Below are 57450 nucleotides of genomic sequence, written 5' to 3' on the forward strand. Positions count from 1 at the left end.
ACCCCGGCACCGGCGCCCGCTGGGCCCTGACAGCCCGCTGGCCCTTGTACAGCCCCCAGCGCAGCGCCCAGGAGCGCCAGCTGGACACGGCGGCCACGCTGGCCGACCTGCAGGCCGCCAGCACCCGCCAGGGGCTGGATCTGCTGGTGGCCCAGCGCTACCTAGACACGGTGCAGGCCGGGCAGGCGCTGGCCGTGCTCCAGCGCCAGCAACAGGCCACCGAGCGCGCGCTGCAAGAAGCGCAAGACCGCTTCCGCCTGGGCGACACCCCCGTGACCGATGTGCGCGAAGCCCAGGCCCGGGCCCGCGCGCTGGCTGCCCAGGTGCTGGACGCCGAACTCCAGCATCGGCAGGCGCGCCAAGCACTGGCCGCCTCGACGGGCACCGATGGGTCTGAGCCGCTGGATGGCCCCGTGCCCGTGGAACACCTGCCCGCCCTGCCCCCGCTGGCGCAGTGGCTCGAACAGGTCGAAACCCGCCACCCGGGCCTGCGCCAGCAACAGCAGGCCGTGGCCCTGGCGCGCGCCCAGGCGGCCGAGGTGGGCCGCGGCAGCGGTGTGGCACTCGACCTGGTGGCCCAGGCCAGCCGCGAGCACCTGAGCGGCAGCGGCCGCTATGGCGCGGCCAGCGCATCGGCCAGCCAGCAAATGCTGGGCCTGCAGCTCACGGTGCCGCTTGGCACCGGCGGCCTGCGCCCGGCGCAGGAGCGCGAGCGGCTGGCCCTGGTCGCGCAGGCCGAGGCCGAATACCAGCGCCAGCGCCAGCAGGTGCTGCTGCAGGCCCGCCAGGGCTGGCAACAACTGGACGCCGCAGCCGTACGCAGCGCCGCACTGCAGGCCGCTGCCGACGCCAGCCGTTTGCGCCGCGAGGCCACTGAACTGGGCCGCCAGGTGGGTGACCGCACCACGCTGGATGTGCTGCTGGCCCAAAACGACGAGGCCGCCGCCCAACTGGCGCTGCAGCAGTGGCAGGCCCGCGCCGCCCTGCTGCGCCTGAAGGTGCTGGCCCTGGGCGATGCGCTGGACGACGCCGCCCTGCGCGCGGCCACAGCCCCCGCCGCCGCCCTGCGCAGTGCAGGGCCCGCACGTTGACTTCGATCAAGGAGCTTCCATGTCCCCCACCGCATCATTGCCAGACCATGCCCACCTCACCGTTGTGGACGTTCGCTCGCCCGGCGAGTTCGCCGCCGGCCACATCGACGGCGCCATCAACCTGCCGCTCGACCGCCTGGCCCAGGACGCGGCGCAGTGGCTGCCCCACAAGCAGGCGCCGCTGGTGCTGTGCTGCCTGTCGGGCGCGCGCTCGGGCCTGGGGGTGCAACTGCTGCGCCAGCAGGGCTACGAAAACGTGGTCAACGGCGGCGGCGTGGGCAGCGTGGCGATGCAGCTGGGGCGCCCCATCGCGCGCGGCTGAAGCACGGCCTGTCTATCCATCAACGGAGTCTTCATGAGCGAATCCCTGGTCACCATCGAGCTGCGCCAGCAGCAGGACTACGCCTTCGACGTGCGGTTTGGCGGCACCGTGCCGCCGCTGCGCACCGACGAACCTGCGCCGCTGGGCGCGGGCACCGGGCCTTCGCCCGTGCAACTGCTGTGCGCCGCCGTGGGCAACTGCCTGAGCGACTCGCTGCTGTTTGCGCTGCGCAAGTTCAAGCAAAACCCCGACCCGCTGCGCTGCACCGTGCAGGCCCAGATCGGCCGCAACCCCGAAGGACGGCTGCGCGTGCTGGCCATCGAGGCCACCTTGCACCTGGGCGTGCCGGCCGCGTCGCTGGCGCACCTGGACCGCGTGCTTGACCAGTTCGAGGCGTTCTGCACCGTCACACAGAGCGTGGGCCAGGGCATTGCCATCACCACCCGCGTGCTCGACGCCGAAGGTGCCGTGCTCAAGTAAGGCGCTGCCACCCGTTTGCCCCTCCCCCTTGCCTGCCGGAGACCCTGCCCATGAAAACCGCCCACGACCTCGTTGCCGCCGCCAAGGGCCGCGTACACGAATGCCCGATCGACCAGGCCGAGCAGGCCATCCGCGACGCCGATGTGCTGGTGGATGTGCGCGAAGCCGACGAGTACCAGGCCGGCCATCTGCCGGGCGCGCTGCACATTTCGCGCGGCATGCTCGAATTCCGCTTCAGCAGCACGCCCGAACTCACGCCGCGCGACCGCCGCGTGGTCCTGTACTGCAAAACCAGCGGGCGCGCCGCGCTGGCCGCCTGCGCTTTGCAGGACATGGGCTACCTGCACGTCACATCGATTGCCGGCGGCTACGACGCCTGGGTGGCCGCGGGCAAGCCCGTAGTCACGCCCGCCGCCCCCTCGTTTGAATAAGGCCGCGCAGGCCCACCCCGCATGTGCGGCTCCAGCCCGGGGCCGCTGCAACCCTGGAGGACCTCCCCATGAATCCCAACGTTGGCACCGCAGACCGCGTGGCTCGCATCCTGGCCGGACTGGTGCTGATCGCCCTGGCCGCCACCGGCACCGTGGGCTGGTGGGGCTGGCTGGGCGTGGTGCCACTGGCCACCGGCCTGTTCCGCTTTTGCCCCGCGTACACGCTGCTGGGCATCCGCACCTGCCCCCTGAACCCGCCTGCCGACAAGGCCTGAGGGCCAAGGGCTGAGGCTTTGCCAGAGCGCGCTGAGCCCGGCGGCCGCAGCTCCAGGCGCTCCAGGCATTTCAAGCCATTTCGGCCTCTACGCCAACAAAGTAGAGCACAAGCAGCTACTGAATTGATAGCAAATAAAGTGGCAGTGCATGTGCCTACGGCGTGTGAGCGGGCTCCAGGAAAGCCCGGCATAACGCCCTGCGGTCTGCGCGGGTGATGCAGAGCTTCCCTAGCCCGCCGCGCGGTGCACGGCCCCCGCTGGTGCCTGCGTGGCCCGTAGGCCTAGGCGGGCCAGCAGCGCTTCGTCGGCCTGCACGTCGGGGTTGCCGGTCACCAGCAGCTTGTCGCCATAAAAGATGGAGTTGGCCCCGGCCATGAAGCACAGGGCCTGCACGGCCTCGCCCAATTGCTGCCGCCCGGCCGACAGGCGCACACGGGCCTTGGGCATGGTGATGCGGGCCACGGCGATCATGCGCACGAAGTCAAACGGGTCGATGGGTTCGCTGTCCGCCAGCGGCGTGCCAGGCACGCGCACCAGGCTGTTGATGGGCACCGATTCGGGGTATGGGTCGAGGTTGGCCAGCTGCGCGATCAGCCCCGCACGGTGCACCGGCGCCTCGCCCATGCCCACGATGCCGCCACAGCACACCCGCAGGCCTGCGGCACGCACATGGGCCAGGGTGTCGAGCCGGTCCTGGTACTGGCGCGTGCTCACCACGTCGGCGTAGTACTCGGGCGCGGTGTCAAGGTTGTGGTTGTAGTAGTCCAGGCCCGCGGCCTTCAGCGCCTGGGCCTGGTGCGCCTCCAGCATGCCCAGCGTGGCGCAGGTTTCCATGCCCAGGCCCTTTACCGCGCCAATCAACTCGGCCATCTTCTCGATGTCGCGGTCTTTGGGCGCGCGCCAGGCAGCGCCCATGCAAAAGCGCGTGGCCCCGGCGTCGCGCGCGGCGCGGGCGGCGGCGGTCACCTCGTCCACGCCCATCAGCTTTTGCGCCTGCACGCCGGTGTCGAACTCGGCCGCCTGCGGGCAGTAGCCGCAGTTTTCAGGACAGCCGCCGGTCTTGACCGACAGCAGCGTGGCCAGCTCCACGTCGCCGGCGGGCCAGTGCGCGCGGTGCACGGTTTGCGCCTCGTACACCAGGTCGAGCAGCGGGCGGTCCAGCAGCGCCTGCACGGCCGGCACGCTCCAGCGCTCGGGCGTTGTGGCGGCGCTGGCCCCGGCGCTCGGGCGTGGGGCATGCCAGCGCAGCGGCTGGGGTGCAGCCGTGGGGGCGGTGGCGGGGGCATCAACGTTGTGCGGGGACATCGGCTCTCCTGTTGCGGTGGGCACACAGCCCGGCAGATCGCGGGCTGATCTGGCCGCGCATTGTGGGCCGTGCAGGCGCGCCCAAGGTCGCTTTTGCGCACGATCACGTCACAAAAAGTGCCAGTGTTTTCGCTGCCCTCAACCGCTGGCAAATGGCGCCAAGACGCAGCCTGAAGCGAGCGCGTTGCGCGCCGTTGCCGGCACTTGCGCCGCTCTGCAGCAAAATGCGCCGAACCCGCCAGCAACCACGGCCAAACGCAGCCAAATGCGCCCAGGCTGCGCGGCCCGATGGCGCTTTACAGCGCCCGCCAGAGCAGCAAGCCCACTCCGGCCACCCCCACCAGGGCTGCCACGGCCAGCAGCAGCGCCGCACGCAAGGCCACCGCGCCCAGCACCCGGGCCTGGCGCAGCACCGCGCTGGCCGCCACCAGCGCAAATGCGGCGGTCCAGGCCACAAAGCCTGCACCGGCAGGCGACAGGAGCGCATGAGAGCGCCAGCCCCAATGGGCGTTGAGCGCAGCCACAGCGCACCACAGCAGGGCCGATGCCATGCGGTGCCCGGCGGGCCCGCCGCGACCGCGCCATCGGCGCAGCGCATGCGCCCACAGCAGCGCGTTGCTGGCCACCGCAGCCAGTTCCAGCGGCCACAGCCAGGCGGCCGGCCAGATATACAGCAGCGCCCCCAGGCCGAATGCGAACACCTGCGCGCCGTTCAGGCTCTGCCCGTCCGGGCCCGTGGCCGCGGGCAGCACCAGGCTGCTCAGCCACAGGGCCAGGGCCAAGGCCAGCGTGCTGCGCTCAAGGGTGTCAGGGGCCGCCGCAGGGGGCTGCATCCAGGCCGGTTGGGGGAGGCCCAGGCGGCGCATCAGCGGACGTCCAAGCGCGCCAGCGAGCGTGCCAGGTTGGCCCGCGCCCGCTCTTCCCAGCCCAGCGGCGCCACGGCCTCTGAATACAGCCGCGGCTGGGCCAGCAGCGTGCGCAGCAGGCGGCTGCGGCCGGCGGCAAAGGCGTCGTCGGGCACCCAAGCGTATTCGGCGCGCACCTGGGCTTCGTAGCGATCAAACCGCGCAGGCTCGGCCGCCAGAATGGCCAGGTCGATGTCGGTGAGCAGCGCTGCGTCGTGTGCGCCGCAGGCCGAGGTGTTGGGCACGCCGTGCCCGTGGCAGGTGGCCAGCACCAGTTGCGCCACGGCGGCCACGCGCGCGGGCGCCATCTGGGCAGCCGCCAGCGCTTCGGCCGCCCAGGCGGCGCTCCGGGCCTCGTTGTCGTGGGCGCGCGGGTCGTACACCGCATCGTGGAACCACAGCGCCATCGCCAGCACCGGCAGGTCGTGCGCATGGGCTTGTAGCAAGCGCAGGTGCTGCAGACATTCGCCCAGATGTTCAAGCGTGTGGTAGTGGCGCTGCGGCTCACACCAGGCGGTGTGCAGTGCCTGCCAGGTCGGGGTGGGGTCGCCCTGAGCGCCACTGGTGTGCCACAGGGCGGCAAACGCGGGGGCGTCCACGCCAAAGCGGAACGGCGCCTCTGGGGCGCCGTGGATGGGGACTTGCGCGGGGGCGGCGGCATCGGGTGCGGGCATGCCCCGATGCTGCCACAGCCCCGGGCGCGTCAGGCAGTCTGGCGCGTAGGCATCTGCGCGGTTTGCTGGTCGAGCAGCACTTCGGGCTCGTCGGCCTCCACGCCCGTGGGGTGGTCCAGCCCGTCGTGCAGGCGCTGCATGTCGAGATCGCCCGTCCACTTGGCCACCACCAGTGTGGCCACGCCGTTGCCCACCAGGTTGGTCAAGGCGCGGGCTTCCGACATGAAGCGGTCGATGCCAAGGATCAGCGCCAGCCCGGCCACGGGCACGCCGCCCACGGCCGACAGCGTGGCCGCCAGCACGATGAAGCCGCTGCCGGTGATGCCCGCCGCGCCCTTGGAGGTAAGCAGCAGCACGGCCAGCAGCGTGAGCTGCTGCGTGAGCGTCATGGGCGTGTCGGTGGCCTGTGCGATGAACACCGCGGCCATGGTCAGGTAGATCGAGGTACCGTCGAGGTTGAAGGAATATCCCGTGGGGATCACCAGGCCCACCACCGACTTGCGCGCGCCCAGGTTTTCGAGCTTTTCCATCATGCGGGGCAGCACCGATTCCGACGACGAGGTGCCCAGCACGATGAGCAGTTCTTCCTTGATGTAGCGGACGAACTTCACAATGCTGAAGCCGTGCAGCCGAGCGATCAGGCCCAGCACCACAAACACGAAGAACAGACACGTGAGATAAAACGCACCCATCAGCTTGCCGAGCTGGAACAGCGAGCCCACGCCGTACTTGCCGATGGTGAAGGCCATGGCCCCAAACGCACCGATGGGGGCGACCTTCATGATGATGCCCACGATGTCAAACAGCACGTGCGAGCTGCGCTCGATAAAGTCGAACACCAGCGTGCCGCGGCCGCCGAACTTGTGCAGCGCAAAGCCGAACAGCACCGAGAACAGCAGCACCTGCAGGATCTCGCCCTTGGCAAACGCATCGACCACCGAGGTCGGGATCACGTTCAACAGGAAGTCCACCGTGCCCTGCATCTTGCCCGGTGCGGTGTAGGCGCTGATGCTCTTGGTGTCGAGCGTGCTCGGGTCCACATGCATCCCGGCGCCCGGCTGCAGCACATTGACGACCACGAGACCGATGATGAGCGCCAGCGTAGAGACGATCTCGAAGTACAGCAGCGCCAGGCCCCCGGTCTTGCCGACCTTCTTCATGTCTTCCATGCCGGCAATGCCCACCACCACGGTGCAGAAGATGATGGGCGCGATGATCATCTTGATGAGCTTGATGAACGCATCGCCCAGGGGCTTCATCTCGGCGCCCAGCTGCGGGTAGAAGTGGCCCAGCAGCACGCCGGCCACAACGGCAGCCAGCACCTGGACGTACAGCGATCGGTACAAGGGCTTGCGCCCGGCGGAAGGGGTCATGTCTCGGGACCTCGGTGGTGGGTTCATCGGCGGGCCGATGCACCACCAGGGGGCATGTGCGGCCTTGAGTGCCCCAGGGTGGGGCTGGCGGCGAACGATACGCGGCACCCCCCGGTGCGCCAACTGTGGCGTCCAACAGTAGGGAAAACCCGTATCACCCAGCACAGCCGGGGCCAGGCGGCCTGCAGCGCCGCCGCTGCCGTCAACCGCGCAGGGTGCGCTGCACCTCGGCCAGCGCCGCGCCCCCGGCGCGGCGGCCAAAGGCCGCGTACGCGGGTTCGGCCGCTGCGCGCAGGGCGGCGCGGTCGGTGGCGGTCGCGTTGTGAATGTGCAAGCCCGGCACCTGCCGCAGGTGGGCCAACGCGACCTGTTCCAGCGCGGCGGCGCGCGCATTGCCTTCGGCCAGTGCGGCGGCAGCGGCCTCGCGCAGCCAGGTCTGCTCGTGCGGGGCCAGGCGCGCCCACATGCGCTGGCCCGCCACCAGCGCGTAGCCCAGGTAACCGTGCGATGTCTGCGTCAGGTGCCCCTGCACGGCCGCCAGCCCTTGCGTGTCAAAGTTGCTCAGCGTGTTCTCTGCGCCGTCCACCACCGCCCGCTCCAACGCGCGCCGTGTCTCAGCAAACGGCAGGGCCACCGGTTCGGCGCCCCAGGCCCGCATCTGCGCCGACAGCACGGCCGAGGGCTGGATGCGCAGGCGCAACCCGGCCAGGTCGGCTGGCTGGCGCAGCACGCGCGGCCCGCTCAGGTGCTTGAAGCCGTTGTCCAGGTAGCCCAGGCCCACCATGTCGCGCTGGGCCAGCGCGCCCAGCAGCCGTGCGCCGATAGGGCCTTGGGTGATGCGCCGCACCTGCGGCAGGTTGTCAAACAGCAGCGGCAGGTCGAACAGTTCAAAGGCCGGAAACCCGCCCGCCGCAAACTTCGAGAGCGAAGGCGCGAGCAGGTCCACCGCGCCCAGGCGCAGCGCTTCCAGCTCGTCTTCGTCGCCGTACAGCTGTGAATCGGGATAGACCTCCAGCGCCATGCGCCCGCCCGACTGCGCCTGCAGATGGCGCTGCAGCGCGCGCGCCATGGTGCCCTTGGGCGTATCCTCGGTGACCACGTGCGACAGCCGCAGGCGGCGCACAGCCCCGCTGGCCACCGGCCCCGCAACCGCCCACCCGGCCAGGCCTGTGGCCGCCGCTGTGAGCCAGCGGCGGCGCCGGATCGCCGGTGTGGACGTTTGAACTTTCTGCATGGAGCCGATGCTACCCCCGACACCGCCTGCCGAACCCGCCCTGGCGTGGGACGGCCCGCCCCCCGACAGTGTGGCCGCCGTGCCGCGCCGCACGCTGTGGGCGCTGCTGGCCATGCTCGCGCTGGTGGTGCTGTCGGTGGCGCTGCTCGTGGCCTACCTGCAGCGCGAAGAAGCCCAAGACCGCCAGCGCCGCCAGAATGCCGACGCCGAGTGGCTCGACCAGACGCTGCGCTTTCAGTTGCGGCGGCTCGAATCCGACCTGCTGCTGGCCGCTGCGGCCCCCGCGGGTGCTAACACCGCCTTGCCCCGCGCGGGCACGCTGTGGCGCACCACGGGCGTGGTGCGCGCGCGGCTGCCGCTGCGCTGCTTGGGCGCGCCACCGGCGGCCGACGGGGCCGAAGCCCTGCCGCACCCGGCCGAACTGCGCACCTTGCTCGACACCGTGTACGGCCTGCAGCGCAGCGCCTACGCAGGCCCTTTGCCCGCCGCCGAGGGCCGCCCGGCCACGCTGTGGCTGGCCTTGCCGCTGCCCGGCCGGGGCGATGGCTGCTTACTGGCCGAATTGGGCCTCGATGCGCTGCTCGACGCGGCTGTGCCCGCCTGGTTTGCGCAGGAGCACCACCTGCGTGTGCTGTGGGACCCTCTGGCCTGGCCGCCCGCAGGCGGCAGCGCCTACGAGGCGCCGGTGCAATTGCCCGGCGCAGCCTTGCGCCTGGCCGTGGAGCCACTGGCCGAGCGCACGCCGCTTGCACCCCGGGTGTTCTTCGGCGTGGCGATGTTGGCCTTGCTGGGCATGCTGGCCCTGCTGGCCCTGCTGCTGCGCGACGCGGCCCGCCGCCGCCGGGTGGAGGCGCAGTTGCAGGCCCAGCGCACGCTGCGCGCTGCGCTGGAGCGCGCCGCCCCCGTGGGCCTGGTGGCCTGGGACGCGCAGGGCACGCTGCGTTCGGTCAACGCGGCCTTCCGCCACACGCTGGGCATGGCGGATGGACGCGATGCCGAGCGCCCGCCGTTCTGGCCCCTGCCCCTGCGCGACGCTGCGCAGCCGTTTCCGACCTGCTGCGGCCTGGCCGCGGCACCGGGCGAATCGCTGGAGACCGCCCTGCCCCGCCCAGGTGCGGAACCCGTGGAAATGCTGGTGCAGGTGGCACCGCTGACCCAGCCCGACGGCCGCACGCTGGGCTGGGTGGGCGCGTTTCTCGACATCACCGAGCGCCGCGCGGCCGAACGGCTGGCGGCCGAGCAGCAGCGCAAGCTCGACGCCTCGGGCCGGCTGATCGCCGTGGGCGAGGTGGCGTCCACGCTCGCGCACGAACTCAACCAGCCGCTGGGCGCGCTGAGCAGCTTTGCGCACGGCCTGCTCAACCGGGTACAAGCCCAGCGCATCAACCCCGACGAGCTGGCCAGCGTGGTCGAGCGCATGGCCCGCATGGCCGACAAGGCAGGCCGCGTGATCCAGCGCGCCAACCAGCTTGCGCGCCGCCAGCACGCCACCCGCGAGCCACTGGACCTGTGCGCACTGGCGCAGCAGATGGCGCTGCCACCGGGGGTGCGGCTGGCGCTCGATGTGCCGCCTGGCCCCTGCACCGTGCCCGCCGACGGGCTGCTGCTGGAGCACGCGCTGCGCAACCTGCTGGCCAACGCGGCCGAATGGGCGCTGCACGCGCAGCCCGCGGATGCCCAGGTGCTGCTGCGCGTGCTGCCAGCCACCGAGGGCGCCGCCGAAGTCGGCCTGTGCGTGGAAGACAACGGCCCGGGCGTGCCCGACGACCAACGCACAGCCATCTTCGACGCCTTCACCAGCCACAAACCTGGCGGCATGGGCATGGGCCTGTCCATCTGCCGCTCGGTGGCCGAAGCGCACGGCGGGCGCATCACCGTCGAGCGCAGCGCGCAGTTGCACGGGGCACAATTCACGCTGTGGTTGCCCAACACGCCCTGAACCCGCTGGTGCACGTCGTGGACGACGATGCCGACTTCCGCGACGGCCTGGCCTGGCTGCTGGATTCGCGCGGGCTGCCGGTGCGCACCTGGGCCGACGGTGCCAGCTTCTGGCAGCACGTGGGCAACACGCCCGGCCCCTGGGAGCCCTGCGTGGTGCTGCTCGACATCCGCATGGAGCCGCTGTCGGGCCTGGCGGTGTTCGAGCGGCTGCGCGAGCGCGGCTGGCCCTGGCCGGTGCTGTTTCTCACCGGGCATGGCGACGTAGGCATGGCCGTGGCCGCCGTCAAGAACGGGGCCTGGGATTTTCTGGAAAAGCCCTTCCAGGACAACCAGCTGGTGGACCGCGTGGACGCTGCGCGTGCCGAGGCCCTGGCGCGGCATGCGGCCGAAGGCGAGCGCCTGGCGTTCCAGCGCGCCCTGGCCCAGTTGAGCGCACGCGAGCGCGAGGTGCTGGACGAGCTGCTGCAGGGCCACTACAACAAGAACATTGCCGACCACCTGGGCATCACGCAGCGCACGGTGGAATTCCACCGCGCGAACATCTTCGACAAGCTGGGCGTGCAGTCGGCCGTAGAACTGGCCCACCGCATGGGGCGCTACGCGGCGCCCGCACCGACCGCCACCGCGCCCGCAATGCCGACGCCCGCCAGCGCAGCACCCGGCACCATGCTGCCGCCAGACCAAGCCTGACGCGCGGGCGTTCAGCCCAGCGCGGCGATCACCTCGGGCGGGGCCTGCACCAGCTCGATCAGCACACCCTCGCCCGCAATCGGAAACTCGTCGTTGCTTTTGGGGTGCAAAAAGGTGATGTCGTAGCCCGCCGCGCCCTTGCGGATGCCCCCCGGCGCAAAGCGCACGCCTTGGGCGGTCAGCCATTCGACGGCCTTGGGCAGATCGTCGATCCACAGGCCGATGTGGTTGAGCGGCGTGGTGTGCACAGCCGGTTTTTTCTCGATGTCGAGCGGCTGCATGATGTCCACCTCGACCTTGTACGGGCCCTGCCCCATCGCAAGAATGTCTTCGTCCACGTTCTCGCGCTCGCTCTGGAAGGTGCCGGTCTGCTCAAGGCCCAGCATGTCCACCCACAGGGTTTTCATGCGCTGCTTGTCGGTGCCGCCGATGGCGACCTGCTGGATGCCGAGCACGCGAAACGGCCGGGCCGACGGGGTGGGAAGGGTCATGGCTGCAATCGATGTGAAAAGGCTGAGGGAGAGGAAGGCCAGCGGCCGCAGACTTCGATGCTATGCTTTTGATAGCTGCTCGTGCTTGAATCATAAGCACGAGCAGCCGATTGGGCATGCAATGCATCTGTGACGCGACAGCCGTTGCCAGCGATCGGCTTACTGGAATTCGAGGATCACCTGGTCCACGGCCAGCGATTCGCCCTTGGTGGCGACGATCTTGCCCACCACGCCGTCTTGCGCGGCGAACAGGATGTTCTCCATCTTCATGGCCTCGATCACGGCCAGTTTTTCGCCCGCCTGGACCTTCTGGCCCGGCTGCACGGCCACATCGACCAGCAGGCCCGGCATGGGCGAGAGCAGGAACTTCGACAGATCCGGCGGCGCCTTGAAGGGCATGAGCTGGTGCAGGCGCGCGCCCAGCGGCGACAGCACCATGGCGTCGAGCTGCGTGCCGTTGTGCGCAATGCGCAGCGCCAGCGGGTTCTTGCCCGCGCCGCGCTCCACCTGGGCCGTGAACGGGCGGCCGTTGCAGGTGCCCTGCACGCGGATCTGGCCCAGGCTGGCGCTGCTGGCGATCTGGTAGGTGGCGTCTCCCACGGTGATGGCCGAAGAGCCCGACTGGCCTTCAAAGTCCGTCACCGACACGGCGTGGTGCGCGTTCTGGCCCTCGGCGCCCAGCGACACCACCACAAACTGCTCGCCCACCTTGACCTCGTGCCCGGCCAGCTGGCCGCTGATGCCAGAGGCCCGCGCACGGTAGCGGCGGTGCATGTAGGCCGCCAGCGCCACCAGGAACAGCGGGTCGTCGTGCGGCACGTCTTCCGCATGGAAGCCCTTGCCGTAGTGCTCGGCAATGAAGCCGGTGTTGAACTGGCCCGACACGAACTTCGGGTGCGCGAGCAGCGCGGCCTGGAACGGGATGTTGCTGCTGATGCCGCGGATCACGAAGCCGTTGAGGGCCTCGCGCATCTTGGCAATCGCGTCGTTGCGGTCGGTGCCGTGCACGATAAGCTTGGCGATCATCGAGTCGTAGTACATCGGGATCTCGCCACCCTCGTACACGCCCGTGTCCACACGCACGCCCAGCTTCTTGCTGGTATCGGACTGGAACATGGTCTGCTCGGGCGCCTGAAAACGCACCAGGCGGCCCGTGGACGGCAGGAAGTTGCGGAACGGGTCTTCCGCGTTGATGCGGCACTCGATCGCCCAGCCGTCGCGCTTCACGTCGGCTTGCGTGAGGGGCAGCTTCTCGCCCGCGGCCACGCGGATCATCAGCTCCACCAGGTCCAGGCCGGTGATGCACTCCGTCACCGGGTGCTCCACCTGCAGGCGGGTGTTCATCTCCAGAAAGTAGAAGTCCTGGTCCTTGCCGACCACGAACTCCACCGTACCGGCCGATTGGTACTTCACCGCCTTGGCCAGCGCCACAGCCTGCTCGCCCATGGCCTTGCGGGTGGCGTCGCTGATGAAGGGCGATGGTGCCTCTTCAATCACCTTCTGGTGACGGCGCTGGATGGAGCATTCGCGCTCGTTCAGGTAGATCACATTGCCGTGGCTGTCACCCAGGATCTGGATCTCGATGTGGCGCGGCTCCTGCACAAACTTCTCGATGAAGATGCGGTCGTCGCCGAAGCTGTTGCGTGCTTCGTTCTGGCAGCTCGCAAAGCCCTCGAACGCTTCCTTGTCGTTGTAGGCCACGCGCAGGCCCTTGCCGCCGCCGCCCGCGCTGGCCTTGATCATCACGGGGTAGCCGATGCCCTTGGCGATTTCCACCGCCTGCTCGGGGCCCGCAATCGCGTCGTTGTAGCCCGGAATGGTGTTGACCTTGGCCTCGTTGGCCAGCTTCTTCGATGCGATCTTGTCGCCCATGGCCGCAATCGAATGCGCCTTGGGGCCGATGAAGGCAATGCCCTCGTCTTCGCAGCGCTGGGCAAAGGCTTCGTTTTCAGAAAGGAAGCCGTAGCCCGGGTGGATGGCCTGTGCGCCCGTCTGCTTGGCGGCGGCAATGATCTTGTCGGCCTGCAGGTACGACTCGCGCGAAGGTGCCGCGCCAATATGCACGGCCTCGTCGGCCAGCTTGACGTGACGCGCTTCCTTGTCGGCGTCGGAATAAACCGCCACGGTCTTGATGCCCATCTTGCGGGCAGTAGCGATGACGCGGCAGGCGATCTCACCGCGGTTGGCAATCAGAATTTTCGTAAACATGCTGTTGTTCTCCGCGTCCGCTCAAAGGGGAATGTTCCCGTGCTTGCGCCAAGGGTTCTCGATCTTCTTGTTCTGCAGCATCACCAGCGAACGGCAGATGCGCTTGCGTGTCTCGTGCGGCAGGATCACGTCGTCGATGAAGCCGCGTGCACCCGCCACAAACGGGTTGGCAAAGCGCTGCTTGTATTCCGCCTCGCGGGCCGCGAGCTTGGCGGGGTCGTTCTTGTCTTCGCGGAAGATGATTTCCACCGCGCCCTTGGCGCCCATCACCGCAATCTCGGCGTTGGGCCAGGCCAGGTTCACGTCGCCGCGCAGGTGCTTGCTGGCCATCACGTCGTACGCACCGCCGTAGGCCTTGCGGGTGATGACGGTGATCTTAGGCACGGTGCACTCGGCATACGCGTACAGCAGCTTCGCCCCGTGCTTGATGATGCCGCCGTACTCTTGGCTGGTGCCGGGCATGAATCCGGGCACGTCCACAAACGTGACCACGGGAATGTTGAACGCATCGCAAAAGCGCACAAAGCGCGCGGCCTTGATGCTGGACTTGATGTCTAGGCACCCAGCCAGCACCAGCGGCTGGTTGGCCACGATGCCGACGACGTTGCCTTCCATGCGGGCAAAGCCAATGAGGATGTTCTTGGCGTATTCGGGCTGCAGCTCGAAGAAGTCGCCGTCGTCCACCGTCTTGAGGATCAGCTCCTTCATGTCGTACGGCTTGTTCGGGTTCTCGGGCACCAGCGTGTCCAGGCTCAGGTCCATGCGGTCGGCCGGGTCGTTGCTCTTGCGCACCGGGGCTTTCTCGCGGTTGTTGAGCGGCAGGTAGTTGTACAGGCGCCGCAGCATCATGATGGCTTCGACATCGTTCTCGAACGCCATGTCGGCCACGCCGCTCTTGGTGGTGTGGGTGATGGCCCCGCCCAGCTCTTCGGCCGTGACTTCTTCGTGCGTCACGGTCTTCACCACTTCAGGGCCGGTCACGAACATGTAGCTGCTGTCCTTGACCATGAAAATGAAGTCTGTCATGGCCGGGCTGTACACCGCGCCACCGGCGCAGGGGCCCATGATCATGCTGATCTGCGGCACCACGCCCGAGGCCAGCACGTTCTTCTGGAACACGTCGGCATAGCCGCCCAGGGACGCCACGCCTTCTTGAATACGCGCGCCGCCCGAGTCGTTGAGGCCGATGACTGGTGCGCCCACCTTCATGGCCTGGTCCATGATCTTGCAGATCTTTTCGGCGTGGGTCTCCGACAGCGCCCCGCCGAACACGGTGAAGTCCTGGCTGAAGACGAACACCAGGCGGCCGTTGATCATGCCGTAGCCCGTGACCACGCCATCGCCCGGGATTTTGTTGTCCTGCATGCCGAAGTCGGTGCAGCGGTGCTCGACGAACATGTCCCACTCTTCGAAGGTGCCGTCGTCCAGCAGCAGCTCAATGCGCTCGCGCGCCGTGAGCTTGCCCTTCTTGTGCTGGGCGTCGATGCGCTTGAGGCCCCCGCCCAGGCGGGCGAGTTCGCGCTTTTTCTCCAGTTGGTCGAGGATGTCTTGCATGGTCGGTCCTTCGGTTGAATGCGGTCTGCGATGCGGTCAGGCGGCCGGGGATGGCGCTGGCGCGGGTTGGTTTGCTATGGATTCAATAGCTGCTTGTGCTTGATCTTGCTGGGCCGCAAGCAGATTGCGTGCTGCAGTCGAGGCGGCCACGCGCCCGGCGGCCACGTCCTGCTGCAACTGCGGCAACAGGGCCCGCACAGCCGGGTGCTGGCGAAACGCCTGCTTAAGCCCCGCGTCGATGCGCTCCCACATCCAGGCCAGCGCCTGCTGCTGGCGGCGGCTGGCCAGGCGGCCGTTGGCTGTCTGCAGGCGGCGAAACTCCGACACCGCGGCCCAGAAGCCGTCCACGCCCTGCGCGTGCAGCGCGCTGATCTGCACCACCTTCGGGTGCCACAGGCGGTCGTCGTGGTGCGCGTGTTCGGGGTTGCCGTGCTGGCTGAGCAGGCGCAGGCTGGAGGTGATCTGCGCCTCGGCCCGCGTGGCTGCGTGCTTGTCGAGATCGGCCTTGTTGATGACCACCAAATCGGCAATCTCCATCACGCCTTTCTTGATGGCCTGCAGGTCGTCGCCCGCGTTGGGCAGCTGCATCAGCACGAACATGTCGGTCATGCCCGCCACGGCAATCTCGGACTGGCCCACGCCCACGGTCTCGACGATCACCACGTCGTAGCCCGCGGCTTCGCAGACCAGCATGGCCTCGCGCGTTTTCTCGGCCACACCGCCCAGCGTGCCGCTGCTCGGGCTGGGGCGGATGTAGGCTTTTTCGTGCACCGACAGGTGCTCCATGCGCGTCTTGTCGCCCAGGATGGAGCCGCCCGAGACGGTGGACGAAGGGTCGATGGTGAGCACCGCCACACGGTGGCCCAGGCCGATCAGGTACAGGCCCAGCGCTTCAATGAAGGTGCTTTTGCCCACGCCGGGCACGCCGCTGATGCCCAGGCGGAAGGCTTGGCCCGTGTGCGGCAGCAGCGCCGTGAGCAGCCCGTCGGCCTGCGCGCGGTGGTCTGCGCGGGTGGATTCGAGCAGCGTGATGGCTTTGGCCATGGCGCGGCGTTGCACGCCGCCCGTGCCCTGGACCACCCCCTCGCGGATGGCGTCTGGCGTCACGCCACCGCCTTGCGAATCTGTTCCAGCACGTCCTTGGCGCTGGCGGGAATCGGTGTGCCCGGGCCGTAGATGCCCTTGACGCCCGCTTCGTACAGAAACTCGTAGTCCTGCTGCGGAATCACGCCGCCTACGAACACGATGATGTCGTCGGCGCCCTGCTTCTTAAGCTCGTCGATGATCGCGGGCACCAGCGTCTTGTGGCCTGCAGCCAGGGTGGAGATGCCCACGGCGTGCACGTCGTTCTCGATGGCCTGGCGCGCACACTCTTCGGGGGTCTGGAACAGCGGGCCCATGTCCACATCAAAGCCCAGGTCGGCGTAGGCCGTGGCCACCACCTTGGCGCCGCGGTCATGGCCGTCCTGGCCCAGCTTGGCGATCATCACGCGCGGGCGGCGGCCTTCGGTTTCGGCAAAGTCGTTGATTTCGGTCTTGAGTTTTTCCCAGCCCTCGGCCGAGTCGTAAGCGGCAGCGTACACACCGGTCACCTTTTGCGTGTCGGCGCGGTGGCGCCCAAAAACCTTTTCCAGTGCATCGCTGACCTCGCCCACCGTGGCGCGCAGGCGGATGGCCTGGATGGAGAGGTCGAGCAGATTGCCTTGGCCCGACTCGGCCGCGGCCGTGAGCGCCTCCAGCGCCTTCTGCACAGCCGCGCTGTCGCGCGTGGCGCGGATCTGTTGCAGGCGCGCAATCTGGCCGTCGCGCACCTTCATGTTGTCGATCTGCAGGATGTCGACCGGGTCTTCCTTGGCGAGGCGGTACTTGTTCACGCCTACGATGACGTCTTTGCCGCTGTCGATGCGCGCCTGCTTTTCAGCAGCAGCGGCTTCGATCTTGAGCTTGGCCCAGCCGCTGTCCACCGCCGCGGTCATGCCACCCATGGCTTCGACCTCTTCGATGATCTTCCAGGCGGCGTCGGCCATGTCCTGGGTCAGCTTTTCCATCATGTAGCTGCCAGCCCAGGGGTCGATCACGTTGGTGATGTGCGTTTCTTCCTGGATGATGAGCTGCGTGTTGCGCGCGATGCGGGCAGAAAACTCGGTGGGCAGCGCAATGGCTTCGTCAAAGCTGTTGGTGTGCAGGCTCTGCGTGCCGCCAAACACGGCGGCCATGGCCTCGATGGTGGTGCGCACCACGTTGTTGTACGGGTCTTGTTCGGTGAGCGACCAGCCCGAGGTCTGGCAGTGCGTGCGCAGCATCAGGCTCTTGGGGTTCTTCGCGCCAAAGCCCTTCATGATGCGGCACCACAAGAGGCGGGCTGCGCGCATCTTGGCGACTTCCAGATAGAAGTTCATGCCGATGGCCCAGAAGAACGACAGGCGCCCGGCAAAGTCGTCCACGTCCATGCCCTTGGCGATGGCGGTCTTCACATACTCCTTGCCGTCGGCCAGGGTGAAGGCCAGCTCCAGTGCCTGGTTGGCTCCGGCTTCCTGCATGTGGTAGCCGCTGATCGAGATCGAGTTGAACTTGGGCATGTTCTTGCTCGTGTACTCGATGATGTCGCCGATGATCCGCATGCTCGGCTTGGGCGGGTAGATGTAGGTGTTGCGGACCATGAACTCCTTGAGGATGTCGTTCTGAATGGTGCCGCTGAGCTTGTCTTGCGACACGCCCTGCTCTTCCGCCGCCACCACGTAGCCCGCCAGCACCGGCAGCACGGCGCCGTTCATGGTCATGGACACACTCACCTTGTCGAGCGGGATCTCGCTGAAGAGGATTTTCATGTCCTCCACGCTGTCGATCGCCACCCCGGCCTTGCCCACGTCGCCGGTCACGCGGGGGTGGTCGCTGTCGTAGCCGCGGTGGGTGGCCAGGTCAAACGCCACGCTCACGCCCTGGCCGCCCGCAGCCAGCGCCTTGCGGTAGAAGGCGTTGGATTCTTCGGCAGTGGAGAAACCCGCGTACTGGCGGATCGTCCACGGGCGCACCGCATACATGGTGGCCTGCGGGCCGCGCACATAGGGCTCAAACCCCGGCAGCGTGTTGGTGTAGGGCAGGCCCTGCGTGTCTTCAGCGGTGTAGAGCGGCTTGACGGTGATGCCGTCGGGCGTGACCCAGTTGAGCGCGTTCACATCGCCACCGGGCGCCGACTTGGCAGCGGCCTTGGCCCAGGCGTCGAGGCTGGCGGGGGCGAACGAGGGATGGGACGTGGAATCTGCGCTCATGGCTGTCGGTACTCCGGGCTGGGCTGACACGGTCGGATGGCGACCCCGAAACACCTGCGGCAGAAGGCCCGCGGTGATTCAAGGATGTGGCAGCAAGTTTACATCATTCATAATTATTGATTCAAAATATTGCCGCCGGCTTACAATCCCTGTCATGTCTGCCTTGCGTCTCACGCCCCGCGCCCTGTACGAGGAAGTTGCCGAGCAACTGCGTCAGCGCATCTTCCGCCGCGAGCTGGAGCCCGGCAGCTGGATCGACGAACTCAAGATTGCCGAGGAATTCGGCATCAGCCGCACGCCGCTGCGCGAGGCGCTGAAGGTGCTGGCCGCCGAAGGCCTGGTCACGATGAAGGTGCGCCGCGGCGCCTACGTGACCGAGATGAGCGAAAAAGACCTGCGCGACGTATACCACCTGCTCTCGCTGCTCGAGAGCGACGCCGCCGGCGTGGTGGCCGAGCGCGCCACGCCCGCGCAGCGCCAGCAACTGGCTGCGCTGCACGAAGAACTGCGCACGGCCGTGGGGGAGCGCGACCGCTTCTTCGCGGTCAACGAGCGCTTTCACATGATGCTGCTGGAGATGGCCGACAACCGCTGGCGCAGTCAGATGGTGGCCGACCTGCGCAAGGTGATGAAGCTCAACCGCCACAACTCCCTGCTCAAGCAGGGCCGCATTGAGGACTCACTGCGCGAGCACGAGGCCATCATGCAGGCGCTGCTGGCAGCGGATGCACCGGCCACCATTGCCGCCATGCGCGCGCACTTCGCGCACGGCCTCGAGGCCGCGCACTGACGCCCCACGGCTGGGCCGCACACAACAGGCGTCGCACCGGCCACACACCGAAACCGCCGCGCAGGCCCACGCAGGGCCTGGCATCGCCGCAAGGCCTACATGCCCAGCGATTTGAGGAGTGCGTCCGTGTCCGAATCGCCCGCGGGGGCGGCAGCGGGTGCCGCGGGGGCCGCACCTGGTTCCGCAGCCTCGGCAATCAGCTTGTCGGGGTCGGGCACTTCCTGGGGTTCAAAGTCGTAGAGCTTGATGAACTGGGTGCGGTCAATGGCCAGTTCCAGGTAGAAGATGTTGTTCGAGCCGGTGTAGAACGACACGCGCCGCGCCTCGGGCTGGTCGAGGTTGGCATCCACGCTTAGCATGACCTGCTTGTTCAGCACCAGCATCTTGGGCTGGTTCTGCGTGATATGGGTCTGCAGTTCGCGGCGCACCTTGCCGGTGAAGTCACCCACCACCTGGTTCATGAGCTCGCCCATCACGTTGCTGACCTCGTCGGCCGTGAAGGACGTGGCGAGGTCTTCGCGCGACATGCCCATGTTGAGCAGGTAGTTCTCGTACAGCTCCATGGCCGCCTGGGCGGTGAAATTGATGATCACGAGCCCGGAAAAGCCGCCGTCAAACAGCACGAAGCAGCCAATGTCGGGCTTCAGGCAGGTCTTGCTGATGCGCTGGACCATGCCGGAATAGTGGATGGGGGTGTGCGTGGCCACCGTGAGCACCCGGGTGACGGAATTGCACAGGCTGATGAGCACGTCTTCGGTGCCGAAGACAACATTGTCGGAAGTGGCCGTCATGGTCGGTCCTGCAATCACGTAACGAAAGGTACCCATAGCATAGGGGACGATGACGCCTCGCAGGACGAGGGCTTGCCCTTGCTCCCCACAGCGCACATACAAAGCACTGAACGTGTGCACGGCGCGCGACAACCAGAGCCCGAGCATGGCGCTCGTCCACTGGTACGCATGAGTACCAGCTGTCGTATGATGCCGGGCTCACCCGGCCTTCAGGCCGCCGCATCCCCGCTACAGCCCGCATCCGCAGGCGCTTCGATTGCCCGTTCGGCCCCGATGACTGCACAGCCCACTTCCCTGCCCGACTCCGTTCAGACCTTGCCCCAGCTCTGGCAGCACCGCGTTGCGCACACACCGCAAGCGGCTGCCTACCGCGCCTGGGATGTTGCAGGCGGGCAATGGCGCACCCTGACCTGGGCCGAGGCCGATGCGCGCCGCACACAGTGGCGCCGGGCCCTGGCGGCGCTCGGGCTGCCGCGCCAGTCGCGCGTGGCGATCCTGCTGCCCAACGGACTCGATGCGCTGTGCGCCGACCAGGCCACGCTGGCAGAGGCCTGCGTGCCCGTGCCTCTGCACGCCATCGACAACCCTGGCAGCATCGCCTACATCCTGCAAGACTGCGAGGCCAGCGTGCTCATCGTGGGCAACGCCGCTCAGTGGGAGCACATCTGCGCTGTGGGCACTCCGCTGCCTGCGCTGCGGGCTGTGGTGGTCACACAGGAGCCGGTGCCAACGGCAGACGGAGCCGTTCCGCACCGCTGGGCGCTGGCCGACTGGCTGCAGGCTGGTGCCACGCCAGACACCGCCCCGGCCGCAGAGCCCCAGGCCGAAGACCTGGCGGCCATCGTCTACACCTCGGGCACGACGGGCAAACCCAAGGGCGTGATGCTCACACACCGCAACGTGGTGAGCGACGTACGCGCCGTGCTGGGGCGCGTGCAGCCTGTGGCCGACGACGTATTCCTGTCGTTCCTGCCGCTGTCGCACACTTTTGAGCGCACCGCGGGTTACTACCTGCCGATCGCCGCGGGCAGCTGCGTGGCCTACGCGCGTTCGGTGGCGCAACTGGCCGAAGACCTGCAGACCGTGCGGCCCACGGTGCTGATCTCCGTGCCCCGCATTTATGAACGTATTTACGCCAAGCTGCAGGAGCGTCTGGGCGGCGCAGGCTGGAAACAGCAGCTGTTTGAGGCCGCGCAGCACAAGGGCTGGCGGCGCTTTTGCGCCGCGCAGGGCCTGCCTGCACCCATGCCGCAGGCCCCCATGGGCTTGATGGGCGCCCTGCCCTGGCCGCTGCTGCGCGCGCTGGTGGCCCGGCCCCTGCTGGCACAACTGGGCGGTCGGGTGCGCGTGGCTGTGAGCGGCGGCGCGGCACTTTCACCCACCATCGCGCGCTGCTTTCTGGGCCTGGGCCTGCCGCTGGTGCAGGGCTACGGCATGACCGAAACCGCCCCCGTGGTGGCGGTGAACGCACTGGACGACAACCACCCGGCCACCGTGGGCCGCCCGCTGCCAGGCATCGAAGTGCGCCTAGGCGATCTGGACGAACTGCAGATCCGCGGCCCGGTGGTCATGAAGGGCTACTGGAAACGCCCCGACGACACGGCCCGCATCCTGTCGGCCGACGGATGGCTCTCCACCGGCGACCAGGCCGACCTGACGGGCGGACGCATCCGCATCAAAGGCCGCATCAAGGAAATCATCGTCACCTCGACGGGCGAGAAAGTACCCCCAGGCGATCTGGAGCTGGCGCTGCAGGCCGACCCGTTGCTTGCGCAGACCTTCGTGATCGGCGAGCACAAGCCCTTCATCGCCTGCATTGCCGTGGTGGCGCCCGACGAATGGAAGCGCCTGGCCGCCGATCTGGGCCTGCCCGATGGCGACGATGCGAGCCTGAACCACCCGGCCGTGCACCGGGCGGTGCTGGCGCGCATCGAAAAGCGCACCGCCCACTTCGCGCGATACGCGGTGCCGCGGGCGGTGTACCTCACGCGTGAGGCATGGACCATCGAAAACACCCTGCTCACGCCCACGCTCAAGCTCAAGCGCCTGAACCTGCTCGCACACTTCGCGCCAGCCATCGAGGCCCTCTACCGCAAGCCTGGCGGCTGACACGGGCCCGCCGCAGGGGGGCCTTCAGGCCTCGAACTGTGTCGGATTCTTGCCCTGGATGGGCGCGTAAAACGCCTTGATGCGGGCCATGTCGGCCTCCACATCGCCCGTGGGCACAAATACCGGCCCCAGGCCACCGACCTTGCGACCATAGTCGACAAAGGCCAGCACGATGGGCACGCCAGCCTGCTGGGCGATGTAGTAAAAACCTGTTTTCCAGTGCCGCGTTTTGCCACGCGTGCCTTCAGGCGGCACGATGAGCTGCATCGGCCCCTGGGCGTCGCGCATGGCCTGGGCCGACGATGCCACCAGGTTGTTGGCCTGGCTGCGGTTGACCGGAATGCCCCCGAGCCAGCGCATGATGCCGCCAAACGGCGCATTGAACAGGCTGTGCTTGCCCATCCAGTACACGCGCAGCCGCAGTGAAAACGCCAGCATCAGCGTGTAGGGCAGGTCCCAGTTGCTGGTATGCGGTGCGGCAATCAGCACGCTTTTTTGCGCGCCTTCGGGCAGGCTGCCTTCGACCTTCCAGCCGGTGATGCGCAGGGTGATGCGGGAAAAGGCGCGCAGCAGCGTGTTCACGCCGGGCGTGTCGAAAATGGTGTGGTGCATGGGAGCAGAAAGACCGGGCGGGCTGGAGCGGCAGCGCCCCCACCCTGCGCATGGCGCGCTGTGACGGGGAATACAGGGCGCGAGTATCGCCGATCGGCCCTCAAAACCCTTGACACAGCGCAAGCAGCCCTGCGCCACCCCGGGAGATGCGCCCCCCACCGCCCACCCCAGGCACAGCAACCCCGGCCCGCCCGGGTTCTCGGGGCTGCCCCGCGCTCAGGCCAGCGCCGCGGTGGCGGGCACCGGCTGTTGGGCCAGAGTTGCGGCGTCGCTTCCGTACACGCGACCGAAGCGGTTGCCCAGAAAGTCGGCCAAGGCCACCTGCTCCTGCCCCACAAAGCCCGCCTGCGGCAGGCGGCCCTGCACCATCAGATCAAGCGCCGCACAGATGCCCGCAGCCGTGGTGCGCTGGATGGCGCTGAGCGTCTGCCCGGCCAGCGTGGTGCCCAGAATGCGCGCCGAGTGCGACTCTTCCACCAGCCGACCGCCGCGCAGCCCGGTGGCGCTGACAAAGACCACGATCACGTCCTGCTGGGTGCTGGGAATGGCCGTCTCGAAGATGTCTTGGAGCAGGTCGCGCCGCTCGCGCAGCCGCAGGTCGTTGAGCAGCAGGCGCAGCACCGCGCAGTGCCCCGGGTAACGGATGGACTTGTAGTCCACCTGCCGGGCGCGGCCGGCCAGGGTGTCGGTCAGCGTGCCCAGCCCGCCCGAGGTGTTGAAGGCCTCGTACTCCACGCCGTCGAGCACAAAGGTTTCCAGGCCTTCCAGCGGGGCCACCAGGGTGCGCTCGCCATCGACGATGGCCTCGCAAGGGTTGCAGTATTCGTTGATCAGGCCCTCGGTGCTCCAGGTCAGGTTGTAGCGCAGCGCGCCCTGCGGGTAGCGCGGGAGCGCCCCAACGCGCATGCGCAAGGTGTGTAGCGTGTCAAACCGGGCGGCCAGCGCATGGCCCACGATGCCGATGAAGCCGGGCGCCAGGCCGCACTGGGGCATGAGCACGCTGCGCGCGCTTTCGCCCAGGCGGCGGATCGCCTGCGTGCTGCGCACGTCCTCGGTCAGGTCGAAGTAATGCACGCCTGCGGCCGCGCACCAGGTGGCCACGTCCACCGCGCAATGAAACGGCAGCGCATTCAGCACGGCAAAGCTGCCGACCAGGGCCGCCTGCAGACGCTCCACATCCGGGGTGTGCACGGCCGCAATGCCGAGTGCAGCCAATTCGGCCACACGGGCCGGGTCGCGGTCGGCCACGCGCACGGTGTAGTCGCCGCTGGGCTGCAGCATCAGCGCCATGGCCAGGCCAATATGGCCTGCGCCCAGGATGGTGATGGGCAGGCGCTGACCGCAGGCGGGCGTGGCGGGGGTCAGCACGGTGGTGGGGATGGGGGCGTTCATGGCGGTCTCCTGAGCATCTAAAAGGCGGTGGTCATCGCAGCACCTGCACAGGCGCTTGGCCTGTGCGCTGGGTGCATCGATGCTAGGGCTGGGCAATGTCAATGTGTAGCCACAAATTCGTCGATAAAACCCTCTGACTTCGCCATAATGACGAAATCTCCTGCCACTCTGCACATGGCACCATGGACACCCCCAACCTGGACGACACCGACCGCCACTTGCTGGCCTTGTTGCAGGCCAATGCCCGCGAGGGTACGGCGCAGCTCGCCCGCCGCCTGGGGCTGGCACGCACCACCGTGGTGGCGCGCATTGCGCGGCTGGAACGCCAGGGCGTGATTGCCGGCTACGGCGTGCGCATGGGCGCGCGCATGGACCAGGGCACGGTGCGGGCCTGGTGCTCGCTGAGCGTGCTCCCACGCACGGCCCCGATGGTGCTGCGCGCGCTCGACGCCATGCCCGAGGTGGAGGAGGTATCGGCCGTAAGCGGCGCGTTCGACTACCTGGTGTTCTTGCGCTGCGCGTCGCACGAGCAGCTTGATGCGCTGCTCGACCGCGTGGGCCAGATCGAGGGCGTGCACCAGACGCAGACCAGCATCGTGCTCAGCCGCAAGATCGACCGGCGCAGCGTGGCTGCCTGAGTGGTCGAGCACCGAAATGCTATCTTTTTGATAGCTGCTCGCGCTTGAATTTGAAGCACAAACAGCCGATTTGACCTTAGGCCGCTGACGCGCTGCAGGCGAACCCCGAAAGAGCCCGCGTGGGATAATCAGCGGCTTTCCCGCGGGCCCACCGTCGTCGGCCCGCCCTCATCCGCCTGCCCGCCGTGACGCCACCCTCCCCGTCCCCAGCCCCGTTCAGCCCCTGGCGCCTGTCTGTTGCGCCCATGATGGACTGGACCGACCGCCACTGCCGCTACCTGCACCGGCTGCTGTCGCGCCACACCCTGCTCTACACCGAGATGGTGAACGCGGGCGGCATTCTGTATGGCGGCACCGAGCGGCACCTGCGCTACAACGCCGAAGAGCACCCGGTGGCGCTGCAACTGGGCGGCAACGAGCCCGACAAGCTCGCCGAAGCCGCGCGCCTGGGCGTGCAATGGGGCTACGACGAGGTCAACCTCAACTGCGGCTGCCCGAGCGACCGCGTGCAGCGCGGCGCGTTTGGCGCGAGCCTGATGAAGGCCCCCGCGCAGGTGGCCGATTGCGTCAAGGCCATGCGCGACGCGGTGGGCGACGCCGTGCCCGTGACCGTCAAGCACCGCATCGGCATCGACCAGGTCGAGGAATACGCGTTTGTACGCGACTTCGTCGGCACCGTGGCCGAGGCCGGTTGCCGCGTGTTCATCGTGCATGCGCGCAACGCCTGGCTGCAGGGTCTGTCGCCAAAGGAAAACCGCGAAATCCCCCCGCTGCGCTACGAAGTCGTGCACCGGCTCAAGGCCGAGTTTCCGCAGCTCACCATCGCCATCAACGGCGGCATCCGCACCGACGCGGTGGTGCACGAGCAGCTCGCGCAGCTCGATGGCGTGATGATCGGCCGCGAGGCTTACCACAACCCCTGGTGGCTGACCGGCTGGGACGCGGCCTTTTTTGGCGATACCCGTGGCCCGGACCTGACCCGCGAATCGGTCGAAGAAGCCATGGTGGCCTACATGGAGCGCGAGGCCGCCGCCCACGGCACCGGCTGGTACGCGATTGCGCGCCACATGCTGGGCCTGCGCAACGGCCTGCCGGGTGCGCGCCGCTGGCGCCAGGTATGGAGCGACCACCGCCTCAAAGACACGCCGCCGCGCGAGGTGATGGCGCTGGCCCGGGCGCATGCCCCAGCGGCCGATGCCGGGACCGATGCGGATTCCGACGTTGGCCGCGCAGGCACCCCGCCCATTGCCGCCACCGCGGCCTGAAAACCGCCAACCCGCCGGCCCATCCGGCGTAGGATGCGCGCATGCCTTCCCTGGACTTTGACGCCGAAGCGCGGCGCTTTCGCAGCCTCTACACCCAGCAGCAGGCCGCCTGGCAGGCGGTGTGCGACGAACTCGTTCGCACCGTGCAGGCCTGCGTCGCGCAGGTGCCGGGCCTGGAGATCGCCAAGGTGGAGGGCCGCGTCAAAGACGGCGAAGAAAGCGTGCGCAAGTTCGTACGCAAATACCGCGCGGCGCTGGAAGAAGCCCAGACCCCGTATGAGATTGCCGACCACATCACCGACCTGATCGGTGTGCGCGTGGTCTGCCTGTACGAAGACGAGCTGGAAAAAGTGGCTGAGTCCTTGCGAGCGCAGTTTGCGCTGGTGGACGTAACCGACAAAGTCGCCGCCATCGAGAGCACCGAAGGATCGTTTGGGTACAAGGGCCTGCACCTGGACTTGCGCCTGCCCGCGGTGCCGCAGGAATCAACGGCCTGGGCGGCCTGGGGCACGCGCCCGTTCGAGCTGCAGGTGCGCACCATCACCCAGGACGCGTGGAGCGTGCTGGACCACCGCATCAAGTACAAGAAGTCGATTCCCGGGCCGCTCAAGCGCCGCATCAACGTGCTGGCAGCGCTGTTCGAGCTGGCCGACCGCGAGTTCCGCCAGATCCGCGACGCCACCATGGCCGAGCTACTGCAAGCGCCCGACGAAACCGCAGAGCCGCAGCCCGACCCGGCAGCCCCTGACGCACCGGCCACGGCCGCCCCGGCCAGCGGCCCGGCGCTCAACGCGTTCACCTTCCTCAAGATCGCGCAGCACTTCTTCCGGGAGTTCGACTTCGAGCCCCGCAAGGTGGACCTGTTCGTGGACGAAATCCAGCAATGGTCGCCCGGGCTGACCCGCGCCCGCTTCAATGGCCTGCTGCGCAACACGCTGGGCACCATCAAACGCTACCGCCAGCACTACGAAGACGCGCACCCGGGCAGCAGCTTCAACCCGTTCACGGTGATCCGCCACTGCCTGTACCTGAGCGACCGGCAGACCTTCCGGCCCGCGCTGCGCAATGCCGCACGCGAGGCGTTCGAAGCCTGGCTGGCCAGCGAAGCCGCATCTGCTGCATCGGCTGCCGCTGCCAACCCGGGGGCAACGCCCGATCGCTGAGCCGCCGCCCGCCGACGGCTGCCGCCTGGGCGGGTGAGCGGAGATCATGTAGCGGCAATGTGGTTCAAATCGGCGGCTCGTGCTTTTCAATCAAGCACGAGCAGCTATCAAATCAGTAGCAAATGAACAGAGATGCCGCCGCCCGCGCGAGTGGCACCGGCTGTCGCAGACGCGACTCGCGATTGGTGGAATTCCTCCATGCGCGTGCGGGCATCTGCTGCTATATTGCACTGCAACAAAAGCGGAGTCTTGCCCCATGCTGTACCAGATTTACGAAACGCAGCGCTCCTTGATGGAGCCCTTTGCCGACTTTGCCCAGGCAGCGGCCAAGCTCTACAGCAACCCGCTGTCGCCGTTCAGCCAGTTTCCGATGGCCCAGCGCATGGCCGCCGGCTACGACCTGCTCTACCGCCTGGGCAAAGACTACGAAAAGCCTGCCTTTGGCATCACCAGCGTGCCGGTGGACGGCGTACCCGTGGCCGTACACGAGCGCATCGAAATCGACAAGCCGTTTTGTGAGCTGCGCCGCTTCAAGCGCTTTTCGGACGACCCGGCCACGCTGACCAAGCTCAAGGCACAGCCCGTGGTGCTGATCGTGGCCCCGCTGTCCGGCCACTACGCCACGCTGCTGCGCGACACCGTGCGCACCATGCTGCAAGGCCACAAGGTCTATATCACCGACTGGAAGAACGCCCGCCTCGTGCCGCTGTCGGAGGGGGAGTTCCACCTCGACGACTATGTGAACTATGTGCAGGAGTTCATCCGCCACCTGCAGGGCGTCTACGGCAACTGCCATGTGGTCAGCGTGTGCCAGCCCACAGTGCCGGTGCTGGCAGCCGTGTCGCTCATGGCCAGCCGCGGCGAGACCACGCCCCTGAGCATGACCATGATGGGCGGCCCGATCGACGCGCGCAAATCGCCCACGGCCGTGAACAACCTGGCCATGAACCGCAGCTTCGAGTGGTTCGAGAACAACGTGATCTACCGCGTGCCCGAAAACTTCCCGGGCGCTGGCCGCCGGGTGTACCCAGGCTTTCTGCAGTACACCGGCTTCGTGGCGATGAACCCCGACCGCCACGCCAGCAGCCACTACGACTACTTCAAGAACCTGATCAAGGGCGACGACGCCAGCGCCGAGGCACACCGCAAGTTCTACGACGAGTACAACGCCGTTCTCGACATGGACGCCGACTACTACCTGGAGACCATCCAGACGGTGTTCCAGGACTTCAAGCTGGTCAACGGCACCTGGGACGTGCGCTCGCCCGAGGGCACGCTGGAGCGCGTGCGCCCGCAGGACATCAAGACCACGGCGCTGTTCACTGTTGAAGGGGAGCTGGACGACATTTCCGGCTCGGGCCAGACCGAGGCGGCCCACGACCTGTGCAGCGGCATCGTGCGCAAGGAGCAGCGCCACCTGGAGGCCAAGGGTGCCGGCCACTACGGCATCTTCAGCGGTCGTCGCTGGCGTGAGGTGGTGTACCCGCAGGTGCGCGCCTTCATTCTGGAGCACGAGAAGCCGCACCGCGCGGGCTCTGAGCTGGACGACGTCACGCCCGACGACGATGTACTGGCTGTGCCAGCCGCCGCCCCACGCACCAAGCCTGCGGCTCGGCGCCCGGCCGCGTCCAAGCCCGCCGCCGTGGCAGCGCCCGCCCCCGACGCCACCGCACCTGCTGTGGCCACCCGCTGGGTGACGCCCGAGGCAGCGCCCGAGGCGCCGGCAGCAGCAGCCCCAGCCCCAGCCAAGCGCGCTGCGCGCAGCCGCCGCCCGGCATGACCGGCCCCGCCACGCCCGGGGCCCACGGCCCTGCGGCCGTGGCGCAGTCTGCCGCCTCACCGTCGACCACACCCGTGCACCGGGCGCTGGTCGCACGCATCGACGCGGCCCTCCCGCAGACGCAGTGCCAGCGCTGCGGCTACCCCGACTGCCTGCGCTACGCCGAAGCCATTGCCGCGGGAGAGGCAGCCATCAACCAGTGCCCGCCGGGCGGGGTGGAAGGGATCGAGCGGCTGGCACACATCACGGGGCAGGCTGTGCGCCCCCTGTCGGCCGAGCATGGCATCGAAGGCCCGCTGACGGTGGCGGTCATCGACGAGCAATGGTGCATCGGCTGCACCAAGTGCCTGGAGGTGTGCCCGACCGACGCCATCGTGGGCACGCACAAACAGATGCACACCGTCATCGAGCCCCACTGCACTGGGTGCGAGCTGTGCATTCCTGTGTGCCCGGTCGATTGCATTGGTCTGGAGCCGGTGAGCGGCAGTGCCACCGGGTGGGCCGCCTGGTCGCCCGTGCAGGCCGAATCGGCCCGAAAACGCTACCAGCAACGGCGCGTTCGACTGGGCCAGGACCAGCACCTACGCGACGCTGCATTGGCGCCGCCTACGGCCCCCTCCGCCCCCCCTCAAGACGCGGCAGCGGCGCGGCAGGCGGCGATTGCCGCGGCGCTGCAGCGCGCACGTGAACGCCAAGCCCGCGCACGGCCAGCGCAAGGCCCCGAGGCAGGCTCCGCCCAGGGCTGAACGCTCAACGCGCTGCGAGCGATTTGTAGACGCCGCAGCCGACGTACAGGTCTTCGCCCACACGCTGCACAAACGACATCTTGGTCTGCACCGCCCGGGTGGCCGGGTTGGTGATGTCGTATTCCACCCAGCCGGGGCCACGGTCTCCTTGCGCCACGATGTCGCGTACCAGCCGATCGCCTGCAATGCCCGGAATGTCTTGCACCCGCGTGCCCACTTTGGCGGCGTTGCCGCCAAAAGCCCGGTAGGTGCCGGCTTGGTCGAGCACGAACACGTACATGTCGCGGTCGTGGAAGGGCTGGCTTTTGTCGGTGATGCTGCGCAAGAACTGCTCGCGCCCAGCGGTGCGAGACAGTTGCACCGCCCGCTCCACCAGCGCCACGGCCTCGTCGGCAGTGCCCTGCTGCAGGCGGAATGCCGCCACCGCACGCGACAGATTGGCTGCCCGGTGCTCCAGCGCTACGGCCTGCTCCACCGCCTCGCCCACCATCTGGGCGTTCTGCTGCGTGATCTGGTCGAGCTGCTGCACGGCTGTGGTGATCTCCCGCAGCCCGGAGCTCTGCTCGCTGCTGGAACGCGAAATCTCGGACATGCTGGCCGCCATGCTGCGGATGCCGTGCGCCATCGCGGCGATGCCGTCGCCCGCCGAGCGGATCTGGCCCGCGCTGCTCTCCACCTGCCCCACGGTCGCCTGGATCAACTGACGGATCTCACGGGCGGCATCGCCAGAGCGCTGGGCCAGCGTGCGCACCTCAGAAGCCACCACGGCGAACCCGCGGCCCTGCTCGCCAGCGCGGGCGGCCTCCACGGCCGCGTTCAGCGCCAGGATGTTGGTCTGGAACGCAATCGAGTCGATCACGCCGATGATCTCGGTCATGCGGCGTGCGTCCTGCTGAATGCCCTGAACCGAATCGACCGCGCGGGCCATGGCCTGGGCGCCGGCATCGGCCGCTGAACGCACCTGCGAGGCTTGCTGATCTGCCTCGGCGGCCGTATGCGCCGCGTTCTGCACGGTGGAGGACAGCTCTTCCACACTGGCCGCGGTCTGCTCCAGGTTGGCAGCCTGCTGTTCGGTGCGATCCGACAGCGAACGGCTGCCGCTGGCAAGCACACCGCCCGCATACGCCACCAGGGCCGCATTGCTGCGGATGTCGGCCACCAGGGACGACAGGGTCAGTGTCATGCCGTCGAGCAGCGCCCCGAGTTGCCCGACCTCATCCTGCGCCTGCAGTTGCGCGCGCACGCTCAGGTCGCCCTGCGTGGCCCGCTGCATGGCCTGGGCGACTGTGCGCAGATCGGCGGAAACCGTGGCCTGCACCGACCACAGCAGATACAGTGTAAGCACCACCAGCACCAGCACCCACGGCCACGCCAGCGGCCACCAGGCGGCCCCGATGGCGAGCAGGCTGCCGCCAGCGCAACTCAACAGCTTGTAGGGCAACGCGAGTCGTCGCATCAGCATGGGGCCAGGATTCCATGGTGTGGTCGGGTTCATGCTGTCTCCTTGTGTTCTTCTGGCGTACGGTCCTGGCGCCGTCCCGCAACCCTGCGCGCTCTTGCAGAGCCGCTGCCATGCTAGGAAGCCCCTCTTACGCGCAATTGACAAAACAGCCTGCCCTGGCCTGTCCGAGGGTTTGTCCTCAGCCGCTGACCGGGGTGCGCGGCGGCACGGGCCTCTGCACAGCGCTCCTCCATAATGCTGCCCCATGAATCCGCTGTTGTCGCGCCTCCAACCGTACCCATTTGAACGACTCAAGCAATTGTTCGCAGGCGTCACACCTGCCGCGAACTACAGCCCCATCAGCCTGGGCATGGGAGAGCCCCGTCACCCCACGCCAGCCTTCATTCAGGATGCGCTGCGCCAGAACATGGGGGGCCTTGCGAGTTACCCTGCCACTGCCGGTGAACCGAGGCTTCGCGAGGCTTTTGCCGGATGGCTCGCGCGCCGCTACGGCGTGGTAGTCGATGCCGCTTCGCAAGTGCTGCCGGTGAACGGCTCGCGCGAGGCGCTGTTTGCGTTTGCACAAACCGTGCTCGATCCCACCCGCCCCGAACCGACGGTGGTCTGCCCCAACCCGTTCTATCAAATCTACGAAGGCGCGGCCTTCCTCGCGGGGGGCCAGCCGTACTACGCGCCCAGCGATCCGGCGCGCAACTTTGCCGTGGACTGGGAACAGGTGCCCGAGGCCGTTTGGGCGCGCACGCAGCTTCTGTTCGTGTGTTCGCCGGGCAACCCCACGGGGGCCGTCATGCCGCTTGAAGAGTGGCGCAAGCTGTTTGAACTCAGCGACCGCTACGGCTTCGCCATTGCGTCGGATGAGTGCTACAGCGAAATCTACTTCCGCGATGAAGCCCCGCTCGGCAGCCTCCAAGCGGCTGTGGCACTTGGTCGTACAGACTTCAAAGGCCTGGTGGCGTTCACCAGCCTGTCCAAGCGCTCCAACGTTCCCGGGCTGCGCAGCGGCTTCGTCGCCGGAGACGCGGCGCTGCTCAAGGCGTTCTTGCTCTACCGCACCTACCACGGTAGCGCCATGGGCCCCGTGGTGCAGGCTGCCAGCATTGCGGCCTGGGGCGATGAATCCCATGTAGAGGAAAACCGACGCCTCTACCGTGAGAAGTTCGCCATCGTCACCCCCCTCGTTGCGAGTGTGATGAAGGTGGCGCTGCCAGACGCTGGTTTCTACCTCTGGGCCGAGGTTCCTGCATCCATGGGCCTGGACGATGCCGCCTTCGCGCGCGCTCTCTACGCTCAATACAATGTCACGGTGCTGCCCGGCAGCTACCTTGCACGCGCGTCCGACGGACACAACCCCGGTGCGGGCAGAGTGCGCATGGCGCTGGTGGCCGACACCGCCGAATGCGAAGAAGCCGCCCGTCGCATCCAGCAGTTTGTACGCCACCACAGCGCCTGAAGCCCCTCTGGCCACCGCCGCTGCTCCCCGTTTTTCTTTCCTTTTTCTACGTCCAGCCATGACCCAACAACTGCAGACCCTCATCGACAACGCATGGGACAACCGCGCCAGCTTTTCGCCTTCGTCGGCGCCCAAGGAGGTGGTCGAGGCCGTGGACCATGTGATCGCTGAGCTCAACACGGGCCGCCTGCGTGTGGCCACGCGCGAGGGCGTGGGCCAGTGGACGGTGCACCAGTGGATCAAGAAGGCGGTGCTGCTGTCCTTCCGCCTCAAGGACAACGAGATCATGAAAGCCGGTGACCTGGGCTTTTTCGACAAGGTGCCGACCAAGTTCGCCCACCTCTCGCCCGAGGAAATGAAGGCCACCGGCGTGCGCGTGGTGCCCCCTGCGGTGGCGCGCCGCGGCAGCTACATTGCCAAGGGCGCCATCCTGATGCCCAGCTATGTGAATATTGGTGCTTATGTGGACGAAGGCACGATGGTGGACACATGGGCCACCGTGGGCAGCTGCGCCCAGGTGGGCAAGAACGTCCATCTCTCGGGTGGCGTGGGCTTGGGCGGGGTGCTGGAGCCTCTGCAGGCCAACCCGACCATCATCGAAGACAACTGTTTCATCGGCGCGCGCTCTGAAGTCGTCGAGGGCGTGATCGTCGAAGAAAACTCCGTGATCTCGATGGGCGTGTACATCGGCCAGAGCACGCCCATTTATGACCGTGCCACGGGCGAAGTCAGCTACGGCCGCGTACCAGCCGGCTCGGTGGTGATCAGCGGCAGCCTGCCCAAGGACGGTGGAAAGTACAGCCTTTATGCTGCCATCATCGTCAAGCGTGTCGATGCACAGACGCGTGCCAAGACCAGCCTGAACGACCTGCTGCGCGACTGAGCCTGTCTCCGACACACCCCGCCACTGCCACGAGGGAGAGCCCATGAGCACGATGGAACGCATCCTGCGCCTGATGGCCGAGAAGAAGGCTTCGGACGTTTATCTGTCGGCCAACGCGCCGGCTCTCATCAAGATCAACGGCGAGTGCATCCCCATCAACAGCCAGATTCTCCCGCCCGAGGCTCCCCGCAATCTCTTGGCGGAGATCGTGCCGCCAGACCGGATGGAAGAACTGGAGGAAACGGGTGAGCTGAACATGGGCGTGCCCTTGTCGGGCGTGGGGCGGTTCCGTGTGAGCGGCATGCGCCAGCGCGGCAGCTACGCCGTGGTGGTGCGCTACATCTCGCACCAGGTGCCTGAGTTCAGTTCTCTGGGTCTGCCGCCGGTGCTGTCCGAACTCATCATGGAAAAGCGCGGGCTGATCCTGGTGGTCGGGGCGACAGGCTCGGGCAAGAGCACCACCCTGGCGTCCATGATCGACAGCCGCAATGAAACATTGACCGGGCACATCCTCACGATTGAGGACCCGGTCGAGTATCAGTTTCGCAACAAGAAGTCGATCATCAACCAGCGGGAGGTTGGCGCTGATACGCAATCCTTGCAAACGGCGCTGAAGAACGCACTGCGTCAGGCTCCTGACGTCATCCTGATCGGCGAAATCCGCGACCGGGAAACCATGTCGGCCGCGATTGCCTATGCCCAGTCGGGTCACCTGTGCCTAGCCACCCTGCACGGCAACAACAGCTACCATGCGCTGAACCGCATTCTGAGCTTCTACCCTGTCGAGGTGCGCCCGACCATGCTGGGCGATCTGGCGTCGGCGCTCAAGGCCGTGGTTTCGCAGCGCCTGGTGCGCACCACCACCGGGGGCCGTGTGCCTGCGGTGGAGATCATGCTCAACACCAAGTTGGTCGCCGACCTGATCGAGAAGGGCGACTTCTCGGGCGTGCGCGAAGCCATGGAAAAGTCCATGGCCGAAGGCTCACAGACGTTCGAAGAGGCGCTGGCCAAACTCATCGTGGACGGCAAGATCGACCGCAAGGAAGGCTTGGCCTTCGCCGATTCGCCCACCAACCTGATGTGGCGGCTGCAAAACGATTTCTCGCTGGCGGCCAACGCGGCCCGTGCGCAGAAGGAAGCCGCCGAGGCACCAGACGACCAACCGTCTTTCACCGAGATCGTGCTCGACGTCAAGCCTGCGGGCTGACCTTGACAGAGCTGGTTCACCCTCGTTTCCTGATGTCCCCTACCCTGCTTCTGGCCGAACAACTGATCGGCCTGCCCTCGGTCACGCCGGACGACGCCGGCTGCCTTGATCTGCTCACAACCCGCCTAACGGCCCTGGGCTTTGCCTGCGAGCGCCTTGACAGTGGCCCGGAGAACTTCCGCGTCAGCAACCTGTGGGCCACACGCCTGCCATCGCCGCAGGCACCGGTGCTCGTATTTGCAGGCCACACCGATGTCGTGCCCACGGGCCCACGCGAGCGCTGGACCAGTGACCCGTTCGTGCCCACGCACCGCGACGGCAAGCTCTATGGGCGCGGCGCGAGCGACATGAAGACCTCGATTGCGGCGTTCGTGGTCGCACTGGAGCAGTTTCTTGCCGAGCGTCCTGACCCGGCACTGGGTCTGGCCCTGCTTCTCACCAGCGATGAAGAAGGCCCGTCGGTGGACGGTACGCGTGTGGTGGTCGAGCAGCTTCGCGCCCGCGGGCAGCGACTGGACTATTGCATCGTGGGCGAGCCGACGTCGGTGCAGCGCACGGGCGACATGATCAAGAACGGACGGCGCGGCACGCTCAGCGGCCGCCTGACCGTGCAGGGCATTCAGGGCCACATCGCCTATCCGCAACTGGCGCGCAATCCCATCCACCAGGCCCTACCGGCACTGGCAGAGTTGGCCGCCACCACCTGGGATGCGGGCAACGCCTTCTTCCCGCCCACCAGTTGGCAGATCAGCAACATCCATGCGGGTACCGGAGCAACCAATGTGATCCCGGGCGACATGGTGGTGGACTTCAACTTCCGATTCAGCACCGAATCCACCGCCGATGGATTGCAGGCGCGTGTGCATGAGATCCTAGACCGCCACGGACTGCAGTACACCCTGCAGTGGACGCTGGGCGGTCTGCCGTTCCTGACACGCCCGGGCACCCTGGTGGACGCCGTGACACAGGCCATCTACGACGAGACGGGCCTTGAGACGGAGCTTTCAACCACGGGTGGCACAAGCGATGGCCGGTTCATTGCCCAGGCGTGTCCGCAGGTGGTGGAACTCGGACCACCCAATGCCAGCATCCACAAGGTGGACGAACACATTGCCCTGGCGGATATTGAGCCGCTGACCGCCATCTATCGACGTGTTGTAGAACGACTCGACGCTCTGGCCAGAGACGAACAGCCCCGGGTGGGCTCATGAACCCTTCGCACACACAGGATGCGGCACTGAACCTTGCCGCGCTGGTGGAGATGGCCGCGAAGCGGCTGGAGGCGGCCGGAGTGTCGTTCGGCCATGGAACGACCAATGCACACGACGAAGCTGCCTGGCTCGTGCTCTGGCGGCTGGGGCTGCCATTGGATACCGATCTCGGAACCGACGGCGAGGGCCTGCGCGCAGTCACGCCCGAGCAGCGGCTGGCGGTGAACGCACTGCTGGACGAGCGCATCGCCACACGCAAGCCGGTAGCCTACCTCACGCGAGAGGCTTGGCTTCAAGGCGTACCGTTTTATGTGGATGAGCGTGCCATCGTGCCCCGGAGCCTGATCGCGGAGCTGCTGGTGGACGGAAGTATCGACGAGTGGCTCGACCCTGCCACCACGGCGGTGCTGGACTTGTGCACAGGCAATGGCAGTCTCGCTGTGCTGGCTGCCATGGCATGGCCTGATGTGCAGGTGACAGGCGCCGACATCTCGCCCGATGCACTGGCCGTGGCCCAGATCAACGTTGAGCGACACGGTTTGCACCACCGCATTGCCTTGGTGCAGTCGGATGGCATGGCGGCAGTGCCTGGTCCGTGGGATCTGATCCTCTGCAATCCGCCCTATGTGAACAGCGCCAGCATGGCTGTACTGCCCGAAGAGTACCGGGCTGAACCGTCAATCGCGCTTGCTGGAGGAAGCGACGGCATGGATTTCGTGCGGCCCCTGCTGCGTGATGCGGCGCGGACGTTGTCGCCCGCAGGCGTGCTGCTGCTGGAGATCGGCCACGAGCGTGAGCATTTCGAGGCCGCCTTTCCCGGATTGCCGGCGTTCTGGATGGACACCAGCGCTGGCAGCGACCAAGTCGTGCTGATCACGGCGCTGGCCCTGACCCGTTTCTTCGCTACGGAATGATCCTTCTCAAGAACGTGACCTTGCGGCGGCACAGCAAGGTCCTGCTCGACGGCGTCAGTGCCGTCATCAACCCGGGCGAGCATGTCGGTCTGGTAGGCCGCAATGGCGCGGGCAAGTCTTCGCTGTTTGCGTTGCTCAATGGCAGCTTGCACGAAGACAGCGGCGAATTCAGCATTCCGCCGCACTGGCGTATGGCCCAGGTGTCGCAGCACATGCCGGAAACCGAGGAATCGGCGACTGCTTTCGTTCTGGAAGGCGACACGCGACTGGGTGAAGCGCAGATTCGGCTTGCTCAGGCCGAGGCCACCGGCGATGGCCTCCAAATGGCACAGGCGCACGCCGATCTTGCCGATGCCGGAGCCCACGATGCGGCACCGCGTGCGCAGGCCCTGCTGCTGGGCCTGGGCTTCAAGCCGCAGGAACTGGAGCGCCCGGTCAACAGTTTCTCGGGTGGTTGGCGCATGCGGCTTCAGCTGGCCCGGGCGCTGATGTGCCCAAGCGACCTGCTGCTGCTGGACGAGCCGACCAATCACCTGGACCTTGATGCGCTGGTGTGGCTCGAATCGTGGCTCAAGCGCTACGAAGGTACCTTGCTGGTGATCAGCCACGACCGCGAGTTCCTGGACAGCGTCACACAGGTCACGCTGCAGATCGAAAACGCACAGCTCACGCGTTACGGCGGCAACTACAGCCGGTTCGAGGAGCTGCGGGCGCAACAACTCGAACTTCAGCAAGCCAGCTACGAGCGACAGCAGGACAAGATCGCCCACCTGCAGAAGTTCATCGACCGCTTCAAGGCCAAAGCCACCAAAGCACGCCAGGCGCAAAGCCGCGTCAAGGCACTGGAACGTATGGAGCGCATCGCACCGGTGCTGGCAGCAGCCGAATTCACGTTCGAGTTCCGCGAACCGTTGAACCTGCCCAATCCGATGCTCACGATCACGGACGCCACCTTGGGCTACCGCAATGCCGACGACCAGCCACTACCCATCCTTCACGGCGTTAGCCGCTCCGTGCTGGCAGGTCAACGCATCGGCATCTTGGGCGCCAACGGACAGGGCAAATCCACGCTCGTCAAAACCATCGCGGGAACACTTTCGGCGCTTTCGGGTACGGTGACCGAAGGCAAGGGGTTGTCGATCGGATACTTTGCACAACAGGAACTGGATGTGCTCCGCCCAGACGACTCACCGCTGGTCCACATGATCCGACTGGCCCGGGACACGGGTGCGGGGCATGCCATGCCAGCCCGCGAGCAGGACCTGCGCAACTTCCTCGGGACGTTCCAGTTCACCGGTGACATGGTGCAGCAGGCCGTGGGCACCATGAGCGGCGGTGAAAAGGCCCGCTTGGTCCTGGCCATGATCGTCTGGCAACGCCCCAACCTGCTGCTGCTGGACGAACCAACGAACCACTTGGACCTGAACACGCGAGAAGCGCTTGCCGTCGCACTCAACGAGTTCGAGGGCACGGTGTTGCTGGTCAGCCACGACCGTGCGTTGCTGCGCTCGGTCTGCGATGAATTCTGGCTGGTCGGTCGGGGCGTGGTCGGGCCCTTCGATGGCGATCTGGACGAATACCAAAGCTATCTGCTGGAAGAAGCACGGCGGATGCGCGAGGCCGCCCGGACGGCCTCCACCTCCCACGCTCCAGCCGATACCGCTCCTGGAACGCCGCCGGCTCGCGATCCTCGCGAGCAGAGGCGCGTCGAAGCGGCAGCCCGCCAAGAACTGTCTCAGCGGCAGCGACCGCTCAAAAAGGAAATCGCGAAGGTGGAAGACCGGCTGTCGGCCCTCTCTTCCGAGCGAACAGGCTTGGAAAACCGCTTGATGGAAGGGCTTGCACCGTCTGATATTGCAGAGGTCGGCCGGCGCCTCAAGGCCGTGACGGACGAGGTGGAACAGTTGGAAGAGCGCTGGCTCGAACTGTCCGAGCAGTTGCAGTCGCTTTGATCCGTGTTGGAACGGCTGACATCCCGGACACCAAATCGCTCTCAAAAATTTTGGTGCATGGTTGTCAACGCGGCCCCAGGCTGGTGCGTTGGAGTCTCATCTGAGGAGCAAAACCATGAACACCACCTCCATCCTGTCGCTCTGGCCTGAAGACGAACGTGACCGTAAGCGCGCTCCGGTTCGCTGCTGATTCCGGTGTACGGGGTGCACTACCCGTCCTTCTACCTTCTATGCTCTGACGTCTGCCTACTCTGCAGACTCCATCAAAAAACCCCGCCGAGGCGGGGTTTTTGCTGGGCGCCAAGGCATCAACCCATGTGCAGGCCGCCGTTGACCGAGAAGTCAGCGCCGGTGGAATAGCCGCTTTCATCCGAGGCCAGCCAAGCGATGATGGAGGCAATCTCGCTCGGTTCGCCGAGGCGCTTGACGGGCACGGTGGCCACAATCTTCTCCAGCACGTCCGGGCGAATCGCACGCACCATGTCAGTGCCGATGTAACCCGGGCTCACCGTGTTCACCGTTACCCCTTTGTTGGCCAACTCCTGGGCCAACGCCATCGTGAAGCCGTGCATACCGGCCTTGGCTGCCGAGTAATTGGTCTGACCCGCTTGGCCCTTTTCGCCGTTCACGCTGGAGATGTTGATGATCCGGCCCCACCCCTTTTCGACCATGTCGCCCACCACCTGCTTGGTGACGTTGAACATGCTGTTGAGGTTGGTTTCAATGACCGCATCCCAGTCTTCGCGGGTCATCTTGATGAACATACGATCACGGGTGATACCGGCGTTGTTAACCAGCACGTCGATGCTGCCGTGCTCCGCCTTGGCCTTGCCGAAGGCCTCAACAGTGGAATCCCAATCGCCCACGTTGCCCACCGACGCGTAGAAGGTAAATCCCAGGGCCTTCTGCTCAGCCAGCCACTTGGCATGGTCGCGGGTGGGGCCGCAGCCGGCAATCACCTTGAATCCCTCCCGGTGCAGACGCTGGCAAATGGCAGTGCCAATACCGCCCATACCCCCAGTCACATACGCTACTTTCTGGCTCATCTCATTTCTCCTTGTTGGTGGAACTGCCAAGATCCACTCTACCCAAGAAATATGCCAGTTTCGTGGAGGAAAACACTGACGGTGCCTGTTTTGGCGCTTCCCACAACGGAATGGCCCATCGGCCTCACGATTCTGCTCAGGAGTGCATGGTGGCCAAGGGGAGCGATTCCCAACCCGGGCGGGCGAAAAGGTAGCCTTGCTGGAGGTAGATGCCCAACTGGCTAAGGTAGCTTGATTCCGCATGGGTTTCCACGCCCTCTGCCACCAGGTCGATGTTGAGGCGCTGGCATACGAGCGCGATGCCGGCCACGATGGCCTGCCGTACAGGGTCTTCGTGTACGTTGCGAATCAGTTCCATGTCGATCTTGAGCACATGCGGCTGGAACTGGGCCAACATGGTCAACCCCGCGTAGCCAGCACCAAAGTCGTCGATGGCCGTCATCAGCCCTTGCCGGCGGTACTCGTCAAAAATCGACCGCAGGTGCGCGCCATTGGTCAGTTGCTCGCCTTCCGTCACCTCGAACATGATCCGGTTGTGCGGAAACGCGAAGGTGTGTGTGGCCTCCATGGTGGCCCGTATGCAGGTCTCGGCCCGATACACGGCGTTCGGCAGAAAATTGATGCTCAGTCGACAGTCCGGCAGGTCCGCCAAGCCCAGGCGCGATGCCAGCTCGATGGCCTTGACCCGACATGCCTGGTCGAAGCGGTATCGGTTCTCATCGTCCACCTGTGACAGCACGGTGGCCGCAGGCTCGCCCTGCGGCCCACGCACCAGCGCTTCGTAGGCAAACGGCCGGTTCTGGCGCAGATCCATGATGGGCTGGAACGCCATCGAGAACTCGAACGGCAGCAGCCGTTGGTCGCGGCAGGCCTGGCAACCCAGTGGGACAAAAGCGGGGGGGATGTTGGAGGAGCTCATGGGCGTTTCCATGCTAGTCCAATCTGCAGCTTCCGTCAGCGGTCCCCATGTCGGGCAAGCGCCCACCGCAGAAGCACGGCAGATAGCTACCGAGCGCGGCTGCGTGGGCAATCTGCGCGCACATGATTGGCTCTAACGGGCGAGGGAGAGCGCACTGCATGGCGCGCCCAGCCACCCTTAGAAAGGCCTGCAACAAGGCGCACGGGCCTCGCTACCGTAAAAGCATTCTGGAAACGCAGCTGTGCCAGTGGGCATGGCGAACCACCGCGTTCTAATGCCCTGACAGGTCAGCGCTCTACCGCGAGCGAAACTCCCATGCCGCCGCCGATGCACAGCGCAGCAAGTCCCTTGCGTGCATTGCGGCGCTGCATTTCGTGCAGCAGGGTAACCAGCACGCGACAGCCAGACGCCCCGATCGGATGGCCGATGGCAATCGCCCCGCCGTTAACGTTGACCTTGGTCGGGTCGATGCCCAATTCCTGGTTCACGGCACAGGCCTGGGCAGCAAAGGCCTCATTCAGTTCGAACAGGTCCACATCGGCAGCGTTCCAGCCAGCGCGCTGCAGCGCCTTGCGGGACGCGGGCACCGGTCCCATGCCCATGGTGGCGGGGTCAAGGCCGCTCGTTCCAAACGCTGCGATGCGTGCGAGCGGCTTGAGGCCCAGCGCCGCCGCCCGCTTGGCCGACATTACCACCACCGCGGCAGCACCATCGTTGATGCCCGATGCATTGCCAGCGGTGACCGAACCGGCCTTGTCAAATGCCGGGCGCAGGCCTGCCAGGGCTTCGGCGTTGGTCTTGCGGTTCAGGTATTCGTCGGCGTTGAACAAGATGGGGTCGCCCTTCTTCTGCGGCAGGCTCACGCCCACGATCTCGTCAGCAAAACGACCTGCGTCCTGAGCGGCAGCGGCCTTTTGCTGGCTGGCCAGTGCCAAAGCGTCCTGCATCTCGCGGGTAATGCCGTACTGCTTCGCCACGTTTTCGGCGGTGATGCCCATGTGGTACTGGTGATAGACGTCCCACAGGCCATCCACAATCATCGTGTCCACCATCTTCCAGTCGCCCATGCGCTGGCCCTCGCGCGAACCATTGAGCACGTGAGGCGCCAGGCTCATGTTCTCCTGCCCGCCAGCCACCACGATATCGCTGTCTCCGGTGGCCACAGCCTGGGCGGCCAGCATCACGGCCTTCAGGCCCGAGCCGCACACGGCGTTGATGGTCAGGGCGGGCGTTTCCTTGGCAACACCGGCCTTCATCATGGCCTGGCGTGCCGGATTCTGGCCGCAGCCGGCGGCCAGCACCTGGCCCATGATGACCTCGCCGACCTGGTCGGCCTGCACGCCTGCACGCGCGATGGCCTCACGGATCACGATACTGCCCAATTCGGTGGCCGGGGTCTTGGCGAGCGAGCCGCCGAACTTGCCGACGGCAGTGCGGACAGCGGAAACGATGACGATGTCTTCCATGGGATCTTCCTTCACACAACAAGAGGGCCCGCCATGACCAAAGGGTCGGCACGAAGCCCGGAACGAACTGAATCAGGGATGCTGGCCGACGATACTTCAGCAGACGTCGGCCGATCGGCATCAAGCCTTTTGCTTGACGTAGCGGCCAGGGGCCGGCTCGATGGCCTTGAAGCTCGGAGCCTTGCCGTAGGTCTTGGGAGCAGGCACCTGCCGGCCTGCATGCGACTGCAGCCACGCAGCCCAATCGGGCCACCAGCTGCCAGCGTGCTCGGTGGCCCCCGTCAGCCAGTCGTCAATGTTGGGGGGCAGCTTGCCGTCGGTACGGAGCCAGTGGCTGCGCTTTTTCTTCTCGGGTGGGTTGATCACGCCGGCAATATGGCCCGACGCCCCCATCACAAAGCGCTTGGGGCCACCCAGCAGCTGCGTGCTGGCATACGCCGCGGTGATGGGCACGATATGGTCCTCGCGGGAGCCATACACGTACGCCGGCAGTGTGAGCTTGCGCAGGTCCAGCTTTTCGCCGCACACGGTCACGCCGCCAGGCTGCACCAGGCGATTTTCGAGATAGAAATTGCGCAGGTACCACGCATAGAACGGTCCCGGCAGATTGGTGCTGTCGCTGTTCCAGTACAGCAGGTCAAACGGCGGCGGCGTTTCGCCCTTGAGGTAATTGCCCACGACGTAGTTCCAGACCAGGTCATTGGGCCGCAGAAAGCTGAACGTGGAGGCCAGATCCTGCCCGCGCATGAGACCGCCCTGCCCCATCTGCATTTCACGAAAACGCACGAAGGACTCGTCGATGAAGACATCGAGCACGCCGGTGTCGCTGAAGTCCATGAGCGTGGTCAGGAAGGTCGCGCTGGCCGCCGGCGACTCGCCCCGCGCAGCCTGTACGGCCAGAGCGTTGCTCAGCAGCGTGCCACCCACGCAGAAACCCAGGGTGTTGATCTGCTCGGCCCCCGAGATCTTCTGCACCACCGCCATGGCCTGCATCACGCCGTCCTGCACGTAGTCGTCCCAGGTCTTGTGCGACAGCGACTCGTCCGGGTTGCGCCAGCTCACCACAAAGGTGCGGTGGCCCTGGCTGACGGCGTAGCGGATCAGCGAGTTGTCGGGCTGGAGGTCGAGGATGTAGAACTTGTTGATGCAGGGTGGCACCAGCAGAAACGGCCGCTCGTACACCTTCGCCGTGAGCGGCTTGTATTCGAGCAACTGGAACAGCTCGTTCTCGAACACCACCGCCCCCTCGGTGGTGGCCACATTGCGGCCGACCTCGAACAGGCTCTCGTCGGTCATCGACACATGGCCTTGCCGCATGTCGTGCAGCAAGTTCTGGATGCCCTTGGCAATGCTCTCCCCCTGCGTTTCGACCGCCTTCTTCTGGGCGTCGGCGTTGAAGGCCAGGAAGTTGCTGGGCGCCATGGCGGCCATCCACTGCTCCACTCCGAAGCGGATGCGGGCGCGGGTTTTCTCGTCCGCCTGCACCGCGTCGGCCAACGCCATCATCGTGCGCGCATTGAGCAGGTAGGCCGCTGCGGAAAACGCGGCCACCGGGTTCGAAGCCCAGCCCTCGCCACTGAACCGGCGGTCGTCGATCTTGAGCTGTCCTTGCAGGCCTTGGGTCCAGAGCGCAGCAGCGTCCTGCAGGTATTGGGTTTGAATGGCCTGCAGTTTTTCGGGTGCGAACTGTACGGCACCTGGAGCGCCTCCAGTCTCCATTTGCTGGAAGGATTGCAACGCCTTGGTCCAGCCTTGGCTGAACATCTGCTGGAACTGCTGGGCGCCTTGGGCCCACGGTGCTTCAGGATTCATGCTGCTTCCTCGGTGATACGGGTCATCGCACAGGGCTTGCTCGCATTGTTGCCCACGCGCCGTGCAGTGGCAACCATTGCCGCGGTGCGCCGACAACGCGGAGCACCGACAATTGCAGCCATGTATCTAGTCGTCATCGCGTGGCTGTATGTGGTGCTCATGATGGCGGTGGCCGAAGCCACCAACAGCAATGGGACCGTGCTCGGCGCCATCATCACGTTCCTGTTGTACGGACTGCTGCCCATGGGCATCGTGGTCTATATCCTGGGCACTCCGGCGCGCAAGCGGGCGTTGCGCGCCCGCGAAGCGGCCGAGCAGGCGGCCTACGATGCAGAGCAGGCTGCGCTGCGCGGCGCAGCGGCCGCGTCAACCGCGCCAGATGCAGGCAGCGAAGCGCCCGCTGCCGCCGAGCCGCCCGGTATCGCGCCGGTGCGAAAAGAACCGTAGCGGGTTGCCCACCGTGCACCAGCTGCCGCTGCTGTCGTTGCCATAAACAGCCACCACGCCCAGGCGGTCCAGCCGCCGCCGCGCCAGCCCTGCCAGATCGGCCCAGTGTTTGCCCGGCGCAGCTCCGGCGGCAAAGCAGGCGGCGCTGGCCTGGTCGTGGCGACAGAAGGCCTCGGCCACTTCATCGCCCACCTCGAAGGCGGTGGGCCCGATGCAGGGCCCGAGCCAGGCCAGGGTCTCGGGCGCAACCACCTCCAGCGGCTGCTGCAGCGTCTGGGCCAGTGCGTGCAGGGCGGACTCCAGCACTCCGAAGCCACCCTGCCCGGCCAGCCCGCGCCAACCCGCATGGGCCGCAGCCACGGCCCGGCCACTGCGATGGGCCAACAGCACGGGCAGGCAGTCGGCCACCAGCACCGCGCAGACAGCGCCGGGCACCGCGGTACAGAACGCATCGGCCTCTTGCACCACCGCAGGATCGGACTGCGCGGTGAGCGCCAGCGTGGTGGTGCCGTGCACCTGGCTGTGGATGAACAAACGCGCCCCTGGCGTCAGCGACGCCAGATGGGACTGCAGCCGCGCGCGATTGCGCAGCACGTCGCCCGCAGCATCGCCCACGTGGGAGCCGAGGTTGAGCGTATCGTAAGGCGCGCTGCTGAAGCCGCCCTGGCGCGTGGTGCACAGCGCCTGCACGCCCGCTGGCGCCGGCCAGTCGGGCACGATCCAGCCGTGCGGAGCGGTGGTGCTCACGCGTCGCAGTCCGGGCAAGCGGAGGGCTGGGCAGCCTCGAAGGCCGGGTGCGCCATCGCGTGGTCAAAGGCCGCCTGGACGCGGGCGAGGCCCTCCAGCGGCACGGCAAAGCGCTGCGCGTTGAAGATCTGCGGCACCAGGCAGCAGTCGGCCAGCGTTGGAGTGTCGCCCCAGCAGTAATCCGACGCCGGCAGCCCCTGAGCGGCCCGTACGTGTTCGTTCAGTGCCAGCTGGCGCTCAAAGGCTTCGAGGCCATGGCGCACCCAGTGCCGATACCACGCCGTCTTGGCGTCTTCGCTCGCGCCCAGTTCGCGCACCAAGTACTTGAGCACGCGCAGGTTGTTCAGCGGATGGATTTCGCAGGCCACCATCTGGGCCAGCGCCCGCACCCGGGCGCGTGCCAGCGGGTCGGCCGGCAGCAATGCGGGCGTGGGGTGGGTGTCTTCCAGATACTCGATGATGGCCAGCGACTGCGTGAGCACATCGCCCCCGTCGGTGACGAGTGCCGGCACCAGGGCGTCGCCGATGCGGCTGGCGAAAGCCGGGGCCTGGTGCTCACCTTTGACCAAATGCACCGGTACGTAGTCGTACGGCAGGCCCTTGAGGTGCAGCGCAATGCGCACGCGGAACGAAGCGGAAGAGCGGAAATAGTTGTGCAGTTGCATGGCGGGTGGGCCCCTGGGGCCGCAGAAGTGATCGGCTCGCAGGCCCGAGGAGCGGGCTGCGGCGGGGTGGCAACCTCAGGGCGCCGGAGGGTTGTGGGTGTAGACCATCTTGGCCAGCAGTGCCTTGAGCTGCTCGCCTTCTTCGTGCGACAGGGGGGCCATCAGCCGCTCTTGCACCCGCTGGGCGGCATCGCGCATCTGCAGCGCCGCCTTTTCCCCTTCGGGCGTGATCCACAGCAGCTTGCGGCGGCGGTCGCGGGTGTCGGACTCGCGCCGCACCCAACCGCGGGCCTCCAGCCGGCCGATCACCGAGCCCGACGTGGCCGCATCGAACGCCACGCGGGAGGCCACCGTGACCTGGTCTTCGCCCGGGCGGTCCAGCAGTTCGTGCAGGATGGCGAACTGCACCGGCGTCACGTCGAAACCGGCGGTCTCTTCCATGAAAAACGCCACGCCAATCTGATGCGCCCGGCGCACCAGGTGCCCGGGGGCCTTGTGGAAGTCGAAGCTCTGTCCCATGGGGGCGAGTGTAGCGGCAGCGACCCTGCTGCCTGCCGGTCTGCGGTGGCCGTGGCACACTGCCAGCCACGGCCTCTGGCACCGCCGGAAGCCTGCGCCTTGTTGCCAACCTGCTGAGAGACCTGCATGTCCTTCATCTTCCCCCCTGCCCCCGTGGTCGCCGTGCCTGTGCTGGGGCGCGCCGAGCGCTTTCCCGTTCACCGCATCTACTGCGTGGGCCGCAACTACGCCGAACACGCCAAGGAAATGGGCTTCACCGGCCGCGAGCCGCCGTTCTTCTTCATGAAGCCTGCCGACGCCGTGGTGGTGGCAGAGCCCGGGCGTGCCACGCCCCTGCCCTACCCCAGCCTCACGGCCAACCTGCACCATGAGATCGAGCTGGTGGTAGCCATCGGCAAGGGCGGGCGGGACATCCCGGCGGCGCGTGCGCACGAGCACATCTTCGGCTACGCCGTGGGTCTGGACATGACGCGCCGCGACCTGCAAAACGACATGAAGAAGCAGGGCCGCCCGTGGTGTATCGGCAAAGGCTTTGACCACAGCGCGCCGATCGGCCCCATCACTCCGGTGGCCGAAGCCGGTGCCGTGGAAAAGGCCGCGATCTGGCTGCAGGTGAACGGCACCGACCGCCAGCGCAGCACCGTGGACCAGCTGATCTGGAACATTGCCGAGACCATCGAGCACCTGTCGGCCGCCTGGGAGCTGCAACCCGGCGACCTGATCTTCACCGGCACGCCCGAAGGCGTGGGCGCGGTGGTACGCGGCGATGTGCTGGAAGGCGGGATCGACGGCCTGGGCTCCATCCGGCTCGAAGTGGTCTGACCACGCCAGGCATGGCTGCAGCGCGCATTTGCTATCATAATGATAGCTGCTCGTGCTTAAATAATAAGCACGAGCAGCCGATTTGACCTGAACCTTCATGACCTTTCGCAGCCCGATCAAACACTGCCGCGCCTGCGGCACCGCCGTGGTGTACCGCCTGCCCGACGACGGCGACACCAAGCAGCGCGCGGTCTGCCCGGGCTGCCACACGGTGCACTACGAGAACCCGTTGAACGTGGTGGGCACGGTGCCCGCCCTGCCCGACGGTCGCATCCTGCTGTGCAAGCGCAACATCGAGCCGCGCTGGGGCAAGTGGACGCTGCCGGCCGGCTTCATGGAACTGGACGAGACCACGTCCCAGGGCGCAGCGCGCGAAACCGACGAAGAAGCCGGTGCGCAGATCGAGATCGGCCCGCTGTTCACACTGCTGAACGTGCGCCGCGTGGGCCAGGTGCACCTGTTCTACCGTGCCACCCTGCTGTCCGAGCAGTTCAACCCGGGTTTTGAGACGCTGGAAGCGCGGCTGTTTGCCGAGCATGAAGTGCCGTGGGACGAACTGGCGTTCCGCACCGTCAAGGAAACGCTGGAGTGCTACTTTGCCGACCGGCGCAAGGGCGCGTTCGGTCTGCACTGCATCGACATCGAATAAACCGGGCAAGAGCGCTGGCTCAGCGCAGTCTGCGCTGCAGCCGTCAACCTGCGTCAGGCGCCTGCCCAGCCAGCAAGGCTCGCAGGCCCTCTTCATCAAGCACCGGCACGCCCAGCTCCTGGGCCTTGGCCAGCTTGCTGCCCGCTTCTTCGCCCGCCACCACGTAGTGGGTCTTTTTGCTCACCGACCCGGCCACCTTGGCCCCGGCGGCTTCGAGCAGTTCGCGCGCCGCGTCGCGGCTGAGCGTGGGCAGCGTGCCGGTGAGCACCACCGTCTTGCCTGCCAGCACCTGGGGCGCGCGTTCTGCCACCGGGCCTTCGGGCCAGTGCACGCCGCAGGCGCGCAGTTGCTCCACCACCTCGCGGTTGTGGGGCTGGTCAAAGAAGGTGCGGATGCTCTGCGCCACCACCGGCCCCACGTCGGGCACGCCCAGCAGCGCGTCGAGCGGCGCGTCCATGATGGCGTCGAGCGTGCCGAAGTGGCGCGCCAGGTCTTTGGCCGTGGCCTCGCCCACGTGGCGAATGCCCAGCGCAAACAGAAAGCGCGGCAGCGTGGTCTGCCGGGACGTGTCGAGCGCCGCCAGCACGTTCTGCGCCGACTTTTCGGCCATGCGCTCCAGCGCAATCAGCGAGGTCAGGCCCAGCCGGTACAGATCAGGCAAGGTGCGGATCACCTGGCCGTCCACCAGCTGCTCGACCAGCTTGTCACCCAGGCCTTCGATGTCCATCGCCCGGCGCGAGGCAAAGTGCAGCACCGCGGCCTTGCGCTGGGCCGCGCAGAACAGCCCGCCGGTGCAGCGGTGGTTGGCCTCACCCTTCTCGCGCACCACAGCGCTGCCGCACACCGGGCACTGGCGCGGCATGCGGAAGTTAGGCACGTACGCCGTTCGAGCGCCCGGCATCACGCCCACCACTTCCGGAATCACGTCGCCCGCGCGGCGCACGATCACCGTGTCGCCCACACGCACGCCCTTGTGGCGGATCTCGAACAGGTTGTGCAGTGTGGCGTTGGTCACCGTCACCCCGCCGACGAACACGGGCGCGAGCCGCGCCACGGGCGTGAGCTTGCCCGTGCGGCCCACCTGCACGTCGATGCCATCGATGCGCGTGGCCATCTCTTGCGCCGGATACTTGTGGGCCACGGCCCAGCGCGGCTCGCGGGTCTTGAAGCCCAGGTCGCGCTGCAAGTCGAGCCGGTTGACTTTGTAGACCACGCCATCGATGTCGAACGGCAGCTGGTCGCGCGCCGCACCGATCTCGCGGTGAAAGGCAACCAGCGCCTGCGCGCCTGTGGCCAGCCGCAACTGCTGCGCCACCGGAAAGCCCCAGGCCTTGAGCGCCATCAGCCATTCGTGGTGCGTGGCAAACGCCGGGCCGCCCTCGGCAGCGGGCGTGACAGCCCCCAGGCCGTAGGCAAAAAAGCTCAGCGGCCGCTGCGCGGAAATGCCCGAGTCGAGCTGCCGCACCGCGCCAGCGGCGGCATTGCGCGGATTCACGAACGTCTTGTCACCGTGCTCGCGCTGGCGCTCATTCAGCGCCTCAAAATCGTCGCGCCGCATGTAGACCTCGCCGCGCACCTCCAGCAGCGGTGGCACGGGCTGGCCTGCCACGGTCGTCAGCACCAGCGGAATCTGCCGGATGGTGCGGATGTTGTGCGTGACGTCCTCGCCCACCTCGCCGTCTCCACGCGTGGCCGCCTGCACCAGCCGACCGTGCTCGTAGCGCAGGCTCATGGCCAGGCCGTCGAACTTCAGCTCGGCCACGTATTCGACCGGTGGGTCGGACTCGGCCAGGCCCAGCTCGCGCCGCACACGCTGGTCAAAGGCGATGGCACCGCTGGCCTCGGTGTCGGTCTCGGTGTGGATGCTGAGCATGGGCACCGCATGGCGCACCGGGGCCAGCCCGTCGAGCACCGCGCCAATCACCCGCTGCGTGGGCGAATCGGGGGTGATCAGATCGGGGTGTTCGGCTTCGAGCGCCTGCAGGGCACGGTACACGCGGTCGTACTCGGCGTCGGGCACGGTGGGCGCATCGAGCACGTAGTACTGGTGGGCCCAGCGATGGAGCTGCTCGCGCAGCGCGCGCGCCGCTTCGGCCGGGCGTTCGGACTGCGGCATCGGTTCGGCGCCGCCGAACAGGTCGGGCGTGTGCGGTGGGCTCACACCAGGCCCTTCAGCTGAACAAACGCCGCGCCAGCAGCGAGCCAGCCGACAGTTCCCGGCCGTCCAGCTGGTCGTACAGCAGCTCCAGGTCGGTCGCGATCGGGTCCATGGCCATGGCGGGCAGCGGCGTGCCGTTCTGGTCGCACAGCACGCCGTCCATCGCGGCGCACAGTGCGGCCGCCACCTCGCGCAGGCGGGCAAAGGGCTGCTCGTGGCGGTGCACCTGGGGGACGTCCAGGCTCAGGGCCAGCTCGCGGATGGCCGATTGCTCCGGGTCGTCCGACAGCGCGGCCTGGGTGTCGTATGACAGCGTAAGCACCGGCGGCAGGCCCTGGCCCGACGCAGGCAAGACCAGCCGGCCCGGAATGGAGCCCGGCACGAAACCGCAGCGTGCGGCCTGCTGCTGCACGTAGCCAGGGCTCCAGGCCGCTTGTCGGGCACGCAGCATGAAGGCGAGCTGAGCGTCGTGGTCCACCGCAAACTGGTCGAGCTCGCGGGCGCGGGCCACTTCCTGCAGCATGTCCGGAAAATCGGCCGCCGCGCCGATGGCGTCGGCAAAGGCCTGGGTCTTCATCACGAATTCAGAGAACTCGATCTCGTTGAGCGCGCCGATGCGGTTGGCCAGTTGTACGCCGGCCTGGAAGGCCATGTAGCGCTGGCCGGGCTGCGGCGCCTCCCACTGGCGCGTGGATTCGTTGAAGCCTTCGACCGCGTAGGGCTTGCTGCCCGCGCGGCGCGTGGGCGGCAGCGCAGCCAGGGCCGCATCGCCCGAGACCACGCCGTCCACCTGCAGGCTGGCCAGTGCGTCGAGCAAGGCATCCAGCGGATAGCGCCGCTCGGCCACCGGGGGCACGGGCAGTTCCAGCGCGTCGCGCAGGTCCACCGCATGGGGCGCACCCGGCTCCACCGGGGCTGCGGCGGGCATGGCGTCGAGCGGCGTGCCAGGCAGCGGCACGTCGATGCTGCCCACCAGGGCCGGTTCGGTGCGCAGCAGGGGCTCGGTGGTGCGCGCGGGCTCCACCGGGCTGGGCTTGCGCGGTGCGTTGCGGCGCGAGGTCCAGGTGTTGTAGGCCACGATCAGGGCCAGCACAAGGCCGCCGATGATCGCCAGGCTCAGTTGCAGATTGCTCATGGTGAGAGTGGGGTCAGCTGTCGGCCATGCTCAGGGCCGACTCCATGTCAACGGCCACGATGCGCGAGACGCCCTGCTCCTGCATGGTCACGCCAATCAGCTGCTCGGCCATCTCCATGGCGATCTTGTTGTGGCTGATGAACAGGAACTGGGTGCCGCGGCTCATGGCGGCCACGAGTTTGGCATAGCGCTCGGTGTTCGCATCGTCCAGCGGGGCATCGACCTCGTCGAGCAGGCAGAACGGCGCGGGGTTGAGCTGGAAGATCGCAAACACCAGCGCAATCGCGGTGAGCGCCTTCTCGCCGCCCGAGAGCAGGTGGATGGTCTGGTTTTTCTTGCCCGGCGGCTGGGCCATCACCTGCACGCCAGCGTCCAGAATTTCGTCGCCGGTCATGATGAGCTTGGCCTGGCCGCCGCCGAACAGCTCGGGGAACATGCGGCCAAAGTGCCCGTTGACGGTCTCGAACGTGCCCGACAGCAGCGTGCGCGTTTCGTTGTCGATCTTGCGGATCGCGTCTTCCAGCGTGTGCATGGCCTCGGTCAGGTCGGCCATCTGCGAATCGAGGAACACTTTGCGCTCGCGCGCCGCCGCCAGCTCGTCGAGCGCAGCCAGGTTGACCGCGCCCAGGGCGGCAATCTCGCGCTGCAGGCGGTCGATCTCGCCCTGCAGGCCGGCCAGGCGCACCGCATCGTCCTGCACGCTGCGGGCCAGGGCTTCGAGGTCGGCCTGGGCGTCGGTCAGCAAGGTGGTGTATTGCTCCAGACCCAGGCGCGCTGCCTGTTCCTTGAGCTGCAGTTCGGTGATGCGTTGGCGCAGCGGGTCCAGCGCCCGCTCGGTCTGCATGCGGCGCTCGTCGCTGGCTCGCAGGCGAGCGGTCAGGTCGTCGTATTCGCTGCGCTGCGCTGCCAGGGCCTGCTCGCGCTCGGCCTTGCGCTCCAGCGCCTGCTGCAGGCCCCCCTGGGCGGCGGCGTCCGACAGGCGGGCCAGCTCGTCGCGGGCGCGCTGCTCTTCGTCGGTCAGCGCGCGGGCCTGCTGGGTGGCGGTGTCGATGGTGCGCGACAGTTCGGCGCGGCGCGCGTCCAGGCTGCGCTGTGAGAACGTGGCCTCCTGGGCCTGACGTTCGAGTACGCGCTGCTGCTCGCGGCTGGCGTTCAGGCGGCGCTCGGCCTCGATCACGCGGTCGCCCAGTTGCGCCTCGCGCTCCTGGCTGTCGGCCAGTTGCATGTCCAGCTCTTCAAAACGCGCCTCGGCCGTCACGCGGCGCTCTTGCAGGTCGGCCAGTTGGGCCTCGACCTCGGCAATGTCGGCGCCGATCTGCTCGCTGCGTGCGCGGGTCTGCTCGGCCAGCTGCGCCAGGCGCAGGGTCTCCACCTGCAGCTCGTGGCGGCGGCTCTGGGCTTCGGCGGCCTCGCGGCGGGCCGTCACCAAGCGCTGCGACGCGTCGGCGTACGCGCCCTCGGCCCGCGCCAGCGCGGTGCGCGCCTCTTCGCTGATCAGGGTTTGCGCGCGCAGGTCTTTTTCGAGGTGCTCGATCTCCTGCGCACGCGCCAGCAAGCCCGACTGCTCGGAATCCTGCGCATAAAAGCTCACGCTGTGGGCCGTGACGCAGTGGCCCGACGGGATGTAGAGCGCCTCGCCCGGCTGCAACTGGCTGCGGCGGTTGAGCGCTTCGTCGAGCGTGGCGGCGGTGTAGCAGCCGGCCAGCCAATCCACCAGCACGCCCTTGAGGCCTGCGTCGTGCACGCGCAGCAGCTCAGACAGGCGGGGCAGCGCGGCCGCGCCCTCCACCGCCGGGGCCGCGGGCGGGCTGTAGAAGGCCAGGCGCGCCGGGGGCGCGTCGCCACCGCCGGCGCCCAGAAAACCGCGCACCATGTCGAGGCGGCCGACTTCGAGCCCCCCCAGGCGTTCGCGCAGCGCGGCTTCCAGGGCGTTTTCCCAGCCGGGCTCGATGTGCAGGCGACTCCACAGGCCCTGCAGGCCATCGAGCCCATGTTTGGCCAGCCAGGGGCGCAGCTTGCCGTCGGTCTTGACCTTCTCCTGCAGCGCCTTGAGGGCTTCGAGCCGCGCCGACAGATCGGCCTGGCGTGCGGCCTCGGCGTTGACGGCCTGCTGGCGCGAGCGGCGGTCGTCGTCGAGCTGCGGTACGGCGTCCTGCAGCTCGGCGAGGCGCGCGTCGCAGGCCTCCTGGGCCTGCTCGGCCGCTTCAAGCTGCTGGCGCAGGTTGGCCAGGCGGGCCTCGTCGGGCGCGGCCAGCGCGTTGCGGTCGGCGCGCAGGCGCTCGTAGCGCGACTCGTGCTGGCGGCTTTGTTCGTTCAGGCTGCGCTGCTCGGCGGCCAGCACCTGGATCTGCTGCTGCACCTGCACCACCGCAGCGCGCTGTTCGTTGGCGCGCGCCTGGGCGCTGCGCAGCGCGTCTTCCAGGTCGGGCAGCAGCATGGCCTGTTCTTCCAGCTGCGCGGCCAGCAACTCGGCGCGCTCGGCGGCGTCTTCACCCGCTCCGGCCAGGTTCTCCAGCTCGATTTCGGCCTCTTCCTTGCGCACCGTCCATTCGGCGATCTGCTGGGCCAGGGTCTGCAGGCGCTGCTCTACACGCTGGCGTCCTTCGACCACGTAGCGGATTTCGGCTTCGAGCCGCCCGACTTCGGCCGTGGCCTCATACAAACGCCCCTGCGCCTGGTTGACCAGATCGCCCGCGCTGTAGTGCGCCTGGCGGATTTTTTCGAGGTCGGCCTCCACATGGCGCAGGTCGGCCATGCGGGCTTCGAGTTCGTTCACGGCCTGCAGGCCGGCTTCGCGCACCTTGGCCTGCTCGGCCTCGGCCTCGGCGCGCTTGAGGAACCACTGCTGGTGCTGGCGCAGTGTGGCCTGGGCCTGCAGCGCGTTGTACTTTTGCGCGATCTCGGCCTGCTTTTCGAGCTTGTCGAGGTTGGCGTTGAGTTCGCGCAGGATGTCTTCCACCCGCGTGAGGTTTTCGCGTGTGTCGTGCAGGCGGTTCTCGGTCTCGCGGCGGCGTTCCTTGTATTTAGAGACGCCCGCGGCTTCTTCGAGGAACAGGCGCAGCTCTTCGGGCCGCGACTCGATGATGCGGCTGATCGTGCCCTGGCCGATGATGGCGTAGGCGCGCGGCCCGAGGCCCGTGCCCAGAAACACGTCCTGCACGTCGCGGCGGCGCACAGGCTGGTTGTTGATGAAGTAGCTGCTGTTGCCGTCGCGCGTGAGCACGCGCTTGACGGCAATCTCGGTGAACTGGTTCCACTGGCCGCCCGCGCGGTGGTCGGCGTTGTCGAACACCAGTTCCACGCTCGCGCGGCTGGCCGGCTTGCGGCTCGTGGTGCCGTTGAAGATCACGTCCTGCATGGACTCGCCACGCAGCTCGCTGGCCTTGGATTCGCCCAGCACCCAGCGCACGGCGTCCATGATGTTGGACTTGCCGCAGCCATTGGGCCCCACCACCCCCACAAGCTGCCCGGGCAGCAGGAAGTTGGTGGGCTCGGCAAACGACTTGAAGCCGGAGAGCTTGATCGAGGAAAGGCGCACGGAATGGGTTGCGAGGGAGCAGGACAGCGGCCCGGACGCGGCCACAGGGCCGCGCCGGACCGGCGGCAAACAGGGCGGGATGATACCTTGGCGCCACGCCGCCCTCGGCCACGGTGCCGGCCGCTGCCAGGCGGTTCAGGCCTGCCAGGGCACCCCGGGCGGCCCCCGGCTGGGGTATGGCCGGCGACAGCCTTCCAAGTTTGGTGCTCAAAATGGCTGCTCGTGCTTATTAATCAAGCACAAGCAGCTATCAAATCAGGAGCAAATCCAGAGTCAACCACAGGGAAAGACAGCAGGACCACATCCGCCCTGCGCAGGCGTAGATCGAGCGGCGCCGCAAGGCTGGGCCACGCAGCGCTGCGGTCAGACCACCACGGTGTCGGCGGCGCGCGAACGCACCAGTGCTTCGAAGGCCGCCACCGGCACCGGCGGGCTGAGCAGAAAGCCCTGCCAGGCGTGGCAGTGGTGGCGGGCCAGGAAGTCGCGCTGGGCCTCGGTTTCCACGCCCTCGGCCATGGCGCGCAGGCCCAGGCTGCTGGCGAGTGCCACGATGGTGCGCGCAATGGCGGCGTCGTTCGGGTCGGTGAGCACGTCGCGCACAAAGCTTTGGTCGATCTTGAGCTGGTCGAGCGGCAGGCGCTTGAGGTAACTCAGGCTCGAATATCCGGTGCCGAAGTCGTCGAGCGAGAAGCCCACGCCGTAGCCCTTGAGCTGCACCATCTTGGCAATCGTGCCCTCCACGTCTTCGAGCAGCAGGCTTTCGGTCATCTCGAGCTTGAGCCGTCGGCCGTCGGCCCCGGCTCCGGCAATCGCCGCCAGCACCTGGGCGACAAAGCCCTCCTGGCGGAACTGCCGTGCGCTGACGTTGACCGACACGCTCAGACGCGACAGTTGCGGGTCTTGCGACCAGCGCGCCAGCTGCTCGCAAGCCGCCTTGAGCACCCATTCGCCCAAGGGCAGGATGAGCCCGGTCTCCTCGGCCAGCGGGATGAAATGCCCGGGCGAGATGAAACCGTCGCGCGGATGCCGCCAGCGCAGCAGCGCCTCGGCGCCAATGATGCGCCCGCCTTCCATCTGCGGCTGGTAGTACAGCTCGAACTGGTTCTGCGCAAGGCCGGCGCGCATGTCGAGTTCCATGGCGGCACGCGCCGACACGGAGGCCTGCATTTGTGGGTCGTAAAAGCGCAGGGTGTCACGGCCTGCGGCCTTGGCCTGGTACATGGCCAGGTCGGCACGCTTGAGCAATTCGTCCGGCGTCTCGCGCGTGCCGCTGAAGATGGTGATGCCCAGGCTCAGCGAGCTGTGGTGCACTTCCTGCTCCAGGCGGTACGGCTCGCGCAGCGACGCCAGGATGCGCTGGCCCAACTCCTCGGCCTGCCCTGCAGCATCCTCGGGCGAGTCGCCCAGGTCTTCGAGCACCACGACAAATTCGTCGCCTCCGAGGCGGGCGACCGTGTCGTCCTCGTGCACGCAGGCGCGCAGCCGGTGCGCCACCTGCAGCAGCAGCTGGTCGCCACGGTCGTGGCCCTGCGTTTCGTTCAAGGTCTTGAAGTTGTCGAGATCCAGCAACAGCAAGGCCCCGCTGCGCTGGTGGCGCACACTGGCCGCCAGCGCCTGGTGCACGCGGTCCATGAGCAGGCGTCGGTTGGGCAGGCGCGTGAGCGGGTCGTAAAACGCCAGGTAGCGGATCTCCTCCTCGGCGGCCTTGCGCTGGCTCAGGTCGAACAAGGTCACCAGCAGCTCAGAGCCCGACACCACGCCCGCAATCTCCAGGCTGCGCGTCTTGCCGTCTTTGCAGGTCACCAAGTACTCGCCCGCCTCAATGCGCCCATCGCCCTTGAACGCCTTCTCAAGATAGCCCGACCACACGGCTTGCGTGCGTGCGCGGTAGTCGGGGTCGGGGTAAGCCCGCACCCACCACTCCTCTACCGTGGGCACGTCGGCTTCGGTGTAGCCGCAGATTTGCACGAACCGATCGTTGCGGAACGCCATGCGCCCATCGGCCTGCACCAGGCACATGCCCACGGGCAGCCGCTTGAGGATCCCCCGCAGCCGCTGCTCGCCCTGGCGCAGGGTTTCTTCAAGCGCCTTGCGCTGCGTGATGTCCTGTACCACCGCGAGGTGGTAGTCGGGCTCGGGGCTGGCGCTCCACATCGGCGACAGCGTGAGATCCACCCACACGGGCTTGCCACTCTTGTGCGCATAGCAACGCTCGGTGCGGTACTCCTGCAACTCGCCCGCGTGCAGGCGGCGGACCTGCGCCTGCTCGTCGGCCTGCAGCGGCGGAGGCAGAAGCTGCGCGGGCTCCAGCGCCAGCATTTCGGCAGGCGAGTAGCCCAGGATGTCGCCGAACTTCTGGTTCACGCGCACCAAACGGCCTGTGGACGTGTGTACCTGGGCCACCCCGACCGCCGCCTGGTGGAACAGGGCGCGAAAACGCTCTTCGCTGTCGCGGCGCGCCTCGTCCGAGACCTGGGCACGCGCCAGGGCCAGCGTTCCGCGCCGCGTCAGCAGCATGGCCAGTGCAGACAGCAACAAGGTCACAACCAGGCCCGCCAACCCCGCCAGCCAGGGCAGACGCTGCTCGGCCGGTTGCACAAAGCTGCGGGTGGGCATGAAGCGCAATTGCCAGCGGCGGTCGTGCACGGGCATCTCGCGCACATAGGCTGTGGCCTCGGGCAGCGGCGAGCCCGTCTGTTCGAGCAAGGGCCGCTGCGTGGCATCGTCAGCGTTGCGCAAAGAACCAAGGTCGGCCATCGACACCGCAATACCGTCCAGATAGCCCTGGGCCCGCAGAGCGCCCACTAGGTCGTACACACGGATTGTGGACGCTACGGCACCAATGAACCGGGGCGATACAGGGTCGCGCGTGCGGTCGAACACGGGCACCCGCAGCACAAAGGCGGCCCGGTGAGACTC

General features: G+C 67.2%; 48 protein-coding genes (2 of these 48 cut by a window edge). 23 read left to right on the top strand and 25 right to left on the bottom strand.

The features are described from left to right. The 5 genes from ABD866_RS05235 to ABD866_RS05255 all read left to right on the top strand — a co-directional run. Nucleotides 1–1091, top strand: partial view of a TolC family protein gene (locus tag ABD866_RS05235; RefSeq protein WP_345061855.1) — the 3' portion only. It extends 319 nt beyond the left edge of the window; the window shows 1091 of its 1410 coding nt (coding positions 320–1410); its start codon lies beyond the left edge, outside the window; the stop codon is at nt 1089–1091. Between the two features lie 19 nt (nt 1092–1110). Continuing rightward, complete coding sequence (locus ABD866_RS05240; protein ID WP_345061857.1) at nt 1111–1413, top strand: rhodanese-like domain-containing protein; 303 nt, start codon at nt 1111–1113, stop codon at nt 1411–1413. 33 nt (nt 1414–1446) lie between these two features. Further along, nucleotides 1447–1893, top strand: coding sequence for an OsmC family protein (locus tag ABD866_RS05245; RefSeq protein WP_345061859.1), 447 nt, complete (start codon nt 1447–1449; stop codon nt 1891–1893). Between the two features lie 50 nt (nt 1894–1943). After that, nucleotides 1944–2324 carry a rhodanese-like domain-containing protein gene (locus ABD866_RS05250; protein WP_345061862.1) on the top strand — a complete coding sequence of 127 codons (381 nt, stop codon included), beginning with the start codon at nt 1944–1946 and terminating at the stop codon, nt 2322–2324. 68 nt (nt 2325–2392) lie between these two features. After that, complete coding sequence (locus tag ABD866_RS05255; RefSeq protein ID WP_345061864.1) at nt 2393–2599, top strand: YgaP family membrane protein; 207 nt, start codon at nt 2393–2395, stop codon at nt 2597–2599. A 228-nt stretch (nt 2600–2827) separates the two neighbouring features. Here the strand turns inward: ABD866_RS05255 and bioB are convergent, their stop codons facing one another. The 5 genes from bioB to ABD866_RS05280 form a co-directional block, all read right to left on the bottom strand. After that, nucleotides 2828–3904 (bottom strand): biotin synthase BioB, encoded by a 1077-nt coding sequence (bioB, locus tag ABD866_RS05260; protein ID WP_345061866.1) that lies wholly within the window; start codon nt 3902–3904, stop codon nt 2828–2830. A 296-nt stretch (nt 3905–4200) separates the two neighbouring features. After that, nucleotides 4201–4770 carry a hypothetical protein gene (locus ABD866_RS05265; protein ID WP_345061868.1) on the bottom strand — a complete coding sequence of 190 codons (570 nt, stop codon included), beginning with the start codon at nt 4768–4770 and terminating at the stop codon, nt 4201–4203. Continuing rightward, a complete protein-coding gene (locus tag ABD866_RS05270) occupies nt 4770–5483 on the bottom strand; it encodes an HD domain-containing protein (RefSeq protein ID WP_345061870.1) in 714 nt (237 codons plus the stop codon). The genes ABD866_RS05265 and ABD866_RS05270 overlap by 1 nt, the downstream gene beginning before the upstream one ends. Before the next feature lie 29 nt (nt 5484–5512). Continuing rightward, complete coding sequence (locus ABD866_RS05275; protein ID WP_345061872.1) at nt 5513–6856, bottom strand: dicarboxylate/amino acid:cation symporter; 1344 nt, start codon at nt 6854–6856, stop codon at nt 5513–5515. 202 nt (nt 6857–7058) lie between these two features. Continuing rightward, nucleotides 7059–8090 carry a DctP family TRAP transporter solute-binding subunit gene (locus tag ABD866_RS05280; protein ID WP_345061874.1) on the bottom strand — a complete coding sequence of 344 codons (1032 nt, stop codon included), beginning with the start codon at nt 8088–8090 and terminating at the stop codon, nt 7059–7061. On the opposite strand from ABD866_RS05280, the gene ABD866_RS05285 reads away from it, so the two are divergent. Then, the gene (locus ABD866_RS05285) at nt 8089–10029 is read left to right on the top strand and encodes an ATP-binding protein (RefSeq protein ID WP_345061876.1); all 1941 of its coding nucleotides are present in this window, start codon (nt 8089–8091) and stop codon (nt 10027–10029) included. The two genes, ABD866_RS05280 and ABD866_RS05285, sit on opposite strands and share 2 nt — an antisense overlap. Continuing rightward, nucleotides 10008–10721 (top strand): response regulator transcription factor, encoded by a 714-nt coding sequence (locus ABD866_RS05290; protein ID WP_425549542.1) that lies wholly within the window; start codon nt 10008–10010, stop codon nt 10719–10721. Before ABD866_RS05285 ends, ABD866_RS05290 begins: the two co-directional genes overlap by 22 nt. 11 nt (nt 10722–10732) lie before the next feature. Here ABD866_RS05290 and ABD866_RS05295 read toward each other — a convergent pair whose 3' ends face one another. From ABD866_RS05295 to scpA, 5 genes are all read right to left on the bottom strand, one after another. Continuing rightward, entirely contained in the window at nt 10733–11212 is a 480-nt protein-coding gene (locus ABD866_RS05295; protein ID WP_345061878.1) for a VOC family protein, read from the bottom strand. A 159-nt stretch (nt 11213–11371) separates the two neighbouring features. Beyond that, nucleotides 11372–13420, bottom strand: a complete 2049-nt coding sequence (locus ABD866_RS05300) for an acetyl-CoA carboxylase biotin carboxylase subunit (RefSeq protein WP_345061880.1) — start codon at nt 13418–13420, stop codon at nt 11372–11374. A gap of 21 nt (nt 13421–13441) precedes the next feature. Further along, nucleotides 13442–14974: an acyl-CoA carboxylase subunit beta gene (locus tag ABD866_RS05305; RefSeq protein ID WP_345061882.1), complete on the bottom strand. Its 1533-nt coding sequence runs from the start codon at nt 14972–14974 to the stop codon at nt 13442–13444. 36 nt (nt 14975–15010) lie between these two features. Further along, a complete protein-coding gene (gene meaB / locus ABD866_RS05310; RefSeq protein ID WP_345061884.1) occupies nt 15011–16081 on the bottom strand; it encodes a methylmalonyl Co-A mutase-associated GTPase MeaB in 1071 nt (356 codons plus the stop codon). Further along, on the bottom strand, nt 16078–18243 hold the full coding sequence (gene scpA / locus ABD866_RS05315; protein ID WP_345061886.1) for a methylmalonyl-CoA mutase: 2166 nt from the start codon (nt 18241–18243) through the stop codon (nt 16078–16080). The genes meaB and scpA overlap by 4 nt, the downstream gene beginning before the upstream one ends. A 154-nt stretch (nt 18244–18397) precedes the next feature. Here scpA and ABD866_RS05320 point away from each other — a divergent pair, with 154 nt between their 5' ends. Next, nucleotides 18398–19033, top strand: coding sequence for a GntR family transcriptional regulator (locus ABD866_RS05320; RefSeq protein ID WP_345061888.1), 636 nt, complete (start codon nt 18398–18400; stop codon nt 19031–19033). Between the two features lie 95 nt (nt 19034–19128). On the opposite strand, the gene ABD866_RS05325 is transcribed toward ABD866_RS05320, so the two are convergent. Further along, nucleotides 19129–19824, bottom strand: a complete 696-nt coding sequence (locus tag ABD866_RS05325; protein ID WP_345061890.1) for a DUF3334 family protein — start codon at nt 19822–19824, stop codon at nt 19129–19131. Nucleotides 19825–20097: 273 nt separating this feature from the next. Between ABD866_RS05325 and ABD866_RS05330 the strand changes: the two genes are divergently transcribed. After that, nucleotides 20098–21933, top strand: coding sequence for an AMP-dependent synthetase/ligase (locus tag ABD866_RS05330; protein WP_345061892.1), 1836 nt, complete (start codon nt 20098–20100; stop codon nt 21931–21933). Between the two features lie 24 nt (nt 21934–21957). On the opposite strand, the gene ABD866_RS05335 is transcribed toward ABD866_RS05330, so the two are convergent. Both ABD866_RS05335 and ABD866_RS05340 read right to left on the bottom strand, forming a co-directional pair. Continuing rightward, nucleotides 21958–22545, bottom strand: coding sequence for a lysophospholipid acyltransferase family protein (locus ABD866_RS05335; RefSeq protein ID WP_345061894.1), 588 nt, complete (start codon nt 22543–22545; stop codon nt 21958–21960). Nucleotides 22546–22761: 216 nt separating this feature from the next. Beyond that, nucleotides 22762–23937, bottom strand: coding sequence for a saccharopine dehydrogenase family protein (locus ABD866_RS05340; RefSeq protein WP_345061896.1), 1176 nt, complete (start codon nt 23935–23937; stop codon nt 22762–22764). Nucleotides 23938–24119: 182 nt separating this feature from the next. On the opposite strand from ABD866_RS05340, the gene ABD866_RS05345 reads away from it, so the two are divergent. The 5 genes from ABD866_RS05345 to ABD866_RS05365 all read left to right on the top strand — a co-directional run bounded on the left by ABD866_RS05345 (nt 24120) and on the right by ABD866_RS05365 (nt 29529). Next, nucleotides 24120–24575 (top strand): Lrp/AsnC family transcriptional regulator, encoded by a 456-nt coding sequence (locus ABD866_RS05345; RefSeq protein WP_345061898.1) that lies wholly within the window; start codon nt 24120–24122, stop codon nt 24573–24575. 185 nt (nt 24576–24760) lie between these two features. Next, nucleotides 24761–25840, top strand: coding sequence for a tRNA dihydrouridine(20/20a) synthase DusA (dusA, locus tag ABD866_RS05350; RefSeq protein ID WP_345061900.1), 1080 nt, complete (start codon nt 24761–24763; stop codon nt 25838–25840). 41 nt (nt 25841–25881) lie between these two features. Further along, the gene (locus ABD866_RS05355; protein ID WP_345061902.1) at nt 25882–27003 is read left to right on the top strand and encodes a GTP pyrophosphokinase; all 1122 of its coding nucleotides are present in this window, start codon (nt 25882–25884) and stop codon (nt 27001–27003) included. A gap of 256 nt (nt 27004–27259) precedes the next feature. Next, a complete protein-coding gene (locus ABD866_RS05360) occupies nt 27260–28783 on the top strand; it encodes a polyhydroxyalkanoate depolymerase (protein ID WP_345061904.1) in 1524 nt (507 codons plus the stop codon). Then, nucleotides 28780–29529: an RnfABCDGE type electron transport complex subunit B gene (locus tag ABD866_RS05365; RefSeq protein WP_345061906.1), complete on the top strand. Its 750-nt coding sequence runs from the start codon at nt 28780–28782 to the stop codon at nt 29527–29529. Before ABD866_RS05360 ends, ABD866_RS05365 begins: the two co-directional genes overlap by 4 nt. Before the next feature lie 4 nt (nt 29530–29533). Here the strand turns inward: ABD866_RS05365 and ABD866_RS05370 are convergent, their stop codons facing one another. Further along, a complete protein-coding gene (locus ABD866_RS05370; protein ID WP_345061908.1) occupies nt 29534–31024 on the bottom strand; it encodes a methyl-accepting chemotaxis protein in 1491 nt (496 codons plus the stop codon). A 211-nt stretch (nt 31025–31235) separates the two neighbouring features. Between ABD866_RS05370 and dapC the strand changes: the two genes are divergently transcribed. The 6 genes from dapC to ABD866_RS05400 are packed head-to-tail and all read left to right on the top strand — an operon-like array spanning nt 31236 to nt 38608. Next, nucleotides 31236–32441 (top strand): succinyldiaminopimelate transaminase, encoded by a 1206-nt coding sequence (gene dapC, locus ABD866_RS05375; RefSeq protein WP_345061910.1) that lies wholly within the window; start codon nt 31236–31238, stop codon nt 32439–32441. A gap of 58 nt (nt 32442–32499) precedes the next feature. Then, on the top strand, nt 32500–33324 hold the full coding sequence (gene dapD, locus ABD866_RS05380; RefSeq protein ID WP_345061912.1) for a 2,3,4,5-tetrahydropyridine-2,6-dicarboxylate N-succinyltransferase: 825 nt from the start codon (nt 32500–32502) through the stop codon (nt 33322–33324). A 43-nt stretch (nt 33325–33367) separates the two neighbouring features. Continuing rightward, a complete protein-coding gene (locus tag ABD866_RS05385; protein ID WP_345061914.1) occupies nt 33368–34531 on the top strand; it encodes a PilT/PilU family type 4a pilus ATPase in 1164 nt (387 codons plus the stop codon). 32 nt (nt 34532–34563) lie between these two features. Beyond that, nucleotides 34564–35742: a succinyl-diaminopimelate desuccinylase gene (gene dapE, locus ABD866_RS05390; protein ID WP_345061918.1), complete on the top strand. Its 1179-nt coding sequence runs from the start codon at nt 34564–34566 to the stop codon at nt 35740–35742. Continuing rightward, nucleotides 35739–36656, top strand: a complete 918-nt coding sequence (gene prmB / locus ABD866_RS05395) for a 50S ribosomal protein L3 N(5)-glutamine methyltransferase (RefSeq protein WP_345061920.1) — start codon at nt 35739–35741, stop codon at nt 36654–36656. The genes dapE and prmB overlap by 4 nt, the downstream gene beginning before the upstream one ends. Beyond that, nucleotides 36653–38608 carry an ABC-F family ATP-binding cassette domain-containing protein gene (locus tag ABD866_RS05400; RefSeq protein ID WP_345061922.1) on the top strand — a complete coding sequence of 652 codons (1956 nt, stop codon included), beginning with the start codon at nt 36653–36655 and terminating at the stop codon, nt 38606–38608. Before prmB ends, ABD866_RS05400 begins: the two co-directional genes overlap by 4 nt. Nucleotides 38609–38916: 308 nt before the next feature. Here ABD866_RS05400 and phbB read toward each other — a convergent pair whose 3' ends face one another. The 4 genes from phbB to ABD866_RS05420 all read right to left on the bottom strand — a co-directional run bounded on the left by phbB (nt 38917) and on the right by ABD866_RS05420 (nt 43851). Continuing rightward, nucleotides 38917–39654 (bottom strand): acetoacetyl-CoA reductase, encoded by a 738-nt coding sequence (gene phbB / locus ABD866_RS05405; protein WP_345061924.1) that lies wholly within the window; start codon nt 39652–39654, stop codon nt 38917–38919. Between the two features lie 136 nt (nt 39655–39790). Further along, a complete protein-coding gene (locus ABD866_RS05410) occupies nt 39791–40573 on the bottom strand; it encodes an EAL domain-containing protein (protein WP_345061926.1) in 783 nt (260 codons plus the stop codon). A 287-nt stretch (nt 40574–40860) separates the two neighbouring features. After that, complete coding sequence (locus ABD866_RS05415) at nt 40861–42039, bottom strand: acetyl-CoA C-acetyltransferase (RefSeq protein ID WP_345061928.1); 1179 nt, start codon at nt 42037–42039, stop codon at nt 40861–40863. A gap of 120 nt (nt 42040–42159) precedes the next feature. Continuing rightward, a complete protein-coding gene (locus tag ABD866_RS05420) occupies nt 42160–43851 on the bottom strand; it encodes a PHA/PHB synthase family protein (protein ID WP_345061931.1) in 1692 nt (563 codons plus the stop codon). A gap of 120 nt (nt 43852–43971) precedes the next feature. On the opposite strand from ABD866_RS05420, the gene ABD866_RS05425 reads away from it, so the two are divergent. Continuing rightward, entirely contained in the window at nt 43972–44298 is a 327-nt protein-coding gene (locus ABD866_RS05425; protein WP_345061933.1) for a hypothetical protein, read from the top strand. Here ABD866_RS05425 and pgeF read toward each other — a convergent pair. The 3 genes from pgeF to ABD866_RS05440 form a co-directional block, all read right to left on the bottom strand. Then, nucleotides 44218–45054: a peptidoglycan editing factor PgeF gene (gene pgeF / locus ABD866_RS05430; RefSeq protein WP_425549551.1), complete on the bottom strand. Its 837-nt coding sequence runs from the start codon at nt 45052–45054 to the stop codon at nt 44218–44220. The genes ABD866_RS05425 and pgeF overlap by 81 nt on opposite strands. Beyond that, nucleotides 45042–45710, bottom strand: a complete 669-nt coding sequence (gene maiA / locus ABD866_RS05435; protein ID WP_345061938.1) for a maleylacetoacetate isomerase — start codon at nt 45708–45710, stop codon at nt 45042–45044. The genes pgeF and maiA overlap by 13 nt, the downstream gene beginning before the upstream one ends. A 75-nt stretch (nt 45711–45785) precedes the next feature. Continuing rightward, nucleotides 45786–46229 carry a MarR family winged helix-turn-helix transcriptional regulator gene (locus ABD866_RS05440; RefSeq protein ID WP_345061940.1) on the bottom strand — a complete coding sequence of 148 codons (444 nt, stop codon included), beginning with the start codon at nt 46227–46229 and terminating at the stop codon, nt 45786–45788. A gap of 126 nt (nt 46230–46355) precedes the next feature. On the opposite strand from ABD866_RS05440, the gene ABD866_RS05445 reads away from it, so the two are divergent. Beyond that, nucleotides 46356–47051, top strand: a complete 696-nt coding sequence (locus ABD866_RS05445; protein ID WP_345061942.1) for a fumarylacetoacetate hydrolase family protein — start codon at nt 46356–46358, stop codon at nt 47049–47051. Nucleotides 47052–47148: 97 nt separating this feature from the next. After that, nucleotides 47149–47700: an NUDIX hydrolase gene (locus tag ABD866_RS05450; RefSeq protein WP_345061944.1), complete on the top strand. Its 552-nt coding sequence runs from the start codon at nt 47149–47151 to the stop codon at nt 47698–47700. 43 nt (nt 47701–47743) lie between these two features. Here ABD866_RS05450 and ligA read toward each other — a convergent pair whose 3' ends face one another. From ligA to ABD866_RS05470, 4 genes are all read right to left on the bottom strand, one after another. Then, nucleotides 47744–49816: an NAD-dependent DNA ligase LigA gene (ligA, locus tag ABD866_RS05455; RefSeq protein WP_345062492.1), complete on the bottom strand. Its 2073-nt coding sequence runs from the start codon at nt 49814–49816 to the stop codon at nt 47744–47746. Nucleotides 49817–49871: 55 nt separating this feature from the next. After that, nucleotides 49872–50993, bottom strand: a complete 1122-nt coding sequence (locus ABD866_RS05460) for a cell division protein FtsZ (protein WP_345061946.1) — start codon at nt 50991–50993, stop codon at nt 49872–49874. Between the two features lie 13 nt (nt 50994–51006). Continuing rightward, a complete protein-coding gene (gene smc / locus ABD866_RS05465) occupies nt 51007–54531 on the bottom strand; it encodes a chromosome segregation protein SMC (RefSeq protein WP_345061948.1) in 3525 nt (1174 codons plus the stop codon). A gap of 363 nt (nt 54532–54894) precedes the next feature. Continuing rightward, nucleotides 54895–57450, bottom strand: the 3' portion of a protein-coding gene (locus ABD866_RS05470; protein WP_345061950.1) for a bifunctional diguanylate cyclase/phosphodiesterase. It continues 594 nt past the right edge of the window; the window shows 2556 of its 3150 coding nt (coding positions 595–3150); its start codon lies off the right edge, out of view; it ends in the stop codon at nt 54895–54897.

Source organism: Acidovorax lacteus (assembly GCF_039540375.1).
GTDB classification, from domain to species: domain Bacteria; phylum Pseudomonadota; class Gammaproteobacteria; order Burkholderiales; family Burkholderiaceae_C; genus Acidovorax_G; species Acidovorax_G lacteus.

Coding starts and splice junctions, on each gene's coding strand:
- ABD866_RS05240 (WP_345061857.1), top strand. CDS start 1,111: ATGTCCCCCACCGCATCATTGCCAGACCATGCCCACCTCACCGTTGTG.
- ABD866_RS05245 (WP_345061859.1), top strand. CDS start 1,447: ATGAGCGAATCCCTGGTCACCATCGAGCTGCGCCAGCAGCAGGACTAC.
- ABD866_RS05250 (WP_345061862.1), top strand. CDS start 1,944: ATGAAAACCGCCCACGACCTCGTTGCCGCCGCCAAGGGCCGCGTACAC.
- ABD866_RS05255 (WP_345061864.1), top strand. CDS start 2,393: ATGAATCCCAACGTTGGCACCGCAGACCGCGTGGCTCGCATCCTGGCC.
- bioB (WP_345061866.1), bottom strand. CDS start 3,904: ATGTCCCCGCACAACGTTGATGCCCCCGCCACCGCCCCCACGGCTGCA.
- ABD866_RS05265 (WP_345061868.1), bottom strand. CDS start 4,770: ATGCGCCGCCTGGGCCTCCCCCAACCGGCCTGGATGCAGCCCCCTGCG.
- ABD866_RS05270 (WP_345061870.1), bottom strand. CDS start 5,483: ATGCCCGCACCCGATGCCGCCGCCCCCGCGCAAGTCCCCATCCACGGC.
- ABD866_RS05275 (WP_345061872.1), bottom strand. CDS start 6,856: ATGACCCCTTCCGCCGGGCGCAAGCCCTTGTACCGATCGCTGTACGTC.
- ABD866_RS05285 (WP_345061876.1), top strand. CDS start 8,089: ATGGAGCCGATGCTACCCCCGACACCGCCTGCCGAACCCGCCCTGGCG.
- ABD866_RS05280 (WP_345061874.1), bottom strand. CDS start 8,090: ATGCAGAAAGTTCAAACGTCCACACCGGCGATCCGGCGCCGCCGCTGG.
- ABD866_RS05295 (WP_345061878.1), bottom strand. CDS start 11,212: ATGACCCTTCCCACCCCGTCGGCCCGGCCGTTTCGCGTGCTCGGCATC.
- ABD866_RS05300 (WP_345061880.1), bottom strand. CDS start 13,420: ATGTTTACGAAAATTCTGATTGCCAACCGCGGTGAGATCGCCTGCCGC.
- ABD866_RS05305 (WP_345061882.1), bottom strand. CDS start 14,974: ATGCAAGACATCCTCGACCAACTGGAGAAAAAGCGCGAACTCGCCCGC.
- scpA (WP_345061886.1), bottom strand. CDS start 18,243: ATGAGCGCAGATTCCACGTCCCATCCCTCGTTCGCCCCCGCCAGCCTC.
- ABD866_RS05320 (WP_345061888.1), top strand. CDS start 18,398: ATGTCTGCCTTGCGTCTCACGCCCCGCGCCCTGTACGAGGAAGTTGCC.
- ABD866_RS05325 (WP_345061890.1), bottom strand. CDS start 19,824: ATGACGGCCACTTCCGACAATGTTGTCTTCGGCACCGAAGACGTGCTC.
- ABD866_RS05330 (WP_345061892.1), top strand. CDS start 20,098: ATGACTGCACAGCCCACTTCCCTGCCCGACTCCGTTCAGACCTTGCCC.
- ABD866_RS05335 (WP_345061894.1), bottom strand. CDS start 22,545: ATGCACCACACCATTTTCGACACGCCCGGCGTGAACACGCTGCTGCGC.
- ABD866_RS05340 (WP_345061896.1), bottom strand. CDS start 23,937: ATGAACGCCCCCATCCCCACCACCGTGCTGACCCCCGCCACGCCCGCC.
- ABD866_RS05345 (WP_345061898.1), top strand. CDS start 24,120: ATGGACACCCCCAACCTGGACGACACCGACCGCCACTTGCTGGCCTTG.
- ABD866_RS05355 (WP_345061902.1), top strand. CDS start 25,882: ATGCCTTCCCTGGACTTTGACGCCGAAGCGCGGCGCTTTCGCAGCCTC.
- ABD866_RS05360 (WP_345061904.1), top strand. CDS start 27,260: ATGCTGTACCAGATTTACGAAACGCAGCGCTCCTTGATGGAGCCCTTT.
- ABD866_RS05365 (WP_345061906.1), top strand. CDS start 28,780: ATGACCGGCCCCGCCACGCCCGGGGCCCACGGCCCTGCGGCCGTGGCG.
- ABD866_RS05370 (WP_345061908.1), bottom strand. CDS start 31,024: ATGAACCCGACCACACCATGGAATCCTGGCCCCATGCTGATGCGACGA.
- dapC (WP_345061910.1), top strand. CDS start 31,236: ATGAATCCGCTGTTGTCGCGCCTCCAACCGTACCCATTTGAACGACTC.
- dapD (WP_345061912.1), top strand. CDS start 32,500: ATGACCCAACAACTGCAGACCCTCATCGACAACGCATGGGACAACCGC.
- ABD866_RS05385 (WP_345061914.1), top strand. CDS start 33,368: ATGAGCACGATGGAACGCATCCTGCGCCTGATGGCCGAGAAGAAGGCT.
- dapE (WP_345061918.1), top strand. CDS start 34,564: ATGTCCCCTACCCTGCTTCTGGCCGAACAACTGATCGGCCTGCCCTCG.
- prmB (WP_345061920.1), top strand. CDS start 35,739: ATGAACCCTTCGCACACACAGGATGCGGCACTGAACCTTGCCGCGCTG.
- ABD866_RS05400 (WP_345061922.1), top strand. CDS start 36,653: ATGATCCTTCTCAAGAACGTGACCTTGCGGCGGCACAGCAAGGTCCTG.
- phbB (WP_345061924.1), bottom strand. CDS start 39,654: ATGAGCCAGAAAGTAGCGTATGTGACTGGGGGTATGGGCGGTATTGGC.
- ABD866_RS05410 (WP_345061926.1), bottom strand. CDS start 40,573: ATGAGCTCCTCCAACATCCCCCCCGCTTTTGTCCCACTGGGTTGCCAG.
- ABD866_RS05415 (WP_345061928.1), bottom strand. CDS start 42,039: ATGGAAGACATCGTCATCGTTTCCGCTGTCCGCACTGCCGTCGGCAAG.
- ABD866_RS05420 (WP_345061931.1), bottom strand. CDS start 43,851: ATGAATCCTGAAGCACCGTGGGCCCAAGGCGCCCAGCAGTTCCAGCAG.
- ABD866_RS05425 (WP_345061933.1), top strand. CDS start 43,972: ATGTATCTAGTCGTCATCGCGTGGCTGTATGTGGTGCTCATGATGGCG.
- maiA (WP_345061938.1), bottom strand. CDS start 45,710: ATGCAACTGCACAACTATTTCCGCTCTTCCGCTTCGTTCCGCGTGCGC.
- ABD866_RS05440 (WP_345061940.1), bottom strand. CDS start 46,229: ATGGGACAGAGCTTCGACTTCCACAAGGCCCCCGGGCACCTGGTGCGC.
- ABD866_RS05445 (WP_345061942.1), top strand. CDS start 46,356: ATGTCCTTCATCTTCCCCCCTGCCCCCGTGGTCGCCGTGCCTGTGCTG.
- ABD866_RS05450 (WP_345061944.1), top strand. CDS start 47,149: ATGACCTTTCGCAGCCCGATCAAACACTGCCGCGCCTGCGGCACCGCC.
- ligA (WP_345062492.1), bottom strand. CDS start 49,816: ATGCCGCAGTCCGAACGCCCGGCCGAAGCGGCGCGCGCGCTGCGCGAG.
- ABD866_RS05460 (WP_345061946.1), bottom strand. CDS start 50,993: ATGAGCAATCTGCAACTGAGCCTGGCGATCATCGGCGGCCTTGTGCTG.